The following is a 57,164-nucleotide window of genomic DNA, read 5'->3' on the forward strand; positions in this document are numbered from 1 at the left end:
CGAGCTGCCGGTATGGACGGCCCTGGCGCGCGCGATCAGCCGCTGGCCGATGGCGGGCCGCACATAGTTGATCTTGAATTCGGAGGTCACGACCGGCACGCGCAAGGCGCTGCCGCCGGCAAAGGTCAGTACGTTGTCGGCCATGTAGCTCACGATGCCGCCATGGGCGAAACCGTGTTGCTGCTTCAGCTGCGCGGTGAGCGGCAGCTGAAGCTCTGCATGGCCCGGCGCGAGTGCGTGCAGCTCGGCGCCGATCAACACACTGAAGGGCTGCGCAGCGAGCACGCTGCGCCCATATTCCAGGACAGCCAGGACGGCTTCGGGCGAGACCTCCTGGTCAATGCCCAAGCCGGACATGGTTACAGAACCTCGAACACGCCCGCGGCGCCCATGCCGCCGCCGATGCACATCGTGACCACGACCTTCTTGGCGCCGCGGCGCTTGCCTTCGATGAGCGCATGGCCCGTGAGGCGCTGGCCGCTCACGCCGTAGGGGTGGCCCACGGCGATGGCGCCGCCGTTCACGTTCAGGCGGTCGCCCGGGATGCCGAGCTTGTCGCGGCAGTAGATGACCTGCACGGCGAAGGCTTCGTTCAGTTCCCACAGGTCGATGTCGTTGACCGTGAGGCCCAGGCGCTTGAGCACCTTCGGGATGGCGAAGACCGGGCCGATGCCCATTTCGTCGGGCTCGCAGCCGGCCACGGCGAAGCCGAGGAAACGGCCCAGGGGCTTCAGGCCCTTCTGCTGCGCGTACTTCTCGTCGACCACCACGCAGGCGCCGCCGCCGTCGGAGAACTGGCTGGCATTGCCGGCCGAGATCACGCCGCCAGGGATGGCCGGACGGATGCCGCTGATGCCTTCCTTGGTGGTGCCGGCGCGGATGCCTTCGTCGTTCTCGACAGTGACTTCCTTGGTGCGCAGGCCCATCACGGGGTCGGCCACGCCGGCCAGCACGGTGATGGGAGCGATTTCCGCCTTGAACAGGCCCGCCTCGAGCGCGGCGGTGGCGCGTTGCTGGCTCTGTGCGCCGTACTCGTCCATGGCCTCGCGGCTGATGTTGTAGCGCTTGGCGACCTGCTCGGCCGTCTGCAGCATGTTCCAGTAGATCTCGGGCTTGTGTTTCACGAGCCAGGGGTCGGCCAGCATGTGCTTGTTGGCTTCGTTCTGCACGCACGAGATGCTCTCGACGCCGCCGGCCACGTACACGTCGCCCTCACCCGCGATGATGCGCTGGGCGGCGGTGGCGATGGTCTGCAGGCCCGAGGAGCAGAAACGGTTGATCGTCATGCCCGAGGTCGTGATCGGCAGGCCGGCGCGCAGCGCGATCTGGCGTGCGATGTTGGAGCCGGTCGCGCCTTCAGGCGTGGCGCAGCCCATGATGACGTCGTCGACCGCCGCGGGATCGATGCCGGCGCGCTGCACCGCGTGCTGCACGGCATGGCCGCCCAGCGTGGCGCCGTGCGTCATGTTGAAGGCACCCTTCCAGCTCTTCGCGAGCGGCGTGCGGGCAGTGGAAACGATGACGGCGCTGGTCATGGTGAGGTCCTTTGAAGATGGAAGGGAAAACGGGGGGTCATTGCGCCGGCGCAGCGGAGGTGTTGCGCAGGAGCTGGTGATAGAAGCCGATCATCTCGCCGTAGTTCGAGATCGACAGTCGTTCGTTGTTGCCATGAAAGCGCGCCAGGTCCTCGCTCTTCACGCGGAACGGCGAGAAGCGGAAGACGGCATCGCTCACGAGGCTGAAGTGACGCGAATCGGTGGCGGCGGTCATGAGGCCGGGCGCCACCACGGCGTCGGGGAAGCTCTGGCGCACGGCCTGCTGGATCGCGCGGTAGCCGGTGCTGTCGGTGGGCGACACCGGCGAGGGCTCCGAGTTGCCGGGGTACGGCTTGATCTTGATGTCGTCGTCGCCCAGCGCCTTGCGCAGGTGCGCCTCGACGCTGGCGAGCGTGTCGCCGGGCAGCACGCGGAAGTTGACGGCAGCCTCGGCGCGGCCGGGCAGCACGTTGTCCTTGTTGCCGGCGCGCACGATGGTCAGTGCGGTGGTGGTGCGCAGCATGGCGTTGCTGCTCGGGCTCTTCTCGAGTTGGCCGCGCACCAGCGGCTCGGTGAGCCACAGGTTCGACAGCATGACGCGGTTGACGCCGCTCATCTCGGGCGCGAGCGCGCCGAACATCTGCCCCGCCACGCCCTGGATGCCGCCGGGCATCGGGGTCGCTTCGAGCCGCGCGAGCGCAGCGCTCATGCGGCCGATGGCGCTCTTTTGCGGCGGCATCGACGAATGGCCGGGCGCGGTATCGAGCGACAGGAAGAAGGTGCCGTAGCCCTTCTCCGCCAGGCCGATCAGCGCCGCGGGCTTGCTCAGGCCGGGCAGCACGCCGTCGAGCACGAGCAGGCCTTCGTCGAGCACCCAGTCGAGCTTCACGCCGCGCGACTTGAGCAGTTCGGCGATGGGTTGCGCGCCGCGCAGGCCGCTCACCTCTTCGTCGTCGCCCATCACGAGGTAGACCGTCTGCTTCGGCTGGAAGCCGCTGCCGATGAGCAGCTCGATGGCTTCCATCTGCGCGAACAGGTTGCCCTTGTTGTCGAGCGCGCCGCGGCCCCACACGAAGCCGTCCTTGATCTCACCCGCGAAGGGATCGACCGACCAGGCCTTTTCGGTACCGGGCGCGATGGGCACCATGTCCTGGTGCGCCATCAACGCGACGGGCTTGGCCTGGGCGTCGGTGCCGGTCCAGGTGTAGAGCAAGGCCTTCTGGCCCACCACTTCCTTCTTGAGGGTGGCGTGGACCTTCGGGTACTGCTGCGCCAGGTAGGCGTGCAGCTTGTCGAACTCGGCCAGGTTGGCGGCCGGATCGTCCAGGCTCGACACCGTGCGGATCGGGATCGCGCCGGCCAGCCGTTTCGCGGCGGCCTGCAGGTCGATCTCGAGCTTCGGTGCGGGCGCCACCGCGAGCTGTTGCGAGGGCGTGGTCCAGGTCTTGACCGCCACGGCCGCCACCAGTGCCAGGAGCACCAGCAGCAGCCCGAGAAAGATGCGTTTCAACATGGGCGGTCTTGACCTCTACAGCGCGGTGTGGGCTCGGTTCCGATGGCTCAGCTGAAGGACTTGCCTTCGGCCACCAGCTTCTGGATCAGCGGTGCGGGCTGCCAGAACTCGGCGTCGTCGCGCGGGTTCTGGGCAAAGCGCTTCATCGTCTCGGCCACGTTGTACAGGCCGACCTGCGAGGCGTAGTGCATCGGGCCACCGCGGTAGATCGGGAAGCCGTAGCCGGTGAGGTACACCATGTCGATGTCGCCCGACTTGGAGGCAATGCCGTCTTCCAGGATGTGTGCGCCTTCGTTGACCAGGGCGAACACGAGGCGTTGCACGATTTCCGTGTCGGAGATCTTGCGCGGCGTGATGCCCAGTTCCTTGCGGTGGTCCTCGATCATCTTGTTGACGAGTTCCGACGGAATGGCGTCGCGCTTGCCGGCCTGGTAGTCGTACCACCCTGCCCCGGTCTTCTGACCGAAGCGGCCCAGTTCGCACAGCTTGTCGGCGGTGCGGCTGTACTTCATGTCGGCACGCTCGACGGCGCGGCGCTTGCGGATGGCCCAGCCGATGTCGTTGCCGGCCAGGTCGCCCATGCGGAACGGACCCATGGCAAAGCCGAACTTCTCGATGGCCTTGTCGACCTGCTGCGGCGTGGCGCCTTCGTCCAGCAGGAAGCCGGCCTGGCGGCTGTACTGCTCGATCATGCGGTTGCCGATGAAGCCGTCGCACACGCCCGACACGACCGAGGTCTTCTTGATCTTCTTGCCGATGGCCATGACCGTGGCGAGCACGTCCTTGCCGGTGGCCTTGCCGCGCACCACTTCCAGCAGCTTCATGACGTTGGCCGGGCTGAAGAAGTGCATGCCGACCACGTCTTGCGGACGGTCGGTGAACGAAGCGATCTTGTCGACGTCCAGCGTCGAGGTGTTCGAGGCCAGGATGGCGCCCTTCTTGGCGACGCGGTCGAGTTCCTTGAAGACCTTTTCCTTGACGCCGATTTCCTCGAACACCGCTTCGATGATGAGGTCGGCGTCCTTCAGGTCGTCGTAGCTCAGCGTGGTGCTCAGAAGCGCCATGCGCTGCTCGTACTTGTCCTGCTTGAGCTTGCCCTTCTTGACCTGGGCTTCGTAGTTCTTCTTGATGGTGGCAATGCCGCGGTCGAGCGCCTCCTGCTTCATCTCGAGGATCTTGACGGGGATGCCCGCGTTCAGGAAGTTCATCGAGATGCCGCCACCCATGGTGCCGGCACCGATCACGCCCACGGCCTTGATTTCGCGCTTGGGCGTGTCTTCGGGCACATCGGGGATCTTCGAGGCAGCGCGCTCGGCCATGAACAGGTGGCGCAGGGCCAGCGATTCGGGCGTGAACATCAGCGCGGTGAACAGGCGCCGCTCTTCGGCCATGCCGTCGTCGAACTTCATCTTCGTCGCGGCCTGCACGGCGTCGACGCACATCAGCGGCGCGGGGTAGTTCTTCGACATGCCACCGACCATGTTCTTCGCGAACTGGAAGTAGGCATCGCCCTGCGGGTGCTTGCACGGCAGGTTACGCACCAGCGGCAGCTCGCCGCCCTTGGCTGCAACCGACTTGGCGAACTCGACGGCTTCGTCGAACACCGACTCGGCCGAGGCGGCCAGCTTGTCGAACAGCTTCTGGCCCGGCAGGCTGGCGAGCAGTTCGCTCTTCACCGGCTCGCCGCTGACGATCATGTTCAGGGCGGTTTCCACGCCGATCACGCGCGGCAGGCGCTGCGTGCCGCCGGCGCCCGGCAGCAGGCCGAGCTTGACTTCAGGCAGTGCCACGCTGGTGCCGGGAGCCGCCACGCGGTAGTGGCAACCGAGCGCCAGCTCGAGGCCGCCACCCATGCACACCGAATGGATCGCCGCCACGACGGGCTTGGGCGAGGCTTCGAGCGAGAGGATCACGCTCAGCAGGTTGGGTTCCTGCAGCGCCTTGGGCGTGCCGAATTCCTTGATGTCCGCACCGCCCGAGAACGCCTTGCCGGCGCCGGTGATGACGATGGCCTTGACGGCGCCGTCGGCGTTGGCCTTCGACAGGCCATCGGTGATGCCGATGCGGGTCGAGAAACCGAGACCGTTGACCGGAGGGTTGGTCAGGGTGATCACGGCGACATCGCCGAGCACTTTGTATTCAGCCGTCATGCTGCGTTCCTTGGTGGATGAAGAAAAAGAAGAAAAAGCACGAGTGTTCTTTTCCGAACGATTCTAGACTTTTGTCGCGACGCAACAATGGCGCGCAGTCGCTGTCGAGACATGGGGAATTCGGGGAAAACCCGAATCCCCCGAAGTATCAAACTTCCAGCCACTCCTTGCGAGTGGTGGCATCGGCGCGCAGGCTGTCGGGCGTGCCGTCGAACACGATGCTGCCGTGGCCCATGACGAGCGCACGGTCGGAAATCTGCATCGCGATAGTGAGCTTCTGCTCGATCAGCAGCACCGAGAGGCCCTTGTCTTTCAGCGTGCGCAGGTACTGCCCCACCAGCTCCACGATCTTGGGCGCCAGGCCTTCGGTCGGCTCGTCGATGATGATGAGGTCGGGGTCGCCCATGAGCGTGCGGCACAGCGTGAGCATCTGCTGCTCGCCGCCCGAGAGCACGCCGGCCTCGGTGTGCTGGCGCTCCTTCAGGCGCGGGAACATGCCGTACATGTCGTCGAACGACCAGCGGCTGTCCTTGCCCGAGCCCTTCTGCCCCAGCAGCAGGTTCTGGTGCACCGTGAGCTTGGGAAACACGTCGCGGTTTTCAGGCACGTAGCCGACGCCCAGATGGGCGATCTCGTAGGCCTTCTTGCGCAGGATGTCCTGCCCCTTCCATTGCAGCGTGCCCTCCGCATGCACCAGGCCCATGATGGCCTTGGCGGTGGTCGAACGGCCCGAACCGTTGCGCCCCAGCAGGGCCACGATCTCGCCGGGCTGGACGTCGAAGGAAACGCCATGCAGCACATGGCTCTTGCCGTAGTAGGCGTGGATATCGTGAAGCTTCAGCATGGTGTTCCGTCAGTGTCCCGCGCCCTGCGCATCCGCCACGGCCGAGCCGAGGTAAGCCTCCTGCACACGCGCATTGGCGCGCACGGCGGCCGGCGTGTCGAAGGCGATGACTTCGCCGTAGACCACCACGGCGATCTTGTCGGCCAGCCCGAAGACCACGCCCATGTCGTGCTCCACGGTCAGCAGCGTCTTGCCGATGGTCACGTGCTTGATGAGCGAGATGAAGTGCGAGGTCTCGGTCTTGCTCATGCCCGCGGTCGGTTCGTCCAGCAGGATCACGCCGGCGCCTCCGGCGATCGTCACGCCGATCTCGAGCGCACGCTGTTCGGCATAGGTGAGGTTCACCGCATGCACGTCGCGCTTGCGCTCCAGGCCGATCTGCTTGAGGAGCTCCTCTGTGCGCGCGTTGGCGTCGTCCAGGTTCGAGAGAAAGCGCAGGAAGGTGTACTTGTAGCCCAGGCTCCACAGCACGCCGCAGCGCAGATTCTCGAAGACGCTGAGCTTCGGGAAGATGTTGGTGATCTGGAAGCTGCGCGACAGCCCCAGGCGGTTGATCTCGTAGGGCTTCTTGCCGTCGATGCGCTGGCCGTTGAGCAGCACCTCGCCGCTGGTGGGCGTGAGCCGCCCGCTGATCAGGTTGAACAGCGTCGACTTGCCCGCGCCGTTCGGTCCGATCACGGCGATGCGCTCGCCGGCTTTCACCGCCAGATCCACGCCGCGGATGATCTCGGTCTTGCCGAAATTCTTGCGCAGCGCCTTCAGTTCCAGTGCGTATTGCGCGCTCATTTACGCAGCCTCCCGACGTTTGATTTCTGCTTCGATTTCTTCCTGCGCGTGACCCCAGACCCGCACGAAGCGGCGGCGGGCCACTTCGAGCAGGCCCAGGCCGACGGCCAGGATCGCGATGGCGCCGAGCCAGCTGCTCATGCCCGCGGTGTTCAGCGTGGCGCCGAAGAACTTCAGCTCCGGACCCATCGCTGCGTTGAGCTGGATGTGATAGATCATCTCGATCAGCGCGGCGGCGCCAACCACCACCGGCACCACGGCCACGGCAAGCGCGGCGTAAAGGCCCCAGAAGCGGTTGAACTTGCCGAACTTGGCGACGCGCAGGTTCATCATGACCAGGCTGGCAATGCCGCCCGGGGCGAACATCACCATGAACACGAACACCAGCCCGAAGTACAGCTGCCAGGCCTTCGACAGTTCGGACAGCAGGATCGATGCGAACACCAGCAGCACCGCGCCGATGATCGGGCCGAAGAAGAACACCGCGCCGCCCAGGAAGGTGAACAGCAGGTAGCCGCCCGAGCGGATGGCGTTCAGGCTGTCGGCCGCGTTCACGATCTCGAAGTTGATCGAGGCCAGGCCACCGCCGATGCCGGCGAAGAAGCCCGCGATGATGAACGCGAAGTAGCGCACACGCTGCGTGTTGTAGCCGATGAACTCCACGCGCTCCGGGTTGTCGCGCACCGCGTTCAGCATGCGGCCCAGCGGCGTGCCCGTGAAGGCATACATCAGCGCGGTGCACACGAAGCAGTACACGGCGATCAGGTAGTACACCTGGATCTGCGCACCGAAGTTGAAGCCGAAGAAGGTCGAGCCGTACACGCGGTCGGTGGTGATGCCGCCCTCGCCGCCGAAGAAGCTCGGGAACATCAACGCCATCGAGGCCACCAGTTCGCCGATGCCCATGGTGATCATGGCGAAGGTGGTGCCCGCCTTCTTGGTCGTCACGTAGCCGAGCAGGATGGCGAAGAACATGCCCGCGAGGCCGCCGACGAGCGGGATGGCCACCAGCGGAACGCCCTTCATGTTCATCACATGGATGGCGATGAACGAGCCCAGGCCCGTGTAGACGGCATGGCCGAAGCTCAGCATGCCGCCCTGCCCCAGCAGGATGTTGTAGCTCAGGCAGATGATGATGAGGTAGCCCATCTGCGAAAGCATCGTCAGCGCCAGACTGCTCTTGAACAGCATCGGCGAAACGATCAGCACCAGCGCGAACAGCGCCCAGATCAGGTAGCGCCCGATGTTCCAGGGCTTGAAGCGGTAGTACCGCGTCGCGGTCGGTGAAGTGGTGGTTGCGGTGGTCATGGTGTCAGTCCTCCCGTGTGCCCAGAAGACCCTTGGGCCGGAAGATGAGGATCAGCACGAGGAACAGGTACGGCAGGATGGGCGCCACCTGCGAGATCGTGAGCTTGAGCAGCTCGTAGCCGAAGGTCTGGTCGGTCACGGTCATGCCCAATGCCTGCAGGCCGGTGGCCAGCGACTGGTCGAGCGCCACGGCGAAGGTCTGGATGATGCCGATCAGCAGCGAGGCCAGGAAGGCGCCCGCCAGCGAGCCCATGCCGCCGACCACCACCACCACGAAGATGATGGTGCCGACCGAGCCGGCCATGGCCGGCTCCGTGACATAGGTGTTGCCGCCGATCACGCCCGCCAGGCCGGCCAGTGCGGCGCCGCCGCCGAACACCAGCATGAACACGCGCGGCACGTTGTGGCCGAGCGCCTCGACCATGTCGGGATGCTTCAGCGCCGCCTGGATCACCAGGCCGATGCGGGTGCGCGTGAGCAGCAGCCACACGGACAGCAGCATCAGCAGCGCGACCAGCATGATGAAGGAGCGCGACTTGGGGAACTGGGTGCCGTAGAGCGTGAAGAGCGGCCCCTGCAGCGCTTCGGGCAGGCCGTAGGGCACCGTGGAGCGGCCCCAGACCAGCTGGACCAGTTCGAGGATGAGGTACGAGAGGCCGAAGGTCACCAGCAGCTCGGGCACGTGGCCGAACTTGTGGACCCGGCGCAGGCTGTAGCGTTCGAAGGCGGCACCCAGTGCACCCACCAGCAGCGGCGAGAGAAAGAGCGCGGGCCAGAAGCCGACGATGCCCGACAGGGTGTAGGCGAAATAGGCGCCCAACATGTAGAAGCTGGCGTGTGCGAAGTTGAGCACACCCATCATGCTGAAGATCAGCGTAAGGCCAGAGCTCAGCATGAACAACAGCAGGCCGTAGCTGACGCCGTTGAGCAGTGAGATGACGAAGAATTCGACGTTCATCGGTCTTCCGTGTCGGTTGAAAAAGAAAGAGGCCCGAGTGTTGAAGTCGGGCCTCGACCGGTCAGTGGGTGATCAGCAGGCGATCAGGAGGCGCCGCCGGGTCGCTTCATCTGGCACGAGGTGGGCGTGCTCGAGACGTAGGGCTCGTAGTACTTGACCGGTGCCAGCGTGTAGCCGGTGTTTTCCGGGCTGTACGGGTTCTTCGCGTCGGCCTTCTGCCAGCGCGTGATCCACAGGCCCTGCTGCAGCTGGTGGTCGGTCTTGCGCATCTCGACGTCGCCGTTGAAGCTCTTGAACTTCATGCCTTCCATCGCGGCCGCGACCTTCACGGGGTCGGTCGACTTGGTGCGCACGAAGGCTTCGGCGAGCATCGCGTACACGGTGTATGGCGAGGTCGTGTACAGGTCTTCGTTGAAGCGCTTCTTGAACTCGCCCATCATCGGTGCGATCGGACCCGGCGCGTTGTAGTGGCTGTAGCCCACCATGTAGACCTTGCCGTCGGAGGCCGCACCCATGGCGGTCGGCGTGCCGTTGGTCACGGCGTAGTAGGTGTAGAACTTGACGTTCAGGCCCGAGTCGTTGGCCGACTTGATGAGCAGCGCCAGGTCGGAGCCCCAGTTGCCGGTGATGACGGTGTCGGCGCCCGAGGCCTTGATCTTGGCGATGTAGGGGGCGAAGTCGCGCACCTGGGCCAGCGGGTGCAGGTCGTCGCCGACGATCTGCACATCGGGGCGCTTGCTCTTGAGGTTTTCCTTGGCGTACTTCGCGACCTGCTGGCCGTGCGAGTAGTTCTGGTTGATCAGGTAGACCTTCTTGATTTCGGGCTGGTCCTTCATGAAGGTGGTCAGCGCTTCCATCTTCATGGAGGTGTCGGCGTCGAGGCGGAAGTGCCAGTAGCTGCACTTGCTGTTGGTCAGGTCGGGATCGACGGCCGCGTAGTTGAAGTACACGACTTCCTTGCCCGGGTTACGGGCGTTGTGCTTCTCGAGCGCGTCCATGATGGCCAGCGCCGGGCCGGAGCCGTTGCCCTGCACCACGTAGCGTGCGCCCTGGTCCATGGCCGAGCGCAGCGCGGCGGTGGTTTCCTGCGGGCTGAGCTTGTTGTCGATGCCGATGACCTCGAACTTCACGCCGGCCGCGTTCTTCTTGTTGAATTCTTCGGCCAGGAACTGGAAGGTCTTGAGCTGGTTGGTACCGACCGCCGCCATCAGGCCCGACAGCGGGTCGAGCCACGCGATCTTGACGGTCTCACCCTTCTGGGCAAGGGCACCGGTGGCACTTGCCGCGAGCACGGCGGCGGTAGCGATCTTCAGAGCGAACTTCAATCTATATCTCCTGGTCAAACCGATATCAAAAACGCTGCACAAGCGTACAAGTCTTTGCCACCCCACCCCTCAGGGAATGCCCGTAAGGAAGGGGCTGCAAAGGCACGTATCTATCGCGCAGGCGACAGCGCATTTCCTGATTTACTACCCAACGGTAGGTTTCTTCTACCGATGGGTAGGAAATGCGTTCACAAAGACGCCTAGGGGCGCTTCATCTGGCAGGTCGTGGGCGTGCTCGCCACATACGACTCGTAATACTTCACGGGGACGTTGGTGTAGCCGGTGTTCTCGGCGTCGTAGGGGTACTTGGCGCTGGCCTTCTCCCAGCGCGAGATGTACAGGCCCTGCTGCAGCTGGTGGTCGGCCTTGCGCATCTCGACCTCGCCGTTGAAGCTCTTGATCTTCATGCCTTCGAGCGCCGCGGCCACCTTGACGGGGTCGGTCGACTTGGTCTGCACGAAAGCGGCATCGAGCAAGGCGAACGTGTGATAGATCGAGGACTGCGTCAGGTCGTCGTTCATCTTCTTCTTGTAGCCGTTCAGCAGCCTCTGGATCTCGCCGCCCATGTTGTAGTGGGCATAGGCCACGGTGTAGACCTTGCCTGCCGAGGTGGCGCCCATGGCCGTGGGCGTGCCGGCGCCCGGTGCGTAGTACGTGAGGAACTTGACGTCCAGCCCCGAGTCGTTCGCTGCCTTGATGAGCAGCGAGAGGTCGGAGCCCCAGTTGCCGGTGATGACCGTGTCCGCGCCCGAGGCCTTGATCTTGGCGATGTACGGCGAGAAATCGCGCACCTGCGCGAGCGGATGCAGGTCGTCGCCCACGATCTGGATGTCCGGGCGCTTGACCTTCAGGTCTTCCTTGGCGAACTTGGACACCTGCTGGCCGTGGGAGTAGTTCTGGCCCAGGATGTAGACCTTCTTGATGTCGGCCTGGTCCTTCATCCAGGTGGTCAGCGCCTCCATCTTCATGGAGGTGTCGGCATCGAGGCGGAAGTGCCAGTAGCTGCACTTGCTGTTGGTGAGGTCGGGATCGACCGCCGCATAGTTCAGGTAGAGCAGTTCCTTGCCGGGATTGCGCGCATTGTTCTTCTCCACGGCGTCGATGATCGCCAGCGCCGGGCCCGAGCCGTTGCCCTGGGTGATGTAGCGCGCGCCCTGGTCCTGCGCGGAGCGCAGGGCGGCGGTGGTTTCCTGCGGGCTGAGCTTGTTGTCGAGCGCGATGATCTCGAACTTCACGCCCGACCGGTTCGTCTTGTTGAACTCTTCGGCCAGGTACTGGGTGGTCTTGAGCTGGTTGGTGCCCACGGCCGCCATCAGGCCCGACAGCGGATCGAGCCAGGCGATCTTGACGGTCTCGCCCTTCTGGGCAAAGGACGCTGAAACGCTCACCAGCATGGCACAGGCTGCCACCGACTTGATACCGAAGTGCATGAAGAGTCTCCTGAGTGAAAGAGGCGGGACGCCAGCGTACAAGCGCCCTTTTCTTCGCCGCACAGGGATTGCCCGGAAGGAAAGCCGCCGGGGCGGCCTTCCTATCGCGTGCGCGACAGTGCGGGTGGGCTTTGGCAGTGCTTCAGAGGCCGGGCAGCTTGTAGTCCTTGAGCAATTCGCGCAGTTTTGTCTTGAGGATCTTGCCGGTGGCGCCGATCGGGATCGCCTCGACGAACACGACGTCGTCCGGGATCTGCCACTTGGCGGTCTTGCCCTCGTAGAAGGCCAGCAGCTCCTCGCGGGAGACTTCGGCGCCGGGCTTCTTCACGACGGCAATGATCGGGCGCTCGTCCCACTTGGGATGGAACACGCCGATGCAGGCCGCCATGGCGATGGCCGGGTGCGCGACCGCGATGTTCTCGATGTCGATGGAGCTGATCCACTCGCCGCCGGACTTGATCACGTCCTTGCTGCGGTCGGTGATCTGCAGGTAGCCCTCGGCGTCGATGGTGGCCACGTCGCCGGTGGGGAACCAGCCCCGGCCCGCGGCGTCGGCGACCAGCGGGTTGCCGCCCTCGCCCTTGAAGTATTCCTTCACCACCCAGGGGCCCTTGACCAACAGGTCGCCGTAGGCCTTGCCGTCCCAGGGCAGCTCGTCGCCGTTGCCGTCGACGATCTTCATGTCGACGCCGAAGATCGCCCGACCCTGCTTCATGCGGATCTGCAGCTGCGCGTCGGCGGGCAGCGACAGGTGCTTGTTCTTCAGCGTGCACAGTGTGCCCAGCGGGCTCATCTCGGTCATGCCCCAGGCGTGCAGCACCTCGACGTTGTAGAGCTCCTGGAACGCCGTGATCATGGCCGGCGGGCAGGCCGAGCCGCCGATGACGGTGCGGTTGAGCTTGCTGAACTTCAGGCCGTGGGTCTGCATGTGGCCCAGCATCATCTGCCACACGGTGGGCACGCCGGCCGCGAAGGTCACGCCTTCGGACTCGATCAGCTCGTACACCGACTTGCCATCGAGCGACGGGCCCGGGAACACGAGCTTGCAGCCCACCAGCGCGGCCGAGTACGGAATGCCCCACGCGTTGACGTGGAACATCGGCACCACCGGCAGCACCGAGTCCTGCGCCGAGATGCGCATGACGTCGGGCAGCGCGGCGGCGTAGGCGTGCAGCAGCGTCGAACGGTGGCTGTACAGCGCGGCCTTCGGATTGCCCGTGGTGCCGCTCGTGTAGCACATGCTCGAAGCCGAGTTCTCGTCGAAGGTCGGCCAGTCGTAGCTGGTGGACTGCGTGCTCATCCAGGCCTCGTAGCTCACGAGATTGGGCACGCCGCTGTCGACCGGCAGCTTGTCGGCATCACAGAGTGCAACCCACTTCCGGATCGTGGGACAGCGCGCATGCACCGCCTGCACCAGCGGCAGGAAGCTCAGGTCGAAGCACAGGATCTGGTCTTCGGCATGGTTGGCGATCCACGCGATCTGGTCGGGGTGCAGGCGCGGGTTGATGGTGTGCAGCACGCGGCCGCTGCCGCTCACGCCGTAGTACAGCTCCAGATGGCGGTAGCCGTTCCAGGCCAGGGTGGCGATGCGGTCGCTGAACAGCAGCTGCTCGCCGTCCAGCGCATTGGCCACCTGCCGGGCGCGCGATGCGATGTCGCTCCAGGTACAGCGGTGGATATCGCCCTCGACACGGCGCGAGACGATCTCGCCGTCGCCGTTGTGGCGCTCGACGAACTCGATCAGCGACGAGATCAAAAGCGGTTGGTCTTGCATCAAACCCAGCATCTACGGACTCCTATGTGAAATGACTTCAGAAAGCTTTGCGAACGAGAGATTCACGCAAGCTTCGGCCACTTGCACAATGACACAAACCCGCACTGCATGATTGAACGAAGCGGCTCTTCAAGGGACCGTCACCGCCGTGATCTTGGCCGCCGTCGGCGTGGCGTCGAGCAGCATCTGCGAAGGCCAGGTTGCCCATGTCGCACCAAGTTCGGACGTGTTCGGATCGCCGTTGCGCATGAAGGCGCCGACACTGGCCATGACGGCCTTCGACAGCGCCACGCGCCCCTTCTCGTTGGCCTTGCCGCCCATCACGTTGCTGAGCAGCGAGCCCTCGAAATTGCCGAACACGAACGGCAGGTCGAAGGCATGCGACGCGCCGTACACGTCGTTCCACGGTGCGGCCTCCTGCGCCCAGTCGAGGCGGTAGTGCCAGATGTTCGACTGGCGCGTCTTCATGGTGTTGAGCAGGTTGTCGCGGTTGGCGCCGAACAGGCCCTGCGTGATGAGGTCCGTGGCCGCGTTGTAGCCCGAGCCCACCTTATCTACCGGAAGGTAGGACGGGTCGATGATGTCCGCGACCGTGAGCGTGGGCGCTGCATCGGGGTTGAAGTTGAACATCATGGAGAAGCGCGCGGGGTCCTGGACGATCCAGCCGGCCTTCAGGCCCGGGATGCCGAGCGACCCCAGCAGCGACGCAAAGAGCTTGCCTTCGTCGCGCGTGTTGCCCGCGAGCATGGGCACCTTGACGTACTTGTCGGCCGCGATGGCACCGATCGGGTCCGTCGGCAACACCGTGCCATCGGGAATGGGCGCAACGTTGCCCTGTCCGGCGGCAGTGACCTTGGTCAACAGCGCCCCGCCCTCCTGGGCGCGCAGGTAGGTGGCGATCTGCTCCGGCGTGCGCGTGCCGATGTAGACCTTGGCTGCAGCGTCATCAGCCACGGTGCCGTCGGCGACAAGCAGCTTCTCGAGGATCGTCTGGCCCTGCGTCAGCGACACCGAAGCTGGCTGCAGCGTCGGCAACGTCTTCGCCGGCAGGTTGGTCGCGAGCGAAATGCCGCCGCTCATCTCGAAGGCCTTGTGGAACAAGCCCTTGGCCATCGGCGAAGTCATCACCGCCAGCAGGTTGGTCGCGCCGGCCGATTCGCCCGACAGCGTGACGTTGCCCGGGTCGCCACCGAAGTTCGCGACGTTGTTCTGGATGAAACGCAGCGCCGCCATGTTGTCCAGCAGCGCGAAGTTGCCCGAATCGTCGCCCGCCGTGCCGCCCGGCCGCAGTTGCGGCACGTTCAGGAAGCCCAGGATGCCCAGCCGGTAGCTGGCGGTGATGACCACCGCGTTGGTGGCCTTGGCCAGTGCCGCACCGTCGTACAGCGGATCGGCCGTGTAACCCGAAATATTGCTGCCGCCGTGGATGAACAGCAGCACCGGCAGGTTCTTGTCGGTGGTCGCCGGGCGCCAGATGTTGACGAACAGGCAGTCTTCGCTGCCGACCGGCTTGCCCAGGTTGGTGCCGATGGTGGCGTCGTAGGTGTTGTTGGTGCCGGGACTGAAGAGCCGGCCGATCTGCAGGCAGGCGTTGCCGAAGGCCTTGGCCGGGCGGATGCCGGTCCAGGCTTCGGGCTCGACCGGCGCACGCCAGCGCAGCGCGCCGACCGGCGGCTGGGCGAACGGAACGCCCTTCCAGGACCAGGTGCCGGTCCTGGCGCTGTCGTCCACGCCTTCGACCTTGCCGGCCGTGGTCTGGCGCACCATGGGACCGTCGGCGGCGGGAGCCGGTGCCGGGGCCGGTGCGGGCGCCGGTGGCAACACGGGAAAGCCCACAGACCCTGACGAGCCGCCGCCGCAGGCCGCGAGCGCCGCCGCGGCGGCCAGCGTAGCCACGGTCGCGATGGCGCGCGCCATCGCCGTCTGTCCTGCCGCACCCTGGTTTTGTGCTGTTGTCGTTGTCTTCATGTCTTGTCTCCACACCGGGTTAATCGGAATTCCTGGCTTAGCGCGCGGCACCCATACTGCGGGCCGCCGTGCACTGGAAAAATTCTAGGAACCGGCGCCGTTTTCACCGCTATCGCAAGCGAGCCAATCCAATGACTTCAGAAGCCTCCCTGCCGCGCCATTCGCGCCGGTCGTCGCGCCGCCCCGGCTGTCCGCAGCCCGAGCTGCGCACCAGCTCGGCCGCGTGGCTGGAGGGGGTGCTGTCGATGTTCGAGGCCGAGGGCCTGCACGTGCCCTCGCTGCTGCGCGACGCCGGCTTCGACCCCGATTCGCTGCATCGACAGAACGCGCGCTTCCCGGTCGACGAGATCTCGGTGCTGTGGCAGGTGGCCGTGGCACACGCCGGCCGGCCCACGCTGGGCCTGGACCGCGACCTGGCCGCCACCCACAGCAAGCTCGGCACCGTAGGCCATGCCATGGCCTGCAGCCCCAACCTGGGCGCGGCGCTCACGCGGCTCACGCGCTACATGGCCGTGATCTCCGACGCCACCGCCTTCTCGCTGCAGTCCGACGCGCGCGGCTGCTGGATGGTCATGGAGCACACCGGCGGCAGCCTGCCGATCCCGCGCCAGCGCGTCGAGTACGCCCTGCTGACCGTGCTCATGCAGTGCCAGTGGCTCACGCGCCGCGAACTGCAGCCACTGGCCATGGAATTCGTCTACCCGCCGCCGGCCGACGACCGGCTGCACCGCGCGGCCTTCGGCTGCGAGGTCCGCTTCAACGCGCCCGCCAATCGCCTGCTGCTGTCGTCGGCCGACATGACCATGCCGCTGCCCACCCACCATGCGGCGCTGGGCGAAATGCAGGAGCACCTGCTCGACGACCAGCTCAACCTGCTGGGCCAGACCACCACCGCCAGCCTGGTCTGCGCCGAGATCGCGCGCCGCCTGCAGCACGGCGAGCCACGCCGACAGGATGTGGCCTCGGGCCTGGGGCTGGCCGACCGCACCCTGCAGCGCCGGCTGCAGGAAGAGTCGGTGTCGTTCCAGGCGCTGCTCGACCGCACGCGCCGCGAACTCGCCAGGCAGTACCTGGCCGAGCAGCGCCACACGCTCGCGGACGTGGCCGACCGGCTGGGTTTCGTGGACGTCAGCAACTTCTTCCGCGCCTGCAAGCGCTGGTTCGGCCTGCCGCCGGCCCAGTACCGCGCCAGCCTCGGCCTCGGCGGCACCGGGGCGCTGCGCGGCGCGTTGCTCAACTGACCGGCCCGGGCCGCCGCAGCCACCCCACGTCCCCGATGGCCTCTGCGGCCCGGGGTTTCGCGCGCTGCCGGACAATCCGGGCATGAGCTTGCCCGTCGAAGACACCCGCCCGGTCGCGGACCTGGGCCTGCGTTGGAAGCCCGGCTTCTCGACGCTGGGCCCCGCCTTTTTCACCGAACTTCGCCCGACTCCGCTGCCCGATCCGTACTGGGTCGGCCACAGCGACGCCGTGGCGCGCGAACTGGGCCTGCCGTCCGGCTGGCGCGAGTCCGAAGGCACGCTCGCCGCGCTCACCGGCAGCCTGCCGGTCGCCGGCACGCGGCCCATCGCCACGGTCTACAGCGGTCACCAGTTCGGCGTCTGGGCCGGACAACTGGGCGACGGGCGAGCGATCCTGCTCGGCGAAACCGAGGGCGGGCTCGAGGTGCAACTCAAGGGCGCGGGCCGCACGCCCTACTCGCGCGGTGGCGACGGCCGCGCCGTGCTGCGATCGAGCATCCGCGAATTCCTTTGCAGCGAAGCGATGCACGGCCTGGGCATCCCGACCACGCGCGCGCTGTGCGTGACCGGCTCCGACGCCCGCGTGCGCCGCGAAGAACTGGAAAGCGCCGCCGTCGTGACCCGCGTGGCGCCGAGCTTCGTGCGCTTCGGCCATTTCGAGCACTTCGCCGCCAACCAGCGCGAAGACGAGCTGCGCGCGCTCGCCGACTACGTCATCGACCGCTACTACCCGGAATGCCGCACCACCGCACGCTTCAACGGCAACGCCTACGCCGCGTTCCTCGAGGCCGTGAGCGAGCGCACCGCCGCCCTGCTCGCCCAGTGGCAGGCCGTGGGCTTCTGCCACGGGGTGATGAACACCGACAACATGAGCATCCTCGGGCTCACCATCGACTACGGGCCCTTCCAGTTCCTCGACGGCTTCGACCCGCGCCACATCTGCAACCACAGCGACACCCAGGGGCGCTACGCCTTCAACCAGCAACCCAACGTCGCCTACTGGAACCTGTTCTGCCTGGCGCAGGCGCTGCTGCCGCTGATCGGCGACCAGGAAATCGCCGTGGCCGCGCTGGAGTCGTACAAGACCGTCTTCCCCAACGCCTTCGAAGACCGCATGCGCGCCAAGCTCGGCCTGTCGGCGCCTGCCGAGGACGACCGCGCACTGATCGAAGGCGTGCTCAAGCTGATGGCCGCCGAGAAGGTCGACCACACCATCTTCTGGCGCCGCCTCTCGAAGCACATGGCCGACGGCAACATCGAACCGGTACGCGACCTGTTCCTCGACCGGGCCGGTTTCGATGCCTGGATGCTCACTTTTTCAGAGCGGCATGCACAATCGCAGCGCGCCGAAGCGGCAGAATTGATGCTGCGGTCGAACCCGAAGTTCGTGTTGCGGAACCACCTCGGCCAGCAGGCCATCGAAGCCAGTCAGCAAAAGGACCATGCAGGTGTGGCAACCTTGCTGAAGCTGCTCGAAACCCCATTTGAAGAACACCCCGGTGCCGACGATTACGCCGGCTTCCCGCCCGACTGGGCCTCCACGATCGAAATCAGCTGCTCATCATGACCACGCCCATCCAGAAAACCGACGCCGAATGGAAAGCCCTGCTCGCTGAAAAGGGCGCTGAACCCGCCGCCTTCGAGGTGACGCGCCACGCCGCCACCGAGCGCCCCTTCACCGGCAAGTACGAAGCCCACTGGGACGACGGCACCTACCACTGCATCTGCTGCGGCGCCAAGCTGTTCGAGGCGGCCACCAAGTTCGACGCCGGCTGCGGCTGGCCCAGCTTCTCCGAAGAAGCCGTGCCCGGCGCCATCCGCAACATCGTCGACCGTTCGCACGGCATGGTGCGCACCGAGAACGTCTGCGCCAATTGCGGCGCCCACCTGGGCCACGTGTTCCCCGACGGCCCGACCGAGACCGGCCTGCGCTACTGCATGAACTCGGCGTCGCTCGACTTCCAGAAAAAATGAAACTGCTTCTCGACTTCTTCCCGATCCTGCTGTTCTTCGGCGCCTACAAGTTTGCAGACATCTACACCGCCACCGGCGTCCTGATGGCCGCCACCGTGGTGCAGATGGCCGTCATCTACGCCATGGAACGCAAGCTGCAGGCGATGCAGAAGGCCACGCTGGTGTTGATCCTGCTGTTCGGCACGCTCACCCTGGTGCTGCACGACGACCGCTTCATCAAGTGGAAGCCCACCGTGCTGTACGGCGCCATGGCGATCGCGCTGGCGGTGGCGTTGTGGGCACTGAAGAAGAACTTCCTGAAGATGCTGCTAGGCGCGCAGCTCGAGCTGCCCGAGCGCATCTGGGGCCGGCTCAACGTCGCGTGGATCGGCTACTGCGTGTTCATGGCCGCCATCAACGGCTACGTGGCGATGTACTTCACGACCGAGGCCTGGGTCAACTTCAAGCTCTGGGGCTATGTGTTCCCGATCGTCTTCCTGGTGGCACAGGGCCTGTACATCGCGCCGCACCTCAAGGAAGACAAGCCCGCGGCATGACGACCTCCACCACCACCTTTCCCCTGCCCACCGTGGCCGCGCTCGAGGCGGCGTTGCGCGCAACGCTCTCGCCCACGCAGCTCGAAGTGATCGACGAAAGCGCCGCCCATGCGGGGCATGCGGGTGCCAACGCCGAGGGCTACGGCACTCATTTCCGGGTGCGCATCGCCTCCCCGCTGTTCGACGGAAAGCCCCGCGTGGCGCGGCATCGGCTTGTGTATGATGCCCTCCAAGTTTTTATCGCACAGGGTCTGCACGCCATCGCCATCGAGGTGCTCTGAGTCGTCCAATCGGTTGCTTGCCGCGCTCGCCGCGGGCGCCCACCCTCTCCTTCTTCTTCCTGATCCTTGCTTTCTTCCCGCGCCTTTTCCTACACGCGCATTTCCTCTCCAGCCTGATATTCACTTCATGAAAAAACACATCTTGCAGGCCGTCGCGGCCGCAGCGCTGATCGGTGCCGTTCCCATGTCGGCATTGGCGCAGAACGCAGCCATCGTGAATGGCAAGCCGGTACCCAAGGCCCGCATGGACGTCCTGGCGCAGCAACTGGCAGCCGCCGGTCGCCCGGTGACGCCCGAGATGCAAGGCCAGCTGCGCGAGGAAATCGTGGCGCGCGAAGTGTTCATGCAGGAAGCGCAAAAGCAAGGCCTGGACGCCACCGAGGACTACAAGAACCAGCTCGAGCTCGCCCGCCAGGCCATCCTGATCCGCGCGCTGTTCGAGAACTACCGCAAGACCAACGCGGTGTCCGACGCCGACGTGAAGGCCGAGTACGACAAGTTCGTGGCAGCCAACGGCGGCAAGGAATTCAAGGCCCGTCACATCCTGGTCGAGACCGAAGACCAGGCCAAGAAGATCATGGCCGACCTGAAGAAGGGTGCCAAGTTCGAAGACATCGCCAAGAAGCAAAGCAAGGACCCGGGTTCGGGCGCCAACGGCGGCGACCTCGACTGGGCCAACCCGGCGAGCTTCGTGCCCGAGTTCTCGGAAGCGATGATCAAGCTCAAGAAGGGCGAGACCACCCCCTCCCCCGTGAAGACCCAGTTCGGCTATCACATCATCCGCGTCGACGACATCCGCCAGGCCCAGCTGCCGAAGATGGAAGAAGTGAAGCCGCAGATCACGCAGCAGCTGCAGCAGCAGCGCCTGCAGAAGTACCAGGAAGACCTGCGCGCGAAGGCGAAGGTGGAGTAAAGGTACACCCCCAGGCTTCGCGCACTTCGTGTCGCTACGCCAACCCCCTTGCAGGGGGCAACACCTGCGGCCCGGCAAAGCCGGTTCCGCGGTGTTCTGGAAATAAAAAAGCGGCCTGTCGGCCGCTTTTTTTTGCCCGCTGCGCGGGCTTGCCGCGTCGATCAGCCGACCCACTTGCGCGCATTGCGCCAGATCTGCATCCACGGACTCAGCGCGCTCTTGTCGCCCGACGTCCAGCTCATCTGGATGTTGCGGAACACGCGCTCCGGGTGCGGCATCACCGCGGTGAAGCGGCCGTCCGGCGTGGTCACCGAGGTCAGGCCGCCCGCGCTGCCGTTCGGGTTGAACGGGTACTGCTCGGTCGGCTGGCCGTGGTTGTCCACGAAGCGCATCGCGCCGATGGCCTTGGCCGCGTCGCCGCGGTGCTTGAAGTTGGCATAGCCCTCGCCGTGCGCCACCGCGATCGGCAGGCGGCTGCCGGCCATGCCCGCGAAGAAGATGCTCGGCGATTCGAGCACCTCGACCATCGACAGGCGCGCCTCGAAGCGCTCGCTCTGATTGGTGGTGAAGCGCGGCCAGGCTTCGGCGCCCGGAATGATGTCGGCCAGCTCGGCGAACATCTGGCAGCCGTTGCACACGCCCAGCCCGAAGGTGTCGGTCCGGCCGAAGAAGGTCTTGAACTGCTCGGCCAGCTTCGGGTTGAAGGTGATGCTGCGTGCCCAGCCGATGCCGGCGCCCAGCGTGTCGCCATAGCTGAAGCCGCCGCAGGCGACCACACCCTTGAAGTTGGCGAGGTCTGCCCTGCCCGTCTGCAGGTCGGTCATGTGGACGTCGAAGGCTTCGAAGCCGGCTTCGGTGAAGGCGTAGGCCATCTCGACATGCGAGTTGACGCCCTGCTCACGCAGGATCGCGACCTTGGGACGCGACTGCAGGATGGCCGGAGCGGCAGGCTGTGCGTTCGGTAGGAACACGTGCATGCCCGGATCGTTCGGCACACCAGCGGCGGCGTGCTCGGCATCGGCGCAGGCCGGGTTGTCGCGCTCGCGGGCGATCTTCCAACTGACCGAATCCCACACTTGCTGCAGGTCGTGCAGGCTGGCGCTGAACACCGACTTCGCATCGCGCCAGACTTCGAGCTTGCCCTTGCCGGCGTCCATGGCCGAACTGGCCGGACGCGTCTTGCCGACGAAGTGACTGTGCGTGCTGAGGCCGTGGGCGCGCAGCACCTGCATGACATCGTTGCGCTCCGCCGTGCGCACCTGCAGCACCATGCCCAGCTCTTCGTTGAACAGCGCCTTGAGCGTGAGTTCTTCGCGCCGTGCGCTGACCTGCTGCGCCCAGTTCTTGGCGTCGCCGGTTTCCATGCGGCTGTCGGAAATGCCGTCGCCTTCGGTGACGAGCATGTCGACGTTGAGTGCCACGCCGACGTGGCCAGCGAAGGCCATTTCGCAGGCCGTGGCGAACAGGCCGCCGTCGCTGCGGTCGTGCATGGCGAGGATCTTGCCGTCGGCGCGCAGCGCGTTCACGGCATCGACCAGCGCCACCAGCTGCGCCGGGTCGTCGAGGTCCGGCACCACATCACCGCTTTGGTTGAGCGTCTGCGACAGGATGCTGCCGGCCATGCGGTGCTTGCCATTGCCCAGGTCGATCAGCACGAGCGTGGTGTCGTCTTCCGTGGCGTCGAGTTGCGGTGTGAGCGTGCCGCGCACGTCGGCCAGCGACGCGAAGGCGGTCACGATCAGGCTGACGGGCGAGGTGACCTTCTTGGCTTCGCCGTTGTCCTTCCACTGCGTGCGCATCGACAGCGAATCCTTGCCGACCGGAATCGACACGCCCAGCGCCGGGCACAGCTCCAGGCCGACGGCCTTGACGGTTTCGTACAGCGCGGCGTCTTCACCCGGCTCGCCACAAGCGGCCATCCAGTTGGCCGACAGCTTGACGCGCGAGAGTTCGATGGGCGCGGCCAGCAGGTTGGTGATCGCCTCGGCCACGGCCATGCGGCCCGAGGCCGGCGCGTCGAGTGCAGCCAACGGCGTGCGCTCGCCCATGCTCATCGCCTCACCGGCAAAGCCCTTGTAGTCGGCCAAGGTCACGGCGCAATCGGCCACGGGCACCTGCCACGGACCGACCATCTGGTCGCGGTGGCTCAGGCCGCCCACGCTGCGGTCGCCGATGGTGATGAGGAAACGCTTGGACGCCACGGTCGGGTGCGCGAGCACGTCGATGGCGGCTTTCTGCAGGTCGACGCCCGTGAGGTCGAGCGGCTGGAAAGTGCGCGCCACCGTCTTGACGTCGCGGTGCATCTTCGGCGGCTTGCCGAGCAGCACATCCATGGGCATGTCGACGGGTTGCACCTCGGCACCCTCGTCGGCCACCAGCAGCTGACGCTCTTCGGTCGCTACGCCGACCACCGAGAACGGGCAGCGCTCGCGCTCGCAGAAGGCCTTGAACTGCTCGAGCGATTCCGGCGCAATGGCCAGCACGTAGCGCTCCTGGCTTTCGTTGCACCAGATTTCCTTCGGTGCCATGCCCGACTCTTCGAGCGGCACGGCGCGCAGGTCGAAGCGCGCGCCGCGGCCGGCGTCGTTCGTCAGCTCGGGGAAGGCATTGCTCAGGCCGCCGGCGCCCACGTCGTGGATGGCCAGGATCGGGTTGGCCGCACCCTGTTGCCAGCAGTGGTTGATGACCTCCTGCGCACGGCGTTCGATTTCGGGGTTGCCGCGCTGCACCGAGTCGAAGTCGAGCTCGGCCGCGTTGGCGCCGGTCGCCATCGAGCTGGCGGCGCTGCCGCCCATGCCGATGCGCATGCCGGGGCCACCGAGCTGGATCAGCAGCGAACCGGCGGGGAACTGGATCTTCTTGGTCTGCGTGGCGTCGATGCTGCCGAGGCCGCCCGCGATCATGATGGGCTTGTGGTAGCCGCGCTGCACGGTATCGAGGTCGCTGGCGACCGTCTGCTCGTACTCGCGGAAGTAGCCCAGCAGGTTGGGACGGCCGAATTCGTTGTTGAACGCGGCCCCGCCCAGCGGGCCCTCGGTCATGATCTGCAGCGGGCTGGCGATGTGCTCGGGCTTGCCGTAGTGGCCCTCTTCAGGCCACAGCTTCGACACCGTGAAGCCGGTCAGGCCGGCCTTGGGCTTGGAGCCGCGGCCGGTGGCGCCTTCGTCGCGGATTTCGCCGCCCGCGCCGGTGGAGGCGCCGGGGAACGGGGAAATGGCCGTCGGGTGGTTGTGGGTCTCGACCTTCATCAGCACGTGGCTCAAGGCGCTATCTTTTTGATAGCTCTGCGAGCCGTGGGCCGGAATGAAGCGTTCGATGGTCGCGCCTTCCATCACCGAGGCGTTGTCCGCGTAAGCGATCACCGTGTGCTGCGGGTTCTGCTTCTCTGTGTGGCGGATCATCGAGAACAGGCTTTGCGGCTGCGCCGCGCCGTCGATGGTGAAGTTGGCGTTGAAGATCTTGTGGCGGCAGTGTTCGCTGTTGGCCTGCGCGAACATCATGAGTTCGACGTCACTGGGGTTGCGACCCAGGCGGGTGAAGGCTTCGACGAGGTAGTCGATCTCGTCCTCGGCCAGTGCCAGGCCGAAGCCGGTGTTGGCTGCCACCAGGGCCGCGCGGCCGCCGGTCTGCACGTCGACCTGCGCCATCGGCTGGGCCGGCAGCTCGCTGAACAGGCTGGCGGCCTGCTCGACGGTGGCCAGCACCGATTCCGTCATCCGGTCGTGCAGCGGGCCGGCCGCGGCTGCCAATGCGTCGCCTTCGAGCACGGGGGCCTTGCCGATCAGCGGGGCCTTGAGCTTCAGGTGGTACTGGGTGACGCGTTCCACGCGGCGCAGCGCCAGGCCGCAGTTGTGGGCGATGTCGGTGGCCTTGGAAGCCCAGGGCGACACGGTGCCCAGTCGCGGTGTGACGACCACCGAGGTGGCCGCCTTGGCCGGCGCCTCGAAGGGCTCGCCGTAGGTCAGCAGCGCGGCAAAGCGCTCGCGATCCGCTTGATCCAGCGACGCATCCGTCACCACCAGGTGGACGAAACGGGCCGAAATGCCCTCGATGCGCGGCTCGATGGCCTGCAGCTTGGGCAGCAGCTGCCGTGCACGGAAGTCGCTGAGTGCGCTGCCGCCCTCGAACATGGTTACGACAGGAAGGGCTTGGGGTGCGGGCTGCGTCACGGTCGATGGGGCCTCGGGGGGCGCGTTGGAAATCAAGGAATCGAGGCGGATGGCCGCTGACTGGGGTCATCCGCGTTAACCCGGAATTTTAGCTTGCCGAATGGGATAATTCGGGCCATGAGCATTACCTACAAAGACGCCGCAGGCATCGAAGCCATGCGGGTCGCCTGCCGCCTCGGGTCCGAGGTGCTGGACTACCTCACGCCCTTCATCAAGCCCGGCATCACGACCAACGACGTGGACCGGCTGGCCGCCGAGTACATGGTCAAGCAGGGCACCACCTCGGCCACGGTGGGCTACATGGGCGCCAGCAGCGTGCCCTTCCCGAAATCGCTGTGCACCTCGGTGAACCACGTGGTGTGCCACGGCATTCCCAATGACAAGCCCCTGAAAAAGGGCGACATCATGAACGTCGACGTCACCGTCATCAAGGACGGCTGGTTCGGCGACAACAGCCGCATGTTCGTGATCGGCGACGCCTCCATCGCCGCCAAGCGCCTGTGCAGCATCACCTTCGAGGCCATGTGGCACGGCATCCTGCAAGTGCGCCCCGGCGCCCACCTGGGCGATGTGGGCCATGCGATCCAGAAGTTCGCCGAGGGCCAAGGCTTCTCGATCGTGCGCGAGTTCTGCGGCCACGGCGTGGGCCAGCGCTTCCACGAGGAGCCCCAGGTGCTGCATTACGGCCGTCCGGGCACGCTGGAAGAGCTCAAGCCCGGCATGATCTTCACGATCGAGCCCATGATCAACGCCGGCAAGCGCGACGTGAAGGAAGACTTCAAGGGCGGCCAGTACGACGGCTGGACCATCGTCACGCGCGACCATTCGCTGTCGGCCCAGTGGGAGCACACGGTGCTCGTCACCGAAACCGGCTACGAGGTGCTGACGCTCTCCGAAGGCAGCCCGCCCCTGCCCTCTTTCGTCACCTCGACCAAAACCTGACGCGCCGACGCGTCCTCCCGCCGTGATCGAAGCAGCCAAGATCGACGTGGCGACGCTGCGCGAAGCCTATCGCGCGAAAAAGCTCGCCCTTTTCGACACCTTGCGCTTCGCACGCGCGCCCACCCGCAGCGTCCACACGGTGCTGCGCCAGCTCTCGGCGCTGGCCGACCAGACACTGACCACGCTCTGGAACGAAGCCGGCTTCGGCGACGCCTTCGCGCTGGCCGCGGTGGGCGGTTATGGCCGTGGCGAGCTGTTCCCGTACTCCGATGTCGACGTGCTGTTGCTGCTGCCGCCCGACGGCCAGGACAGCGGCATCGATCCGACACGCATCGAGGCCTTCATCGGCCAGTGCTGGGACGCCGGCCTCGAAATCGGCTCCAGCGTGCGCACGCTCGACGAGTGCCTGGACGAGGCCGCCAAGGACATCACGGTCCAGACCTCGCTGCTCGAATCGCGCCTGATCACGGGCGACAAGAAGCTCTTCGGGGCCTTCCGCCGCCAGTTCACCCAGGCCATCGACCCGCAGGCCTTCTTCGTGGCCAAGTCGCAGGAGATGCGGCATCGCCACCAGAAGTTCGACAACACGCCCTACGCGCTCGAGCCCAACTGCAAGGAATCGCCGGGCGGCCTGCGCGACCTGCAGACCATCCTCTGGATGAGCAAGGCCGCCGGCTTCGGCAGCCGATGGGACGACCTGGCGAAGAACGGCCTGGCCACCCCCTTTGAAGCGCAGCAGATCAAGCGCAACGAGGCCCTGCTCTCGCTGATCCGCGCCCGCCTGCACGTGATTGCCAACCGGCGCGAAGACCGGCTGGTGTTCGATCTGCAGACCGCCGTGGCCGCGAGCTTCGGCTACGAGAGCGAGTCGCAGCGCAAGTCGAGCGAGGCGCTGATGCGCCGCTACTACTGGGCCGCCAAGGCGGTGTCGCAGCTCAACCAGATCCTGCTGCTCAACATTTCCGAGCGACTGCAGCCCGTGGCCGAAGAGCCGACGCCGATCAACGAGCGCTTCCACGAACGCGCCGGCCTGATCGAGATCGCCAGCGACGACCTGTACGAGCGCGAGCCGCATGCCGTGCTCGAGACCTTCCTGCTGTACCAGAAGACCATCGGTGTGAAGGGTCTGTCGGCGCGCACGCTGCGTGCGCTGTATAACGCGCGCCACATCATGGACAGCAAGTTTCGCAACGACCTGGTCAACCACGCGACCTTCATGCGGATCCTGCAACAGCCCTACGGCATCACGCATGCCTTCCGGCTCATGAACCAGACCTCGGTGCTGGGGCGCTACCTGCGCGTGTTCCGCAGCATCGTGGGGCAGATGCAGCACGACCTGTTCCATGTGTACACGGTCGACCAGCACATCCTGATGGTGCTGCGCAACGTGCGGCGCTTCTTCATCGCCGAACATGCGCACGAGTACCCGGGCTGCTCGCAGCTCGCGGCCGGCTGGGACAAGCCGTGGATCCTCTACGTCGCCGCCCTCTTCCACGACATCGCCAAGGGCCGAGGCGGCGACCACTCCACGCTCGGCGCGCGCGACGTGCAGCGTTTCTGCAAGCAGCACGGCATCGCGAAGGAAGATGCCAAGCTCATCGAGTTCCTCGTGGCTGAACACCTCGTGATGAGCCAGGTTGCGCAAAAGCAGGACCTGGGCGACCCCGAGGTCATCGGCGCATTCGCCAAGCGCGTGGGCAACGAGCGCTACCTCACGGCGCTGTACCTGCTGACGGTGGCCGACATCCGCGGCACCTCGCCGCGCGTGTGGAATGCCTGGAAGGGCAAGCTGCTCGAAGACCTGTACCGCTTCACGCTGCGCGCCCTCGGTGGGCGCATGCCCGACCCGGACGCCGAGGTCGAGGCCCGCAAGCGCGAGGCGCTGGTGCAGCTGGCGCTGCACGCCCAGCGCTTCGAGGCGCACAAGGCCCTGTGGGACACGCTCGACGTCGGCTACTTCATGCGCCACGACGCCACCGAGATCGCCTGGCACGCCAAGCAGCTCTCGCGTTTCGTGCCGCCGAAGAACGTGCCCATCGATCCGAAGGCGCCGCCCATCGTGCGCGCGCACCTGTCGCCGGTGGGCGAAGGGCTGCAGGTGGTGGTCTACACGCCCGACCAGTCCGACCTGTTCGCGCGCATCTGCGGCTACTTCGACCAGGCCTCGTTCAGCATCCTCGACGCCAAGGTCCACACCACCAGCAACGGCTACGCGCTCGACACCTTCCAGGTCGTGACGACCTTCCAGCCTGACCACTACCGCGACCTGATCAGCATGGTCGAGACCGGTCTGGCGCGAACGCTCACCGAAGCCGGCGCCCTGCCCGCGCCAAGCATGGGACGGGTGTCTCGCCGGGTGCGCAGCTTTCCGATCAAGCCACGCATCAGCCTCGTGCCCGACGACAAGGCGCAGCGCTGGCTGCTCAGCATCTCGGCCAGCGACCGCGCGGGACTGCTGTATTCGGTGGCGCGCGTGCTCGCGCGGCATCACCTGAACCTGCAGCTGGCGAAGGTGACGACCCTGGGCGAACGGGTGGAAGACACGTTCCTGATCAGCGGACCCGAACTGCAGGGCCAGAAGACACAGCTGGCCATCGAGACCGACCTGATGGAGGCGCTGGCCTCCCAGTGAGTCGGCGAGCCCCCTGGCGGGGCTCAGCCGCAGTACGCGCCGAGGATGCGGCCCGTGGGATCGACCTGCGCATTGAGCCGCGTCGCATCCTGCACCGGATCGGCCGGCGCGGTGGCCGGCACCGTGCGGGCGGTCTTTGCTCCGGCGCGCTGGCGCATCTCCTCCAGCAATGGACGGGTCGCCTGCATGCCGAGCGCAAAACGCACCTCCGGGGCCTGGCAACTCTCGGGCGGCGGCGCAAAGCTCGGCGGCGCCGGCACATCGGGGCTCAGCGGCCGATCCTTGGGTGGGGCCTCGCAGCCCGCCAGCACCGCCGCCAGGGCTGCAACCGACAGAAGAAACCCGGGCCGGCCAAACGTCATGCGCATCTTGTCTTGCTCCTTGAAACCAGCCTGAAGCTTAGCCGCCCTCGGCGGCTCGCTCATGACCCCTTGCGCTGCATCGGGGACAACAGCCCCAGGCGGATGCCCGTGATCACGGCCTCGGTGCGGTTGTGGACACCCAGCGCCTGGAACAGCGTGCCGATGTACTCCTTCACCGTGTTCTCGGAAAGACCCAGTTCGCGCGCGATGGACTTGGTCGGCAGCCCGCGCGCCAGGCCCCGCAGCGCGTCGGTCTGCCGCGGACTGAGCGTGGGCCTGGCCGCGTTTGTTGGTCCCAGGTGCAGAATTTCCTGAGGCAGATAGACCTCTCCAGCCAGCACGGTCTCGAAGGCGCGCTTCAGGAAATCGGCCGGCATGCTCTTGGGCACGAAGCTCATCGCACCGGCTTCCAGGCAGCCACGGATGATGTCGACATCGGTCGAGGCCGACACCACGACGGCAGCGATGTCGGGCGCCACCGCCTTCAAGCGCACCAGCGCATCAAGGCCGTACTCGCCCCTGAGTTCGAGGTCCAACAGGCAGATGGCCAGGTCGGGGTGGCGCAGCGCCAATGCGCAGGCCTCGTCGACCGTGGCAGCCTCGAAGATTTCGGCACTGCGCTCCATGCTCTCCAGCAGCATGCGCAAGCCCGCACGAAACAACGCGTGATCGTCCAGCGTCATCACTTTCATGGCACACCCCCTTCGACCTTGGTGGTCGATATGCACCCCCATTCTGACGCTGACGGGGACGGGCGAACCCGTAGGCCCATGGAACTAGATCACCCTCCGTGCAAAAAACTGACCGCTCCCTGCGAACGGGGGGTTGGGCCTGCTGGGCGTTTTGCGGAGATTCGGACCAGCCACGGATGTCGCAAAGAAGGAGGGACCATGAACGCCAGCTTTCAAGACCGCCTGATCTCGCTCGTCGCCGGATCGCAACCCCAGTGGAAAACCGAACTCGCGCGACATTGCGGCGTCAGTTACGCGACGGTGGTGCGCTGGCTGACCGATCGCCACAGCAGCGACGGCACCCAGCACCTGCACCTGCACCAGATCGCGGCGTACTTCGACGTGCCTGCCCGGTGGCTGGCGACAGGCAACGGCCCCGAGCGAGTTCGCGCGCGTCGCACGCACTGAGCAAGTCTGGCGAGGCGCCGAGCCTGGGAAGAAGGCCCGCTGCGCCCATGGCGTATGCTGAAAGGCCGCGCACGGCACCGCCGGCGCGCTCCCTTTCATCTCCCGCTTTCGACATGAGCACCTCTTCCCATCCCCTCGCAGGCCAGCCGGCCCCGTCCGACCTGCTGGTGGACGTGCCGCGCCTGGTCTCGGCCTACTACACCGGGCGCCCCGACCCGGCCGTGGCCAGCCAGCGCGTGGCCTTCGGCACCTCGGGCCATCGCGGCTCCTCGTTCGACGACGCCTTCAACGAGTGGCATGTTCTGGCGATCAGCCAGGCCATCTGCGACCACCGCAAGCAGCAAGGCATCGACGGCCCGCTGTTCCTGGGCATCGACACGCACGCGTTGTCGACGCCGGCCTTCGCCAGCGCGGTCGAGGTGCTGGCGGCCAACGGCGTCGAGTTGATGCTGTCGAAGGACGACGAATACACGCCCACGCCGGCCGTGTCGCATGCCATCCTTGTCTACAACCGCGGGCGCAAGAGCGGATCCAGAGGGTTGGCCGACGGCATCGTGATCACGCCTTCGCACAACCCGCCCGAAAGCGGCGGCTTCAAGTACAACCCGCCGAACGGCGGCCCCGCGGGCACCGACATCACCTCCGCTGTCGAAGCCGCCGCCAACAAGATGCTGGCGAACAAGCTCGAAGGTGTGAAGCGCATGCCGCTCGCGCAGGCGCTGAAGGCCTCCACCACGCACCGCCACGATTACCTGAACACCTACGTCGAAGACCTGGCCCAAGTGCTCGACATGGACGCGATCCGTGGCGGCACCATCGATCTCGGCGTCGATCCGTTGGGCGGTGCCGGCGTGCACTACTGGCCCGCCATCGCCGCGCGCTACCAGCTCAAGCGCTTGGACGTGCTGAGCCAGGCGATCGACCCGACCTTCCGTTTCATGTCGCTCGACTGGGACGGCCGCATCCGCATGGACCCGTCGTCGCCCGACGCGATGCACGGGCTGGTCGCGCTGAAGGACCGCTTCGGCATCGCCTTCGCCTGCGACACCGACCACGACCGCCACGGCGTGGTCACGCGCAGCGCGGGCCTGATGCAGCCGAACAACTACCTCGCGGCGATGGTCGACTACCTCTTCACGCACCGCCCGCACTGGCCCGCGCAGGCAGCCGTCGGCAAGACGGCGGTCAGCAGCCGCATGATCGACCGCGTGGCGGCGCGGCTGGGCCGTCCTTTGTACGAAGTGCCTGTGGGCTTCAAGTGGTTTGTCGACGGGCTGGTGGACGGCTCGCTCGGCTTCGGCGGCGAGGAAAGCGCGGGCGCGACCTTCCTGCGCCACGACGGCAGCGCGTGGACCACCGACAAGGACGGCATCGTGCCCGCCCTGCTCTCGGCCGAGATCGCCGCGCGCACCGGACGAGACCCCGGCGAGCGCTTCACCGAGCTGACGCAGGCGCTGGGGCGTCCCGTGTCCGACCGCGTGGATGCTCCCGCGACGCCTGAACAGAAGAAGCGCCTGTCCGCGCTGTCGCCGCAGCAGATCACCTCGACCACCCTGGCCGGAGAGAAGATCGAGAACGTGCTGAGCCACGCCCCGGGCAACGGCGCAGCCATCGGCGGCGTGAAGGTCATCACCGAGAACGGCTGGTTCGCCGCGCGGCCTTCAGGCACGGAAAACATCTACAAGATCTACGGCGAGAGCTTCCTGGGTGACGACCACCTCGCGCGCATCCTCGGCGAGGCGCAGCAGGTGGTCGACAAGGCACTCTCGGCCAGCTGACGCGGAACACATCCCCATGGACACGCTGGTGCTGCGGCTGCAACCGGGCGACGACTTGCGCGCGGCGCTCGATGCCGTGCTGAAGACGGACGGCATCGGCGGCGCGGCGTTCGTGGTCTCAGGCATCGGCAGCCTGCGCGGCGCCGGCATTCGTTTTGCGGGTGCCGAAACGGCCACGCGGATCGAAGGCGATCTTGAAATCCTCACGCTCGCCGGCACGCTGTCGCCCGACGGCTCGCATCTGCATCTCAGCGTCTCGGATGCCGCCGGCCGGGTGTCGGGCGGCCATGCCGCACCCGGCTGCGTGGTGCGCACCACGGCCGAGATCCTCGTTGCGGTGCTGCCCGAATGGCGCTTCTCGCGCGAGCCCGATCCGCAGACCGGCTACGCCGAGCTCGTGCCCAGGCGCCGCTCCAGCCAGACGCTGTAGCGCGACAGTCCGAAGCACAGCAACCAGTAGACGGCGGCCACGAACAGATAGCCCTCGAGGTAGAACGGCCGCCAGACCGGATCGCCGCCCAGCGCCAGGCCGAGCGCGCCGGTCAGCTCGAACAGGCCGACCACAGTGACCAGCGAGGTGTCCTTCAGCGTGCCGACCACGCTGTTGGTCAGCGCCGGCACCACCAGACGCAGCGCTTGCGGCAACACGATGTCGCGCTGCACCGGCCAGCGGCCGAAGCCCAGCGCCATCGCCACCTCGGTCTGGCCGCGCGGCACGGCCTGCAGGCCGCCGCGGATGATTTCCGCCAGATAGGCCGCGACGAACAGCGTGAGCCCCATCAGCACGCGCACCAGCACATCAGGCTGCCAGCCTGCGGGCCACAGCAGCGGCAGCAGGAACGAGGCCATGAACAACACCGAGATCAACGGCACACCGCGTACCAGTTCGATGTAGCTCGCGCTCAAGGTGCGCACCACGGGCCATTCGGAGCGGCGCCCCATCGCCAGCAGCAGCGCCAGCGGAAAAGCCAGCGCCAACCCGACCACCGCCAGCCCGACGGTGAGCGGCAGGCCGCCCCAGCGGCTGGTCGGCACCACGCTCAGCCCCGCCACGCCGCCGTGCATCAGTCCGACGAACAACAGCAGCGCGACCAGCCACAACGGCGCCAGCCACCAGCGCCAACTGCGCGGCCATGCGCTGAGGACGGTCACCGCGGACAGCACGAGCACCGCGATGGCCGGGCGCCATTGCTCTTCGTACGGAAAGCGGCCGAACAGCATGGGCCGCCATTTTTCGGCCACCACGCCCCAGCACGCACCGTGCTGCACCGCACGGCAGGCGTCGGCATCGGGGCGGAACACAGCGTGCACCACGCCCCATTCGAACGCGTGAAAACCGGCCCACGCGAGCAGGCCCAGCAGCAGCACCGTGGCCAGTGCGCGCAGCGGCGAACCCCACAGCTCGCTGCGCCATGCAATGGGGCCTTGCGCGACGCGCCTCATCGCCAGCCTCGCAGCGCGACGCGCGCGTTGTAGCGGTTCATGCCGAAGGAGATCAGCAACGACAGCAGCAGGTACACCGCCATGATGATCGCGATGCACTCGAAGGCTCGTCCGTTCGAGCCGATGGTGGTGTTGGCCACCGACACCAGCTCCGGGTAGCCCACGGCCACGGCAAGCGACGAATTCTTGGTGAGGCTCAGCAACTGGTTGGTCAGCGAGGGCACGATCACGCGCAGCGCCTGCGGCAGGATCACGATGCGCAACTGCTGCACTGGCGACAGCCCCAGCGCCTGCCCCGCCAGCACCTGTCCCTGCGACACCGAGAGAATGCCGGCGCGCACGATCTCGGCGACAAAGGCCGCCGAGTACAACGACAGCCCCGCGACGATGGTCACGTACTCCGGGCTCAGCGCAGCGCCGCCGCTCACGCCGAAGTCTCCGCGCTCGGGCCATTCGAAGTGCGTCGGCCACCAGCCCCCCTCGCCCGCCACGGGCCAGGGCACGCTCACCCCGCCCTTGCTCAGCCACACGCCCGGCAGCAGGTGCACGGGCTCCGTCGGATCGGGCAGCAGGTTGGCCATTGCAAAGGCCAGCATCAGCAGCTGCACCAGCAGCGGCACGTTGCGCAGCAGTTCCACGTACGCGGTGCAGATGCCGCGCAGCAGCACGTGCGGCGCCAACCGGCCGATGCCGATCAGCGTGCCGAGCACCACCGCGAAGATGGCCGCCGGCACCGCCGCGCGCACCGTGTTGATCAGGCCCGCGAGGAACGCGCGCCACGACGGTTGGCTGGCATCGAAATCGAGCCAGCCTTCACTGATCGAAAAACCCGCCGGCTCGGTGAGAAAGTCGAAGCCCGAACGCACGCCGCGCGCGCGCAGCACCTCGAGCGCATGGTTCACCACCCAGAAGGCACCGGCCACGACGGCCAGCACCAGGAGAGCCTGGACGAGCCAAGCCAGCCAACTGCTGCGGCGCGATGAATCGGTCGGGGCACTACGCATTGCCACAACCCCCAAGACCGACGGAAATCCGGACCAGGAACACCGCGGAACCGGCTTTGCCGGGCCGCTGGTGTTGCCCCCGGCGAGGGGGTAGGCGAAGCGACACGAAGTGCGCGAAGCCTGGGGGAGTCACTACCTGACCGGTGGTGCGTAGATGAGACCGCCCTTGCTCCAGAGGTTGTTGGAGCCGCGCGGCAGCTTGAGCACCGACTTCGGCCCGACGTTGCGCTCGAACACCTCGCCGTAGTTGCCCACGGCCTTGATGGCGCGGTACGACCAGTCCTTGTCCAGGCCCAGCAACTTGCCGAGGTCTTCACCCGCACCGAGCAGGCGCTGTTGTGCCGGGTCCTTGCTGCTGCCCTTGAGCTGGTCGGCGTTGGCCTGCGTGATGCCGAATTCTTCCGCCTCGATGAGCGCGTTGGGCACCCACTTGGCGACGGCGAACCACTCGTCGTCACCGCGGCGCACCAGCGGTGCGAGCGGCTCCTTGGAGATCAGCTCGGGCAGGATGATGTAGTCGTCGGGGTTGGGCGCTTCCTTGTTGCGCAGGCCGGCCAGCGCCGAGGCGTCGGTCGTGAAGGCCTGGCAGCGGCCCGAGAAGAAGGCCTTGAACGAGGCCTCGAAGCTCTCGAACACCACGGTCTTCACCGGGATGTTCTGCGCGCGGAAGTAGTCCGACACGTTCTTCTCGTTGGTCGTGCCCGATTGCGTGCAGATGGTGGCGTTCTTGAGCTGCTTGGCGCTCGTCACCTTGAGCTTCTTGGGCACCAGGAAGCCCTGGCCATCGTAGTAGGTGATGGTGGTGAAGTTGAAGCCGAGCGATGCATCGCGCGTGAGCGTCCACGTGGTGTTGCGCGCGAGGATGTCGATTTCTCCGGCCTGCAGGGCCGAGAAGCGCTGCTGCGAGTTGAGCGGCACGAAGTCGACCTTCTTCGGATCGCCCAGCACGGCCGCGGCAATGGCGCGGCAGGTGTCGACGTCCAGGCCCGACCAGTTGCCCTGCGTGTCGGGGGCCGAGAAACCGGCCACGCCGTTGGTCACGCCGCACTTGACGGTGCCGCGCTGCTTGACCGCGTCGAGTGTCTTGCCCGCGAAGGCCGGGGCCGCGGCGGCCAGCGAAAGAACGGAAACGGCGGCCAGCAGTGCCGGACGGAATCGGGTGGTCTTCTTCATCATTGGTGTGTGCTCCTCAACAGTAGGCAAAAGGCAGTGTACGGGGCGACGCAGGCCGGTGACAAAGAACCCTCCGTTGGATACATATGTCGAGTCGCTCACCGGCGGCAGGCCGGTCGGCCCCGCAGTTTCACTACCATACGGCCCTTTCATCACTCCCGAACAGGAATCACACAATGGTCAAGTCCGACGACACCGGCAAGCTCATCCTGCGCGTTGCGCTGGGCATCCTCATCCTTCTGCACGGCATCGCGAAAGTCGGCAAGGGCGTCGACGGCATCGGCGGCATGCTCGCGTCGCACGGTGTGCCCGCGGTGCTGGCGTACCTGGTCTACGTGGGCGAGATCCTGGCGCCGGTGCTGCTGATCGTCGGCCTGTTCACGCGGCCCGCCGCGCTGGTCGTAGCCATCAACATGGTCGTGGCGATCTGGCTGGCACACCGCAAGGACCTCGGCGCGCTGAACGCCCAGGGCGGCTGGGCGCTGGAGTTGCAAGGCATGTTCCTGTTCGCGGCGATCTCGCTCGCCTTCACGGGCGGCGGACGCTTCGGGCTCAACAACAAGTAAGCGAGCAACCGGACAGACGACCCGTCAGTCGTCATCGGCCGCATCGAGGCCTGGAAACAGGACCTCGGTGTAGCCAAAGCGCGAGAAGTCGCGCACCCGCATCGGGTACAGCTTGCCGAACAGGTGATCGACTTCGTGCTGCACCACGCGCGCATGAAAGCCGTCGGCGGTGCGATCGATGGGGTCGCCGTACAGGTCGAAGCCCGTGTAGTGGATGTGAGCAAAGCGCGGCACCACGCCACGCAGGCCCGGCACTGACAGACAGCCTTCCCAACCCTCCTCCTCTTCATCGCCCAGCGGGGTGATGACGGGGTTGAGCAGCACGGTGCGCGGCACTGGCGGCGCATCGGGGTAGCGTGGATTGACAGTGTCGGTGCCGAAGATCACCAGTTGGAGATCGACACCGATCTGCGGCGCCGCAAGGCCGGCGCCATTGACCGCCTTCATGGTCTCGAACATGTCGCGCACCAGCAGGTGCAGTTCGTCGGTGTCGAAAGCGGTGACCGGCTGCGCGGTGCGCAGCAGCCGGGGGTCGCCCATCTTGAGGATTTCGCGGAAGGCCATCGCGGGATTATCGCGAGAGCCTCATGCCACGATCACGGGATCCCCCCATGGTTGTCCTTCGAATCCGGAGAGGTCCACAGCCGCGCGGGGCCGCGTGGCATCTGCTGCGGCTGCGAAGGTGTGATACCGGGCACACCGCCCGCGCCGGGCCGCACTACTGGCGGCACCACGGCGACTGGCGGGCGGCCACCGCCGCCCCAGCCGGGACGCGGCGTCGGGTACGTGGGTCGCACGCCGGGGTACGGATAGGCCGGCCGGCGACCATCGTAGTAAGGGCGGCGGTCGTAGTACGGACGTCGCTCGTAGTAGCCGCCGCCCTGGATGTAGACCGGCGCCGGCACCACCACCGGCGCCGGGTCGGAGTAGTACGGGTCGGAATAGCCGCCGGAGTAGTACGGATCGCCAGGAACGGCCACGCAGCCGCTCAGCAGCGCGATGCCGCCGAATGCGAGGCTGGTAGCGAGAACACGAATTCTTTGCATGAGGGACTCCTTGTCGGCCTTCTGTAGTCGTTCAACGCCCGCTTGTAGACCCTGTTGACTGCGCGGATGTGAAGTCGCGTAACGGCCGGTAAAGGCCTCAGTCATCGGTGCCGTCCGGTTCAGGCGTCGGGTGCCGGTGCAACCCCGTTCGCGAGGATCTCCAGCATACGCGCCTCGTCGATCACCGTGACGCCGATGTCGCGCGCCTTGTCGAGCTTGCTGCCAGCCTCTTCCCCGGCCACGAGGAAGTGGGTCTTCTTGCTGACGGAGCCGGCCACCTTCGCGCCGGCTGCTTCCAATTTATCCTTCGCCTCGTCGCGGCCCAGCGTAGGAAGGGTGCCGGTGATCACGAAGGTCAGCCCCGCCAAAGGCTTGGGCGCGCGGGCTTCGGGCTCATGCTCTTCCCAGGTCAGGCCGCAGGCGCGCAATTGCTCGACCACCTCGCGGTTGTGCGGCTGGTCGAAGAAGGTGCGCAGGCTCTGCGCCACCACCGGGCCGACGTCGTTAACTTCGAGCAGTTGCTCTTCGGTCGCGTCCATGATCGCGTCGAGCTTGCCGAAGTGCTTGGCGAGATCCTTGGCCGTGCTCTCGCCCACATGGCGAATGCCCAGGCCGAACAGGAAACGCGGCAACGTGGTCTTCTTCGAGGTCTCGAGCGCGTCGACAAGGTTCTTGGCCGACTTCTCCGCCATGCGGTCCAGGCCCGCCAGCGTGACGAAGCCGAGCTTGTAGAGATCGGGCAAGGTGCGGATCAGGTTGGCATCGACCAACTGCTCGACCAGCTTGTCGCCCAGCCCGTCGACGTCGACCGCGCGCCGCGCCGCGAAATGCAGGATCGCTTCCTTGCGCTGCGCCGCGCAGAACAGGCCGCCGGTGCAACGGTAGTCGACCTCGCCCTCCTCCCGCACCGCCTCGGAATCGCACACGGGGCACTTGTGCGGCATAGTGAAGATCGCGCCGCGCTGGTCGTCGGGCTTGGCCAGGCTGTCGGGCGCGACGCCGACCACCTCGGGAATCACGTCGCCGGCGCGCCGCACGATCACCGTGTCGCCCACACGCACGTCCTTGCGGCGGGCCTCGTCTTCGTTGTGCAGCGTGGCGTTGGTCACGGTCACACCGCCCACGAACACCGGCGCCAGCTTGGCCACCGGCGTGAGCTTGCCCGTGCGGCCCACCTGAATCTCGATACCGACCACCTCGGTCAGCTGCTCCTGCGCCGGGTACTTGTGGGCCACAGCCCAGCGCGGCTCGCGCGAAACGAAACCCAGCTGGCGCTGCAGTTCGAGGCTGTCGACCTTGTAGACGACGCCGTCGATGTCGTACGGCAACGCATCGCGCTGCCGGCCGATGGTCTCGTGAAACGCTATCAGTTCGATAGCGCCCGTCGCCCGCGCAGTCTGCGTGGCCACCGGGAAGCCCCAGGCATGGAATTGCTGCAGCCAGTCGAACTGGGTGGCAATCTCGGGCCCGCCGTCGCTGGCGGGCGAAACCTCGCCGAGTCCGTAGGCGAAGAAGCTCAGCGGCCGCGCCGCCGCGATCGCCGGGTCGTGCTGGCGCACCGCACCGGCCGCCGCGTTGCGCGGATTGACGAACACCTTCTCGTTCTTCTGCCCGGCGGCGATCTTCTGGCGCTGGCGCTCGTTGAGCGCGTCGAAATCGGCGCGCTTCATGTAGACCTCACCGCGCACCTCGACCACAGGCGGAGCCGCACCCTTGAGCTTCAGCGGAATTTCGCGCACGGTGCGGATGTTCTGCGTGACGTCCTCGCCCACCTCGCCATCGCCGCGCGTGGCGGCCTGCACCAGCACGCCGTGCTCATAGCGCAGGCTCATGGCCAGCCCGTCGAACTTGAGTTCGCAGACGTAGGCGATCTGCGGTGCATCTTCGGCCAAGCCCAGTTCGCGTCGCACGCGCGCATCGAAGGCGCTGGCACCGGCAGGCGTGATGTCGGTCTCGGTGCGAATCGACAGCATCGGCACCCGGTGGCGCACCTTGGCGAGGCTGTCGAGCACCGCGCCCCCCACGCGCTGCGTCGGCGAATCGGGCGTGCGCAGTTCGGGAAACTCGGTTTCCAGCACCTGCAGGCGCTGGAACATCTTGTCGTACTCGGCGTCGGGCAGCTCAGGCGTGTCGAGCACGTAGTAGAGGTGGGCGTGGCGATGCAGCTGCTCGCTCAGTGCGGCGGCTTCGCGTGCCGCTTCGTCGCGCGTTGTCATGGGGTGTCCCTCGGGGAAAGACGGGTTAGCTGAAGAGGCGTCGCGCCAGGGGCGAGCCTGCGGCCAGGTCGCGCGCATCGAGCGTGTCGTACAGCTGCTCGAGGTCGGTGCCGATCACGTCCATGGTTTCGTCGCGCAGCAACTGGCCGTCGCTGTCGGTCACCACGCCGTCCATCTCGCGGGCGAGCGCGGCGGCGGTTTCGCGCATGCGACCAAACGGCGCCTCGTCGCGATCGACCTGCGGCACATCCAGGCTCAGGCTGAGCTCGCGGATGGCCGACTGCGCCGGATCGTCCGCCAGCGCGGCCTGGGTGTCGAATGTGAGCCCAAGGATCGGCGGCAGGCCGGCCTCGCTGGTCGGCAGCACCATGCGCCCCGGGATGATCCCGGCCACGAAGCCCAGCCGCGCGGCATTCTGCTGCACGTAGCCCGGGCTCCAGGCGGCGTGCAGCGCGCGCAGCACGAAGCCCAGTTGCGCGTCGTGCGCGCTGGCGAACTGGTCGAGCTCGCGGGCGCGCGCCACTTCGTCGAGCATCTCGGGAAACTCGGGCGCGCCGTTCACCGCGTCGGCAAAGGCCTGTGCCTTGACCACGAATTCGGAGTACTCGATCTCGTTGAGTGCCCCGGTGCGGTTGGCCAGCTGCACACCGACCTGGAAGGCACGGTAGCGCTGCCCCGGCGCCGGCAGCTCCCACTGGCTGGTGAGGTCGTTCAGACCTTCAATGGCCACCGGCTTGCTGCCCGCGCGGCGCGTCGATGGCATGGCGGCGAGCGCGGCATCGCCCGAGGCCAGGCCTTCGAGCGAAATGGGTGCGATGACGTCGATCAGCGGATCGAGTCCGCCGCGGCGCTCGCCCGTGGGTACGGGCACGCCACTGGGCGCGGGCAGGTCGGGATCGAACAGCGGCTCATGGCGATCGCTGCCGGCCACCTGGCTCGGATCGGCATGGAGCATCGGCTCCACGCCGCCGTCGCCGCCCGCGGCCAGCGCGCGCTCGGTTTCGGCCAGCGCGACATCGACCGCATCAGGCTGGCGCGGCGCATTGCGCCGCGACATCAGGGTGTTGTAGGCCACGACGGCCGCGAGAACGAGACCGCCGAGGATCGCCAGGGCGAGGGTGAGATTGCTCATGCGTGCGCCCGTGTTATGCCGCTTCGACCATCGAGACCGCCGACTCCATGTCGACCGCAACGATGCGTGACACGCCCTGCTCCTGCATGGTCACGCCGATCAGCTGTTCGGCCATTTCCATGGCGATCTTGTTGTGGCTGATGAAAAGGAACTGGGTTTCACGACTCATGGCGGAGACGAGTTTGGCATAGCGCTCGGTGTTGGCGTCGTCCAGCGGCGCGTCCACTTCGTCCAGCAGACAGAAAGGCGCCGGGTTCAACTGGAAGATGGCGAACACGAGCGCAATGGCCGTGAGCGCCTTCTCGCCGCCCGAGAGCAGGTGGATGGTCTGATTCTTCTTGCCGGGCGGCTGGGCCATGACCTGCACGCCGGAATCGAGGATTTCGTCGCCCGTCATCATCAGCTTGGCGTTGCCGCCGCCGAAGAGCTCCGGGAACATGCGGCTGAAGTGCTCGTTGACGATCTTGAAGGTGCCGCCAAGCAGGTCGCGCGTTTCAGCGTCGATCTTGCGGATGGCGTCTTCGAGCGTGCCGATGGCCTCGTTCAGGTCGGCCGACTGGGCGTCCAGGAAGATCTTGCGCTCGCTCGCAATGGCGAGTTCGTCGAGCGCAGCGAGGTTGACGGCGCCGAGCGCGACCACCTCGCGGTTCAGGCGATCGATTTCGCTTTGCAGGCCGGTCAGGCGCACCTTCTCGGTCTCGATCGATTGCGCCACCGCTTCGAGGTCGGCGCCGGCATCGTCCAGCAGCTGCTGGTACTGCTCGACGCCAAGGCGTGCGGCCTGTTCCTTGAGCTGGAATTCGGTGATGCGCTGGCGCAACGGGTCGAGTTCGCGTTCCAGTTGCAACCGGCGCTCGTCGCTGGCGCGCAGCTTCAGTGTGAGGTCGTCGTACTGGCTGCGTGCCGAACCCAAGGCGGTCTCGCGCTCGAGCTTGAGCGACAGTGCGTCCTGCAGGCCGGCTTGCGCGGCCGCGTCGGACAGGCGGCTCAGCTCGGCGCGGGCGCGCTCGTCTTCGTCGGTCAGCGCCACGGTCTGCTGCGAGGCGGTTTCGATGCTGCGGTTCAGTTCGCCGCGACGCGCTTCGAGCGTGCGCTGCGAGAAGGTGGCTTCCTGCGCCTGCCGCTCGAGGCTGCGGTGCTGCTCGCGGCTGGCCGTGAGCGCGCGGCCGGCTTCGATGACGCGCTCGTCGAGCTGTGCGTGACGCTCCTGGCTGTCGGCCAACTGCATGTCGAGCTCTTCGAAGCGGCCTTCGGCGGCGATGCGCTTTTCCTGCAGTTCTTCGAGCTGGGCATCGACCTCGCCCAGGTCGGAGGCCAGTTGCTGGCTGCGCGCGCGGGTCTGTTCGGCGAGCTGCGTCATGCGCAGCGTCTCGACCTGCAACTCGTGCGCCCGCGACTGCGTTTCGGCAGCTTCGCGGCGGGCCGTGACGAGCCGCTGTGCGGCATCGCCGTACGCGGCTTCGGCGCGGACCAGCGCGGTGCGCGCCTCTTCGTTGATGAGCGTCTGGGCCTTCAGCTGGCGCTCGAGGTTTTCCATTTCCTGCTGGCGGGCCAACAGGCCGGCTTGCTCGGAATCGGGTGCGTAGAAGTTCACGCTGTGCGACGACACGGCATGGCCGCTGCGCACATAGATCACCTCGCCGGGCTGCAGCGTGGCGCGCTGGGCCAGCGCGTCTTCGAAGCTCTCTGCCGTGAAGCAGCCATGCAACCAGTCATTCAGCAGCGCCTGCTGACCGGCGTCGTTCAGTCGCAGCAGGCTCGACAGCTTCGGCAGCGCGCCAGCACCTTGCGGCACACCAGCGGCCGGCGGGCTGTAGAAGGCCAGCTTGGCGGGCGGCGCGTCGTTGCCGAAGGCACGCACCATGTCGAGCCGGCTGACTTCGAGCGCACCCAGGCGCTCGCGCAACGCGGATTCAAGCGCGTTCTCCCAGCCCTGTTCGATGTGGATGCGGCTCCACAGGCCTTGCAGACCGTCCAGACCGTGCTTGGCGAGCCAGGGGGCCAGCTTGCCGTCGGTCTTGACCTTCTCCTGCAGCGCGCGCAGCGCTTCGAGGCGGGCCGAGTACTCGGCATGGCGGGCGCCTTCGGTGTTGACGGCGATCTGCTTGGCGCGGCGGTCTTCGTCGAGCTGCGGAACGGTTTCCTGCAACTCCTGCAGACGGGCCTCGGACTCGCTGGCGACTTCCTGGGCCTCGGCCAGCTGCTCCTGCATGGCCGTCAGTCGTTCCTCGTCGGGCGCGGCCAGCGCGCTCTGGTCGGCGCGCAGGCGTTCGCTGCGCAGCGTGAGCTGGCGGCTCTGGTCTTCGATGTTGCGCTGGTCGGCGGCCAGCACCTGGATCTGCTGCTGCACCTGCGACACGGACGTGCGCTGGGCATTGGCCTCGTCCTGCGCACGCTGCACGGCTTCTTCCAGCTCGGGCATACGCGCATCGTGCTCTTCGAGCTGGGCGGCCAGCAGGATGGCCTGCTCTTCGGCATCGACACCGGCCCCGGCCAGCGTCTCGATCTCGGCTTCGGCCTCTTCGCGGCGACGGCCCCACTGGCCCATCTGTTCGCGCAGTTGCACGAGGCGCTGTTCGACACGCTGACGTCCTTCGACCACGAAGCGGATCTCGCCTTCGAGCCGGCCGACTTCGGCGCTGGCTTCGTACAGCTTGCCCTGCGCCTGGTTCACCAGGTCGCCCGCACCGTAGTGAGCCTGGCGCACGGTTTCGAGTTCGGACTCGATGCGGCGCAGGTCGGCGGTGCGCGATTCGAGGTCGTTGATGGCCTTTTCCGAATCGGCCTTGATCTTGGCCTGATCAGCATCGCTTTCGCTGCGCTTGAGGAACCACAACTGGTGCTGCTTCTTCGTGGCATCGCCCTGCAGCGCGTTGTAGCGCGCCGCCACCTCGGCCTGCTTCTCGAGCTTTTCGAGGTTGGCGTTGAGCTCGCGCAGGATGTCTTCGACGCGCGTGAGGTTCTCGCGCGTATCGCCCAAGCGGTTCTCGGTCTCGCGGCGGCGCTCCTTGTACTTGGAGACGCCGGCGGCCTCCTCGAGGAACAGGCGCAGCTCTTCGGGCTTGGACTCGATGATCCGGCTGATCGTGCCCTGGCCGATGATGGCGTAGGCGCGCGGACCGAGGCCGGTGCCCAGGAACACGTCCTGCACGTCGCGGCGACGTACCGGCTGATTGTTGATGTAGTAGCTGCTGGTGCCGTCGCGGGTGAGCACGCGGCGCACGGCGATTTCGGTGAACTGGTTCCACTGGCCGCCGGCGCGGTGGTCGGCGTTGTCGAACACCAGTTCGACGCTCGAACGGCTGGCCTGCTTGCGGGTGGTCGTGCCGTTGAAGATCACGTCCTGCATCGATTCGCCGCGCAGCTCCGACGCGCGCGACTCGCCGAGCACCCAGCGTACGGCATCCATGATGTTCGACTTGCCGCAGCCGTTCGGCCCCACCACCCCGACCAGTTGGCCCGGTAGCAGGAAGTTGGTGGGTTCGGCGAACGACTTGAAGCCCGAGAGCTTGATGGAGTTAAGACGCACGACTTGTCGCCCTGCCTTGGCGTAGCGCCAAGGTATTGATTTGTAAGGAAAATTGCACGGGCCCGCAGCTTGAAGCGGGCCGCCGCCCCAGCCGTGGATGATAACGTCAGGGCATGAGCGATTCCCTGGCTTCTCCCTTCGCGGCGCGACGCACCTGCCTGCTGGCGGGCACCGCCGCCGCCCTGCTCGCGCCGCTGGTGCTGACGGGCTGTTCCTCCCTCCGATCCACCGAGCGCGCCGAGCCGTACGGCAACCAGGAATGGCTGCAATCCGGCACCAACCGCATCGCCAATCTGTCGCTGCGCGACAACCTGCAATCGGTGCGTCGCGTGCAGACCACGCTGTACCGGCGCAACCCGCGTGAATGGCGCAAGTCGTCCGCCAGCATGGAAGAGGCAACACAGCGCACCTGGGACGCGGTCATGCAGGGCACACCCCTGCCCGAACTGCGTGGCGCCACCGGCATCGACGCCATCCGCCTGGCCTTCGAGACCGGTCCGCAGGGCTACCAGGGCGATCGCGTGGCGGCACTCGTCGTCGGGTGGGCCGCGATGCTCAAGCAGGCCAACGGCAACACCTGGGACCAGACCATGATCGACGGGGTCGATGCCGAGAACAGCTACCGTACCGCGCGCAATTTCGAAATCTCGCTCTGGCTGATCTCTTCGAAGACCGGCCCCGACGGCCAGCCGCTGCTGCTGGCCACCGAAATCAGCGAGCGCGGGCGCAACCTTGTGGCCGACCGCGAATTGTCGAAAGTGGTGGCGCGGCTCGACCTGCTGGCCGCGCAGGCCGACGAGAAATACCGCCGGGCCGCGCTCGATTTCGGCCAGAACTGGGTCATGGGCGTGGTCATGCCGCTCTTCACGCTGGTACCGAAGTAGCCTCGACTCAATCGGAAATATGTTTCCAAAATAGACATTTGCGGTAATATGTTTCCATGAACAAGCAGGAACTCATCAACGTCCTCACGGCGCGACGCGGGGCCACCGGCCTCACGAATGCCGAGATCGCCCTGCGCTCCGGACTCACCGAGCGCTCGGTGCGCAATGCCTTGAGCCTGAAGGGCAACCCGCAGCTGTCGTCGCTGCTCGCGCTGGTCGATGCGCTGGGGCTCGAACTGCAGCTCGCGCCCAAGGGGTTCGGCGAAGGCACTGCCGTCGATCCTGGCTATCGCCCGGTCGCCACGCGCGTCGGACGGGCCCTGGCTGAGGCTCCCGCCGCTCCGCCCTACGTTCGGGGACGCCGCTCACCGCCATGAACGTCAAGATCCTCGAGATTTCGCTCGGCGCACATCGCCTCGGCAAGCTGTTCCAGTACGCCGACCTGTGCCGCTTCGTGGCGGAACCCGAGTTGATTGCCAACCCGCCACCGGGCGTGCTCTCGCTGTCGATGGTCGCAAGCGATCCCGCGGCCCAGGCCGCGCTGTGGAGCGACGTGAAGAATCCGTTGTTCAACGCCCAGGGCGGCCAGTTGCCCGGCTTCTTCCAGAACCTGCTGCCCGAGGGCGTGCTGCGCAGTCACATCGCCCAGTTGCGCGGTTGCCGCGAAAGCGATCACTTCGAATTGCTCGCAGCCTGCGGCGGCGACCTGCCCGGTGCCGTGGCCGCGCGCCCGGTGTCGGTGGACCGCGGCACGCTGCAGCGGCTCATCACGCAGGACCAGGATGCGCTCGAGATGTCGGTGGTCGAACTGCCAATGCCGCAGGGGATTTCAGTCTCGGGCGTACAGCCCAAGCTGGGCCTGCGCCGCCAGGGCGGGCGCTATGTGGCCCGCACGCGCGCTGGCGCCAGCACGCGCGTGATCGCCAAGCTGCCGGTGGCCGGCCGGCCCCACATGCCCCAACTCGAAATGCTCTCGCTGCAGATGGCCGGAGCCGCTGGCGTCGAGGTGTGCCACGCCGAACTCGCGCCGCTGTCGGCCATCGCCGCGGAGCACAGCTATGCCCTGCCGGACGAGCCCGAGTTCCTGGCCGTCACGCGCTTCGACCGCGACGGCGCACGCCGCATCCATTTCGAGGATTTCGCCCAGGTGCTCGCCGTCGACCCGATGCACAAGTACAGCGGAAGCTACCTCGACATGGCGCTGGCGATGCGTGCCTTTCCGTCACTGGGCGAAGACGCCGTGCTCGAACTGGTGCGCCGGCTCGTGGTCAACGAACTGCTGGGCAACCCCGATGCTCACCTGAAGAATTTTGGCGTGCTCTACCCCGACGGCATCGCGCCGCGCCTGGCTCCGGCCTACGACATCGTGGCCTACGCGGCGCTGCAGGGCGTCGAGGGCCATGCGCTGCCGCTGCTGCCGGCGCCGGGCGGCGGCGCCGCAGCCCGGCGCACCGCGATGTTCACACCGGCCAACGTGCGCGCCTTCTGCTTCTCGGCCGGCGTGCATGAGCCGCGCATGCGGCGCGTGGTCGCCGACACCGCCCGCCTCGCGCGCGATCAGTGGCCCGCGATGATCGATGCCTCGGCATTGCCGGCCCCGTGGAAGAAACGACTGCAGCAGCGCCTGCAGGCACATCCCTTGCTGCAGGGCATGAGCAAGCGGGGGCGATAGCCTGGCATCCGTCACCCGCCACAGTTGTGCGACAAGCGGCCCCTAGAATGAATCCGCCCTCCTCCACCCCTCAACCCATTCGAGGCAGCATCCACTCATGAGCTCCATCAACTTCATCGGCGGCGAAAAAGGCGGTGTCGGCAAATCGGTCACGGCCCGTGTGCTGGCCCAGTACTTCATCGATCGCAGCCGCCCCTTCACCGGCTTCGACACCGACCGCTCCCACAGCTCCTTCACGCGCTTCTACGAGGGCTTTGCCTCGCCCGTGGTGGTCGACAGCTTCGAGGGCCTGGACACGGTGGTGAACGGCTTCGAGACCAACCCAAAGCAGAGCGTGATCGTCGACCTGGCGGCGCAAACGCTGGCGCCGCTGTCGCGCTGGATCAAGGAGTCGGACCTGTTCGACGTGTTCGAAGAAATCGACGTCACGGTCAACTTCTGGCATGTGCTGGACGACGGCAAGGACTCCACGGACCTGCTCGGCACGCTGATCGACACCTTCGGCAACCGGCCCAACTACATCGTGGTGCAGAACTACGGACGCGGCAGCGATTTCGGGATGCTGCTGGCGTCGCAGTCGCTGTCGAAGGCCACCGCGAACGGCGCGCGCGTGATTGCGCTGCCCCGCCTGCATGAAGCCAGCATGCGCAAGATCGACGCACAGAACACGAGCTTCTGGAAGGCCGTGAACGACCGCGAAGGGCCGCACGCGCTCGGCTTGCTGGAGCGCCAGCGCGTGAAGTCGTGGCTGGCGACTGCGTACGCCGCGTTCGATACGCTGCCGCTCTGACCGCGGCAGCGGGCGGAATCAGATCATCCCGCCGTTGACGGAAATCACCTGCCCCGTGATGTAGCCGGCCTCGTCACCGGCCAGAAATGCCGCCAGCGCCGCCACTTCCTGCGGCGTGCCCGCGCGCTTCACGGGCACCATCTGGTTGATGAGCGCGGGATCGAACACCGCATCGGCCATCGGCGAGGCAATGATGCCCGGCGCGATCGCATTCACGGTCACGCCGCGCGAGGCCACCTCGAGTGACAGCGCCTTGGTCGCGCTGTTCAACGCTCCCTTGGCCGCCGCGTAGTTCACCTGTCCCTTGTTCCCCGCGATGGCGGCAACGGACGAGATGTTCAGCACGCGCCCCCAGCGGGTGCGCATCATCGGCAACAGCAACGGCTGGGTGACGCGGAAGAAACCGTTCAGCGACACGTCGATCACCTTGTGCCATTGCTCGGCGCGCATGCCGGGCAGCACGGCGTCGTCGTGCACGCCCGCGTTGTTGACGAGGATCTGCACCGCACCGCCTTCGAGAATGCGTGCACAGCCGGCCGCACAGGCTTCGTCGCTGCGCAGGTCGAACACGTGGCATTCCGCCTTGCCGCCGGCTGCGATGATCGACGCGGCCAGTTGTTCGATCGCTTCGGGTCGCGAATTCGCATGCAGCAGCACGGTGGCGCCATCGCGTGCGAAGCGCTCCGCCATGGCCGCGCCGAGCGCGCCGCTGGCGCCGGTGATCAGTGCGCGTTTTCCTTCGAAACTCATGACGGTGTGCTTTCCATGTCCGCCAGCGGCGTGTTCAAGACCACCACGGCCCGGCCTTCAGCCAGCAGGCGGCCGTCCTCGGCCGCCACCGTGAATTCATACAAGACCTGCCGGTCGTCGCCGGACAGTCGCCTGGCGCGCACCTGTAACGCCCCGTCGATATCGTCCAGCCGCGCCGCCGCCAGTTTCACGTTGCGTGCGCTGGCCAGGAAGCCCGCCGACGGCGTGCTGCCCTCGGTGGCCAGCAGGCCACCGTGCAGCGCCATCGCCTGCGCCGCGTACTCGATGGCGTTCGGTGCGAGCAGCCCGCTTTCGGTGCGCAACGGGTTGTCCGCCTGACTGTGCGTCGTGGTGCTGCAATGGATCGACTCGGCATCCCAGCCTTCGAGGCGCTCCAGCAGGCACATGCTGCCGCTGTGCGGAATGCGCTGCGCGATGCCCGCGCGGTCGAGTGTCTGCGGCGCCGTCAAACAGCAACCTCCAGATCGGCCACCAGCAGCACGTTGGCAAAGGGCGTGCCCTCGCTCATCGGAATGCTCTGCACGCGAAAACCCAGGCGCTGCAGCAGCGCCATCCATTCGGTCAGCGGCCGGCCCCAGGTCGGCGAGACCTTGTGACCGCGAATGCGCGTCACCGTGCGATCGACCCACTGGCTGATCGCGAAACCGCGCGTGCTCGATGCATCGCCCACACGCAACAGCAGGCGCGCCTTCGGGTTGCCGCCGCGCCGCAGCGCATCACGCACGCGCGTCAACACGCCTTCCTGCGCCGTGAGGTCCACGTAGTGCAGCACGTCGAGGATCACAACCAGGTCGCAATCGGGCAAGGCGGCCGAGCACATGTCGGCGCACACCAGCCGCGGCGTGGGCTGCAGATGACCGACCGAGGCTTCCGCGCGCGCCACGTCCTTCGGCATCAGCTCGATGCCGGTGTAGTCCGCGGCGGCCGGCGTGGCGGCCCATGAAGCGGGCCAGCGCCCCTGCTGCTGCATCGCGCTCATCGACGCCAGCAGGCTCACGAAGAGGCCCTGGCCGCAGCCGATGTCGACCACGCGCCGATGTTGTGCATCGATCAGGCCGCGTTCGAGCAAGCCGCGGAACACCGGGTCGCGCCCCAACTTGCCGCGCGCGAACTGCCAGGCGAAGGTGCCGCCCTTCTTGTAAGGAACGGTCGCGGCTTCGTGCAGCTCGCGCCAGGCGTTGTCGGGGGTCATCGTCGATGGCATCACGGCGCTCATGCAGTCTTCAATCCTTCAGGCAGGGTCACAGCACGCAATTTGTCGGTGCGCAGGCGTTGGAGCAGCAAGGGAAGCACCTCCAGCAGAACGGGTTGCCCCGCCACGGTGCGTGCGGCGTTGCCGTCGTGCAGCAACAGGATGTCCCGTGCCTGCAGATTGCGGGAGAGGCGCGCCATCACCTTGGTGGCGTCGCCTTCGCGGGTGTCGAAGCCGCGCCGCGTCCAGCTCACGAGCGAGAGGCCGAGGCGGTGCAGCACGGGTTCGAGGAAAGGGTTGCGCAGGCCGGCAGGCGCGCGGAAACAGGTCGGGCGCTGGCCGGTCACGTCGGTCAGGATGTCCTGTGCGCGCGAGATCTCCGCCGCGAAGCCGCGCGGCCCGAGGAAAGAGAAGTTGTGCCGGTGCTGCGCCGTGTGGTTCTGGATGCTGTGGCCGCGCGCGACGATCTCGCGCGCCAGCGCCGGGTGCGCCTGCACCCGTTCTGCGATGCAGAAGAAGGTGGCCCGCTGGCCGTGGGCATCCAGCAGGTCGAGCACGCGGGGCGTGACCTCGGGCTCGGGGCCGTCGTCGATGGTGATCGCCACCTCGCGACGCGAACCCGCCGCCTCGGGCAGGCGCGTGACGTTCGGGCCCAGCAGGTTGCTGCGCGGCGTGAGCCCGGCACCGGTGATCACCGCATGGTTCAGCACCAGTGCGCCCAGAGCCCAGGGCCATGCCCCCGGCACCAGAACGCCCGCGCCCAGGGCCGCCACATGGACGGCCGCGCTGGCGCGCATGGCCGGTGGCCAGGGCCAGGACTCGGAGGCGGCGACAGGGGCGGAAGGCGACGACATGGTGGGGCCGGATTTTCCCATCAGCCGCTGTGCCGCGACTTGGGCGCGACCTTGCGTGCAAATGCGGCCGACAACAGCAGCGCCAGCAAGGCGCCCGGCGCCACCACGCGGCCGATGGACGACAGCGCCGGGATGTCCGAGATCGCGATCAGTCCGAACGACACCACTGTCGTGAGGTTGGCCAGCATCAGCGAGGCCAGCGTGTCTTCGTCGGCGCGACCGGTCGTGCGCAACTGGTCGAAAAACAACGCGTAGTTCGACCCCACGGCAACGATCAGCAGCAGCCCCACGAGGTGCAGGATGCCGAGCGCTGCCTGCGCCAGCGCCATGCCGCCCAGCGTGAGCACCACGGCGAACAGCAACGGCTGGCACACGGCCAGCAGCCGGCGCCACGAGCGCAGGTACACGCCCAGCAGCACCACCACCGCCAACGCGCCCAGCAGCACCTGCACGAAGGCTTCGTGCAGGTAGCGCTTGTAGAGACCGCCGAGTTCGCGGCCGACGTCCACCACCTGCACTTCGGGCAGCCCCTCGAGTGCGGCTTCGAGCCGCCCCTGGTCGAAACCCGGGCCGGGGTGCAGCACGACCAGCGTGGACCAGCCACCGCCCGGGCGCTCGTACATCAGCGTGTTCACCACGGAGCCCAGCGGACCGCCCATCAGGTCAGCGCGCTGCACAGGCGCTTGCTTGCGCGCGGCCTCCACGTCGGCGACGAAGGCGCCGAGCCGGGACGCCGGCAGCGGCAAGCCCTTCGTGGCCTCCACCAGGTTGGCGCGCAGCGTGTCGGCATCGGGCAGGCTGGCCAGGCGCGCGGTCTGCGTGGCGACGCTCGGCAGCACGCGGGTCACGGTCTCGTAGCCGCTGAGCTCGCCCTTGTCGACCAGCGCATCGAGGCGCGCCGCCGCCGCTTCGGTGTGGCGCAGCGCGGCCTGTTCGTCGTCGCCGAAGGCCACGACCAGCACGCCGCCGTCGCTGGCGCCGATGTCCTTGCGCAGCATTTCGTCCAGTTGCTGGGCCGAGCGCGGTACAGGACTCATCGCGCTCAGATCGGCGCGCCACAGGTGACCGCCCTGCCACAGCACCAGCGCCAGCGCGGCGACACCGAGCGCCCCCAGGGGCCAGCGCAGGCCCGGCAGGCCGCGCACCAGCAGGCCAGCCAGCCGCGCCATGTGCCGGCGCATGCCCATGCCGGTCGCGCCATCGGGCGCCAGCACCGGCAGCACATAGCGCGTGGCCAGCGCGGCAGACACCAGCCCCGCGATCGAGAACACGCCCAGCTGCGCCAGCCCCGGGAAGCCCGAGAACACCAGCGCCGCAAAACCGCACACGGAAGTCAGCAGGCCGAGCCGCACGGTCGGCCAATGCACCTCGCGCCAGCGCTGCCAGCCCGTGCCGGCGACGGTCGCGCCGCGCGCCTGGATCAGGTAATAGATGGCGTAGTCGACCGTCTCGCCGATCAGCGTGCTGCCGAAACCCAGCGTGAGCCCGTGCACCGAGCCGAACACCAGGCTGACCGACGCGGTGCCAACCACCACGCCCGTGGCCACCGGAAGGAAAGCAATGACGAGCGCGCGCGGCGAGGCAAAGGCCAGCAGCAGCAACACGCTCATCACGATGCCGCCGACCACCGCGAGGTGGATGGCTTCGGTCTTGATCTTTTCGCGGCTCATCACCGAAAACACAGGCGGCCCGCTCAACAAGAGCTTGGGGGCCGCCTCGCCCATGCCACGCGCGGCAGCTTCATAGGCGGCCTGCACTCGGGCGATCGCGGAAGCCTGCGCGTCGAGGTCGCCCCCGGCTGCGCGCGTGGTCGCGATCATGAGCGCGCGCGGCGCGTCGCGCGACATCCAGACGCCGCCCTCGCTGCGCGGCGCGCTGGCCGGCACCAGTTCCATCGCGACGCGCTGGGTCTCGCCCGTCGGGTCACGGTCGAGCAAGGGCTTGATCGCGTTGCCGGCCGGGGTGCCGAGCATCGACAGCGTGTCGATGATGGCGTCACGCAGCCCTTCGGCGGTGAACTGCCCCGGCATCACGCCCGATGAGAGCTGGTAGCGGTGCTGGAACACCCAGGTGCCAGCTTCGCTCCAGTCGCTCACATCGCCGTTCTGCACCAGGTCGAAGAGCTGGCTCTCGCGCATCGCCTTGCCGACGGCGCGCGACACCTCGGCGCGCTGCTCGACGCTGCCGCCCTCAAAGCCCAGCATCAGCGTGCGCGAGGCGACGCCGCTTTGCAGTTGCTCGATCAGCACGCGCTGGCGCAGGTCCGGGCTCTTGGGGAGAAAGGCCGACAGGTCGGCGCCGATCTGAGTGCGGGCAATGACGATCGCACCGAGGCCCACGACCAGCAGCCACGCCAGCAAGACGACGATGCGGCGCGACCACCCCGGCGGCCCGCCCGCCTGCGTCAGGCTCACGGCGTGGCGCGCCCGGGGGCGCCGGCCGGCACGGCCGACGGCGGTGCGTTGAGGGTGTTCGGGGTATTGGGCGAGATGTGCATGACCGAGCGGTCACCGCCCACGAACTCCATCTCCAGCCCCAGCACTTCGCTGTTGCGGCCTGTAATGCGCATGCTGCGCACCTGCGCGGCGAGCCGGCTGTCGTTGGGCGTCAGGTCGAGCGTCCACTTGCCAGCGGCGCCGGTCACGGTGCTCTTGAAGTAGCGCTGCAGCGTGGCGCCGTCGCCGCTCAAGGTGCCGCGCATGGCTTCGACCAGACCCAGCAGCTCGGGCATGCTGTCCAGCGCCAGCGTACGGTTGCGGTTGCCGCGCGACAGCGTCAGCGTGTTGCCGTCGACCGACATGGTCTCGATGCGCGGCGACAGGGTGCGGCGCACCAGTTTGTCGGGCGCATCGAAGCTCAGCGTGCCGCTGGCGTCGAGCGGGCCTTCGAGGCCGTGCACGAAGCGCTGCTCGGTGAAGCGCGCTTCGCCGCTCTTCTGCCGGGCCAGCAGGCTCATCAATTCGGGCAGGTCGAACGCCGCCCAGGCCGGCGCGGCACAGAAAGCCATCGCCAGCACCATCACCCTGCCGAGCCACTCAAGCCGCATCTTCGAGCCAGAAATCATGAAAGTTGAACCAGTTGTACGGATAGGCGCGGCACAGCGCCTCCAGGTGGGCCACATAGGCTTCGACCGCGCTGCGGATGCGGCGTTCACGCTCCGCGGCATCGGCGAACGGCGTGCCGAAGTCGGCCAGCGGATCGAACCGGACATCGTAGCGGGCACCGCCGCCGTACATGCCGGCCATGAAGAACACCTTGCGCCGCAGCAGCGCCGCAAGGCGGAACGGGCCGTCGTTGAAAACGGCCGGCTGCCCCAGGAAGGGCAGCACGATGTTGTTGCCGCGCTGGTGCGCCGGCTGCTCCTCGCTGCCCGGCAGCGTGCGATCGGCCAGCATGCCGCCCAGGCCGCCACCGTCGAGCCAGTCGCGCAGCGCGAGCATGGAGTGCGGCCGGCCCAGCGAGATCACGTGGGGTCGCATCTCGGGCAGCGCGATGGCATTCAGGATGGCGGTGATGCGCTGCGCGTTGTCGGGGTACATCAGCATCGCCAGCCGCATGCGGTTCTGGTGCGCGTGCTGCTTGCAGGCGCCCAGCACCTCGAAGCTGCCGATGTGGGCGCCGAGCAGGAAAGCGCCCCGCCCTTCGGCCGCTTCGGTCTCGATCGGCTCGTTGCCTTCGATCTTCACCTTGAACAGGTCCATGCGTCCGCGCAGGAAGTACACGCGGTCGAGCACGGTCGACGAAAACGCGTGCAGCAGGCGATAGCCGTCCACCCAGCCTGCCTGCGGGCCCATGGCGCGGAACAGGTAGCGCTTGATGTACCGGCGAGGCGCCGGCGCGAACAGCAGGAAGTACAGGCTGATCGGCGGCAGCAGCAACCGTGTGACGTGCCGTCCGCACACCAGCGCCATCAGGCAGATGAAACGCAGCGCCAGCATGTTGCTGCGCTCGGGCGCGCGCGCCCAATCGCCCTGCTGGGCCGTCGGACGGGCGGTCTGCCGCGCCGCTTCGTCCACGGCGCGCGTTTCGGCGTCGGTGTGCTTCATCAGGCCGACTCTGGCACAGCCGTCCAGCGCCCGCTGACAGCCAGCACGCCGTCGCAGCGCACGTCGAAACGCACGCCGCGGCCCGTTCCGGCCTCCGGCTGCAGCTCGATGGACAGCGTGCTGCCGGGGCGCACGGGCGCGAGGAACTTGGCGGCCGCGAGCGTCGGGCTTGGGCCGAGCCGTGCCGACAGGGCCGGCACGCGTCGCACGACTTCCATGACCTCGGCCAGCAGCAGCGCGCCCGGCACGAGCGGCTGGCCGGGGAAATGGCCGGCAAAGGCGGGATGGTCGACCGGCACGGTGTGCGCCATCTGCACCGGCGTCTGGTCATCCGCGAGCTGGGCCAGCGCGAATTCGCGCAGTGCCCGCACCGTGAGCTTGCCCGTGCCTTCGCGCGGAAAGGCCTTGACCTGCACCACGCGGCGCGGCACGAACACCGGCTCCAGGCGTTGCCGCAGTGCAGCAATGATGTCCGTCGCCGACAGGGTGGGCGCCACCACGAACGCCACCGGCCGCACCACGCCGTCGGCCACCTCGTCGGGCAGCCAGAACGCGCCGTCCTCGACGCCGGCGATGCTGTTGAGGTGGTAGTTCAGGTGCGCGAGCGAGCTGCGCCGCCCGGCGACGTGGATCAGGTCATTGGCGCGGCCGAACAGGCGGAAGCGCCGCGCGTCGAGCAGCTCGAGCACGTCGGCCATCGGCGTCGGCTCGGGAATGAAGTCGCCACTGAAGATGAAGCGCTCGGGGCCGTCGCCCTCCCCCGGCTCCGCGTGCACGCGGATCTCGCCGAAGGTCTCCCAGATTTCGCTGTCGGTTGTGCGGCGCGTCGCCACTTGGCCCGACTCGGTGCTGCCGTAAATTTCAAGCAGCACGCCGTCCAGCGCCTGCTCGGCCTGCGCGGCCAGTTGGGGCGACAGCGGTGCGGTGGCCGACAGGATCAGGTCGACCGGCGGCAGTTCGATGCCCGACAGCAGCAGCGTCTTCAGATGGAACGGCGTGGTCACCAGCGCACGCGGTCGCGGCACCGAGGCCAGCGCCTTCGCCACGTCGGCCGGGAAGAACGGTCGCCCGGTCTCGAAGGCCGCGCCACCGAGCATGGCGAGCAGCACCGACGATTCGAGCCCGTAGCTGTGCTGCACCGGCACGGTCGCCACCAGCGTGAGTCCTTCGAGCGTGGGTCGCTGCAGCACGCGGCACAGCCGCTCGACCGCGACTTCGACGTCGCCGACCAGCGTACGCCAGGCCTTGGCGTGCGGCTGCGGCACACCGGTGGACCCGGACGTGAGCAGGCTCGCCGCGTGACGGGCGCCGTCGATGCCGGGCACCGGCGCATCGCCTGCCGGGCCAGGGACGGCCTCGACCTGCAGGCATCGCATGCCGGGCGTGTCGAGCTTGGTGTCGTCGGTCAGCGCAAACAGGTGCGGGCCGCCGGTTTCGGTCAGGCGCGCGAGCGTGTCCGGCCGCGCATCGGGCGGCAGCAGGCTGGCGTGTCCGCGCACGAGCGCGGCGCCGAGGCTCACGGCGAAGGCGTAACGATCGAGACAGAGATTGACCGCCGGCCCTTCGTCAGGCAGTACGGGCGCAAGACGCGCGACGTCGGCCAGGAACTGGCGCGCGCTGACCGGTTGGCCGGCGCGCCAAGCCAACGGCGCATCGGGGTCGCGGTCCGCGAGCAGCGGGAGGAAAGCGGAAGAAGAGGTGTCGGTCGTCACGCGGGCTGCCTGCGGCTGTTTCATTGGCCGCCGGCGCCGTTGTCCACCGTCGAGGTGCCGTAGAACGCGCGCACCGCATCGACGAGCCGCGTGCGTTCGAATTCGGGATGCAGGCGATAGCGCACGAGGTGCTCGCCCACGAACAGCAGCGCCACGCTCAGCGGCGACAGCACATTGGCCAGGAGCGACCAGGCCGAGAACGACATCGTCAGGTAGACCACGATCGACGACACGACCACCACGGCGAAGTACACCGTCCAGAGCTGCGTGAGATGGGTCGTGTACGACAGCATGTGCCCCTTCAGCGGATGCACGCGCTGCGCGAACTGGGTGATCAGCGGCAAGCCCTTGCCGCGCAAGGTCGAACCGAACCAGCCGCAGAGCGCGCCGTTGATGCCGACGTGCTGCAGCACATAGAGACGGTTCGTGTCGCCCGCCTCACCGAGGAAGACGAGCGAAAAGCCGCCGATGCCCAGTGCTGCCGCGGCGGCCAGGCCCCAGCGGCCAAACCAGCTGGCGGCGCAGCCCATGGCCGCGATCCACAGCGGGCCGAGCAACACCACCACGGCCCAGGGCTCGGTGGCGTGGAACAGCGTCATCCAATGGGAGAGGCCGGCATACGTGACCCCTACCAGCAGCAGGAGTATCAGTCGCCCTCTAGACATGGATCAGGTGGCGCTGCGGTGCTCGGCGACGTGGGCCGCGAGCGTACGCAGCGACTGGAAGATCTGCTGGTTGCGCTCGTCGTCCGAGCGCAGCTGGAAACCGTAGCGGCGCGAGACTTCGAGCGCGACTTCGAGGATGTCGATGGAGTCGAGGCCCAGGCCTTCGCCGTACAGCGGGTCGGTGGGAACGATCTCTTCAGGCGCGACCTCGAGATTGAGCGCATTCACGAGCAACACGGCCAGCTCTTTTTCGATCGGCGACTGTTCGGATGCATCGCCAGTGGCGGGAATGGGGGGCTGAGCAGTCGATGACAAAAAAACCTCCTGAACTTTTTCCTGAACGACCGTGCGGGGTCGTGAATTATAGGAGTGGCTCTTGATTAGACTGCGCGCTTCGATACGACCCGGAGCGCCCCATGGCCGACCCCCTTCTGATCGCACGCCACGACACCATCGAGTGCACCCTCCTGCCCGGCCTTGCCAACCGCCATGGCCTGATCACCGGCGCCACCGGCACCGGCAAGACCGTCTCGCTCCAGACCATCGCCGAGCAGCTGTCGAACATCGGCGTGCCGGTGTTCATGGCCGACGTCAAGGGCGACCTGACCGGCATCAGCCAGAAAGGCGCCATCGGCGAGAAACTGGCCGCCACGCTCAAGGAACGCGGCATCGACGTGCCCGAGCCGGCCGCCTGCCCCGTCACGCTGTGGGACGTGTTCGGCGAACAGGGCCACCCGGTGCGCGCCACCGTCTCCGACATGGGCCCGCTGCTGCTGGGCCGCATGCTCGACGTGAACGAAACCCAGGCCGGCGTGCTGAACCTGGTGTTCAAGATCGCCGACGACAGCGGCATGCTGCTGCTCGACCTGAAAGATCTGCGCGCCATGCTGCAGTACGTGGGCGAGAACGCG

50 protein-coding genes (2 of these 50 only partly in view) are annotated in these 57,164 nt (G+C 67.1%); 17 read left to right on the forward strand and 33 right to left on the reverse strand.

The features are described 5' to 3' along the window. The 12 genes from D3H34_RS02375 to D3H34_RS02430 all read right to left on the reverse strand — a co-directional run. Nucleotides 1-357: the 5' portion of a PaaI family thioesterase gene (locus D3H34_RS02375; protein WP_119551822.1), read on the reverse strand. It extends 132 nt beyond the left edge of the window; only the first 357 of its 489 coding nucleotides appear in the window; the start codon lies at nt 355-357; the stop codon falls past the left edge of the window. Between the two features lie 2 nt (nt 358-359). Further along, the gene (locus D3H34_RS02380) at nt 360-1,535 is read right to left on the reverse strand and encodes an acetyl-CoA C-acyltransferase (RefSeq protein WP_119551823.1); all 1,176 of its coding nucleotides are present in this window, start codon (nt 1,533-1,535) and stop codon (nt 360-362) included. Nucleotides 1,536-1,572: 37 nt separating this feature from the next. After that, a complete protein-coding gene (locus D3H34_RS02385) occupies nt 1,573-3,048 on the reverse strand; it encodes a M20 family peptidase (protein ID WP_119551824.1) in 1,476 nt (491 codons plus the stop codon). Nucleotides 3,049-3,095: 47 nt separating this feature from the next. Next, entirely contained in the window at nt 3,096-5,198 is a 2,103-nt protein-coding gene (locus tag D3H34_RS02390; RefSeq protein ID WP_119551825.1) for a 3-hydroxyacyl-CoA dehydrogenase NAD-binding domain-containing protein, read from the reverse strand. Nucleotides 5,199-5,346: 148 nt separating this feature from the next. Then, entirely contained in the window at nt 5,347-6,042 is a 696-nt protein-coding gene (locus D3H34_RS02395) for an ABC transporter ATP-binding protein (protein WP_119551826.1), read from the reverse strand. A 9-nt stretch (nt 6,043-6,051) separates the two neighbouring features. Next, a complete protein-coding gene (locus D3H34_RS02400; protein WP_119551827.1) occupies nt 6,052-6,828 on the reverse strand; it encodes an ABC transporter ATP-binding protein in 777 nt (258 codons plus the stop codon). Further along, complete coding sequence (locus D3H34_RS02405) at nt 6,829-8,136, reverse strand: branched-chain amino acid ABC transporter permease (RefSeq protein WP_119551828.1); 1,308 nt, start codon at nt 8,134-8,136, stop codon at nt 6,829-6,831. Between the two features lie 4 nt (nt 8,137-8,140). After that, complete coding sequence (locus D3H34_RS02410) at nt 8,141-9,094, reverse strand: branched-chain amino acid ABC transporter permease (protein ID WP_119551829.1); 954 nt, start codon at nt 9,092-9,094, stop codon at nt 8,141-8,143. 83 nt (nt 9,095-9,177) lie between these two features. After that, the gene (locus D3H34_RS02415; RefSeq protein WP_119551830.1) at nt 9,178-10,419 is read right to left on the reverse strand and encodes a branched-chain amino acid ABC transporter substrate-binding protein; all 1,242 of its coding nucleotides are present in this window, start codon (nt 10,417-10,419) and stop codon (nt 9,178-9,180) included. 200 nt (nt 10,420-10,619) lie between these two features. Further along, entirely contained in the window at nt 10,620-11,849 is a 1,230-nt protein-coding gene (locus tag D3H34_RS02420; protein ID WP_119551831.1) for a branched-chain amino acid ABC transporter substrate-binding protein, read from the reverse strand. Between the two features lie 142 nt (nt 11,850-11,991). Beyond that, nucleotides 11,992-13,635 carry a 3-(methylthio)propionyl-CoA ligase gene (locus D3H34_RS02425; protein ID WP_119551832.1) on the reverse strand — a complete coding sequence of 548 codons (1,644 nt, stop codon included), beginning with the start codon at nt 13,633-13,635 and terminating at the stop codon, nt 11,992-11,994. Nucleotides 13,636-13,752: 117 nt separating this feature from the next. Beyond that, nucleotides 13,753-15,591, reverse strand: coding sequence for a carboxylesterase/lipase family protein (locus D3H34_RS02430; RefSeq protein ID WP_119551833.1), 1,839 nt, complete (start codon nt 15,589-15,591; stop codon nt 13,753-13,755). Nucleotides 15,592-15,722: 131 nt separating this feature from the next. Here D3H34_RS02430 and D3H34_RS02435 point away from each other — a divergent pair, with 131 nt between their 5' ends. The 6 genes from D3H34_RS02435 to D3H34_RS02460 all read left to right on the forward strand — a co-directional run bounded on the left by D3H34_RS02435 (nt 15,723) and on the right by D3H34_RS02460 (nt 20,536). Further along, nucleotides 15,723-16,832, forward strand: coding sequence for an AraC family transcriptional regulator (locus D3H34_RS02435; RefSeq protein ID WP_119551834.1), 1,110 nt, complete (start codon nt 15,723-15,725; stop codon nt 16,830-16,832). An 82-nt stretch (nt 16,833-16,914) separates the two neighbouring features. Next, complete coding sequence (locus D3H34_RS02440; protein WP_119551835.1) at nt 16,915-18,399, forward strand: protein adenylyltransferase SelO; 1,485 nt, start codon at nt 16,915-16,917, stop codon at nt 18,397-18,399. Further along, nucleotides 18,396-18,806: a peptide-methionine (R)-S-oxide reductase MsrB gene (gene msrB / locus D3H34_RS02445; RefSeq protein ID WP_119551836.1), complete on the forward strand. Its 411-nt coding sequence runs from the start codon at nt 18,396-18,398 to the stop codon at nt 18,804-18,806. Before D3H34_RS02440 ends, msrB begins: the two co-directional genes overlap by 4 nt. After that, complete coding sequence (locus D3H34_RS02450; protein WP_119551837.1) at nt 18,803-19,342, forward strand: septation protein A; 540 nt, start codon at nt 18,803-18,805, stop codon at nt 19,340-19,342. The genes msrB and D3H34_RS02450 overlap by 4 nt, the downstream gene beginning before the upstream one ends. Continuing rightward, entirely contained in the window at nt 19,339-19,623 is a 285-nt protein-coding gene (locus tag D3H34_RS02455; protein WP_119551838.1) for a BolA family protein, read from the forward strand. Before D3H34_RS02450 ends, D3H34_RS02455 begins: the two co-directional genes overlap by 4 nt. Before the next feature lie 127 nt (nt 19,624-19,750). After that, a complete protein-coding gene (locus D3H34_RS02460) occupies nt 19,751-20,536 on the forward strand; it encodes a peptidylprolyl isomerase (protein WP_119551839.1) in 786 nt (261 codons plus the stop codon). A 161-nt stretch (nt 20,537-20,697) separates the two neighbouring features. Here D3H34_RS02460 and purL read toward each other — a convergent pair whose 3' ends face one another. Further along, nucleotides 20,698-24,666 carry a phosphoribosylformylglycinamidine synthase gene (gene purL, locus D3H34_RS02465; RefSeq protein ID WP_119551840.1) on the reverse strand — a complete coding sequence of 1,323 codons (3,969 nt, stop codon included), beginning with the start codon at nt 24,664-24,666 and terminating at the stop codon, nt 20,698-20,700. 156 nt (nt 24,667-24,822) lie between these two features. Between purL and map the strand changes: the two genes are divergently transcribed. Beyond that, nucleotides 24,823-25,647, forward strand: a complete 825-nt coding sequence (gene map / locus D3H34_RS02470) for a type I methionyl aminopeptidase (protein WP_119551841.1) — start codon at nt 24,823-24,825, stop codon at nt 25,645-25,647. 22 nt (nt 25,648-25,669) lie between these two features. Further along, a complete protein-coding gene (locus D3H34_RS02475) occupies nt 25,670-28,279 on the forward strand; it encodes a [protein-PII] uridylyltransferase (RefSeq protein WP_119551842.1) in 2,610 nt (869 codons plus the stop codon). A 23-nt stretch (nt 28,280-28,302) separates the two neighbouring features. Here the strand turns inward: D3H34_RS02475 and D3H34_RS02480 are convergent, their stop codons facing one another. Together D3H34_RS02480 and D3H34_RS02485 are read right to left on the reverse strand one after the other, a co-directional pair. Next, a complete protein-coding gene (locus D3H34_RS02480; protein WP_286185366.1) occupies nt 28,303-28,704 on the reverse strand; it encodes a hypothetical protein in 402 nt (133 codons plus the stop codon). Further along, the gene (locus D3H34_RS02485; protein WP_167481104.1) at nt 28,701-29,333 is read right to left on the reverse strand and encodes a LuxR C-terminal-related transcriptional regulator; all 633 of its coding nucleotides are present in this window, start codon (nt 29,331-29,333) and stop codon (nt 28,701-28,703) included. The genes D3H34_RS02480 and D3H34_RS02485 overlap by 4 nt, the downstream gene beginning before the upstream one ends. A gap of 198 nt (nt 29,334-29,531) precedes the next feature. Between D3H34_RS02485 and D3H34_RS02490 the strand changes: the two genes are divergently transcribed. The 3 genes from D3H34_RS02490 to D3H34_RS02500 all read left to right on the forward strand — a co-directional run bounded on the left by D3H34_RS02490 (nt 29,532) and on the right by D3H34_RS02500 (nt 31,988). After that, the gene (locus D3H34_RS02490; RefSeq protein ID WP_119551845.1) at nt 29,532-29,780 is read left to right on the forward strand and encodes a helix-turn-helix domain-containing protein; all 249 of its coding nucleotides are present in this window, start codon (nt 29,532-29,534) and stop codon (nt 29,778-29,780) included. 113 nt (nt 29,781-29,893) lie between these two features. Next, nucleotides 29,894-31,558, forward strand: a complete 1,665-nt coding sequence (gene pgm, locus D3H34_RS02495; RefSeq protein ID WP_119551846.1) for a phosphoglucomutase (alpha-D-glucose-1,6-bisphosphate-dependent) — start codon at nt 29,894-29,896, stop codon at nt 31,556-31,558. A 16-nt stretch (nt 31,559-31,574) separates the two neighbouring features. After that, entirely contained in the window at nt 31,575-31,988 is a 414-nt protein-coding gene (locus D3H34_RS02500; RefSeq protein ID WP_119551847.1) for a PPC domain-containing DNA-binding protein, read from the forward strand. On the opposite strand, the gene D3H34_RS02505 is transcribed toward D3H34_RS02500, so the two are convergent. From D3H34_RS02505 to D3H34_RS02520, 3 genes are all read right to left on the reverse strand, one after another. Then, nucleotides 31,943-33,001: an amino acid ABC transporter permease gene (locus D3H34_RS02505; protein WP_119551848.1), complete on the reverse strand. Its 1,059-nt coding sequence runs from the start codon at nt 32,999-33,001 to the stop codon at nt 31,943-31,945. The two genes, D3H34_RS02500 and D3H34_RS02505, sit on opposite strands and share 46 nt — an antisense overlap. Next, nucleotides 32,998-34,005 (reverse strand): amino acid ABC transporter permease, encoded by a 1,008-nt coding sequence (locus tag D3H34_RS02510; RefSeq protein WP_119551849.1) that lies wholly within the window; start codon nt 34,003-34,005, stop codon nt 32,998-33,000. The genes D3H34_RS02505 and D3H34_RS02510 overlap by 4 nt, the downstream gene beginning before the upstream one ends. A gap of 132 nt (nt 34,006-34,137) precedes the next feature. Then, the gene (locus D3H34_RS02520; protein ID WP_205736652.1) at nt 34,138-35,181 is read right to left on the reverse strand and encodes an amino acid ABC transporter substrate-binding protein; all 1,044 of its coding nucleotides are present in this window, start codon (nt 35,179-35,181) and stop codon (nt 34,138-34,140) included. 173 nt (nt 35,182-35,354) lie between these two features. Here D3H34_RS02520 and D3H34_RS02525 point away from each other — a divergent pair, with 173 nt between their 5' ends. Next, nucleotides 35,355-35,744, forward strand: a complete 390-nt coding sequence (locus tag D3H34_RS02525; RefSeq protein ID WP_119551850.1) for a DoxX family protein — start codon at nt 35,355-35,357, stop codon at nt 35,742-35,744. Between the two features lie 24 nt (nt 35,745-35,768). Here the strand turns inward: D3H34_RS02525 and def are convergent, their stop codons facing one another. The 5 genes from def to smc form a co-directional block, all read right to left on the reverse strand. Beyond that, nucleotides 35,769-36,308, reverse strand: a complete 540-nt coding sequence (gene def, locus D3H34_RS02530; RefSeq protein ID WP_119551851.1) for a peptide deformylase — start codon at nt 36,306-36,308, stop codon at nt 35,769-35,771. Between the two features lie 32 nt (nt 36,309-36,340). Continuing rightward, nucleotides 36,341-36,790 (reverse strand): hypothetical protein, encoded by a 450-nt coding sequence (locus D3H34_RS02535; RefSeq protein WP_119551852.1) that lies wholly within the window; start codon nt 36,788-36,790, stop codon nt 36,341-36,343. Nucleotides 36,791-36,909: 119 nt separating this feature from the next. After that, nucleotides 36,910-39,006, reverse strand: a complete 2,097-nt coding sequence (gene ligA / locus D3H34_RS02540) for an NAD-dependent DNA ligase LigA (RefSeq protein ID WP_119551853.1) — start codon at nt 39,004-39,006, stop codon at nt 36,910-36,912. Between the two features lie 25 nt (nt 39,007-39,031). Further along, nucleotides 39,032-40,138 (reverse strand): cell division protein ZipA C-terminal FtsZ-binding domain-containing protein, encoded by a 1,107-nt coding sequence (locus tag D3H34_RS02545; RefSeq protein ID WP_119551854.1) that lies wholly within the window; start codon nt 40,136-40,138, stop codon nt 39,032-39,034. Between the two features lie 13 nt (nt 40,139-40,151). After that, on the reverse strand, nt 40,152-43,667 hold the full coding sequence (smc, locus tag D3H34_RS02550) for a chromosome segregation protein SMC (protein WP_119551855.1): 3,516 nt from the start codon (nt 43,665-43,667) through the stop codon (nt 40,152-40,154). 113 nt (nt 43,668-43,780) lie between these two features. Between smc and D3H34_RS02555 the strand changes: the two genes are divergently transcribed. The 4 genes from D3H34_RS02555 to D3H34_RS02570 all read left to right on the forward strand — a co-directional run bounded on the left by D3H34_RS02555 (nt 43,781) and on the right by D3H34_RS02570 (nt 47,013). After that, a complete protein-coding gene (locus D3H34_RS02555) occupies nt 43,781-44,551 on the forward strand; it encodes a hypothetical protein (RefSeq protein ID WP_119551856.1) in 771 nt (256 codons plus the stop codon). A gap of 56 nt (nt 44,552-44,607) precedes the next feature. Then, nucleotides 44,608-44,928, forward strand: a complete 321-nt coding sequence (locus tag D3H34_RS02560) for a helix-turn-helix domain-containing protein (protein ID WP_119551857.1) — start codon at nt 44,608-44,610, stop codon at nt 44,926-44,928. After that, entirely contained in the window at nt 44,925-46,223 is a 1,299-nt protein-coding gene (locus tag D3H34_RS02565; protein WP_119551858.1) for a type II toxin-antitoxin system HipA family toxin, read from the forward strand. The genes D3H34_RS02560 and D3H34_RS02565 overlap by 4 nt, the downstream gene beginning before the upstream one ends. A gap of 97 nt (nt 46,224-46,320) precedes the next feature. Then, entirely contained in the window at nt 46,321-47,013 is a 693-nt protein-coding gene (locus D3H34_RS02570; protein ID WP_119551859.1) for a P-loop NTPase family protein, read from the forward strand. An 18-nt stretch (nt 47,014-47,031) separates the two neighbouring features. Here the strand turns inward: D3H34_RS02570 and fabG are convergent, their stop codons facing one another. The 10 genes from fabG to D3H34_RS02620 all read right to left on the reverse strand — a co-directional run bounded on the left by fabG (nt 47,032) and on the right by D3H34_RS02620 (nt 56,568). Next, entirely contained in the window at nt 47,032-47,763 is a 732-nt protein-coding gene (fabG, locus tag D3H34_RS02575; RefSeq protein WP_119551860.1) for a 3-oxoacyl-ACP reductase FabG, read from the reverse strand. Continuing rightward, a complete protein-coding gene (locus tag D3H34_RS02580) occupies nt 47,760-48,233 on the reverse strand; it encodes a hotdog family protein (RefSeq protein ID WP_119551861.1) in 474 nt (157 codons plus the stop codon). Before D3H34_RS02580 ends, fabG begins: the two co-directional genes overlap by 4 nt. Then, entirely contained in the window at nt 48,230-49,000 is a 771-nt protein-coding gene (locus D3H34_RS02585) for a class I SAM-dependent methyltransferase (protein WP_119551862.1), read from the reverse strand. Before D3H34_RS02585 ends, D3H34_RS02580 begins: the two co-directional genes overlap by 4 nt. After that, nucleotides 48,997-49,830, reverse strand: a complete 834-nt coding sequence (locus D3H34_RS02590; RefSeq protein ID WP_434057671.1) for a polysaccharide deacetylase family protein — start codon at nt 49,828-49,830, stop codon at nt 48,997-48,999. Before D3H34_RS02590 ends, D3H34_RS02585 begins: the two co-directional genes overlap by 4 nt. A 20-nt stretch (nt 49,831-49,850) precedes the next feature. Next, nucleotides 49,851-52,244 carry an MMPL family transporter gene (locus D3H34_RS02595; RefSeq protein ID WP_119551864.1) on the reverse strand — a complete coding sequence of 798 codons (2,394 nt, stop codon included), beginning with the start codon at nt 52,242-52,244 and terminating at the stop codon, nt 49,851-49,853. Continuing rightward, nucleotides 52,241-52,894, reverse strand: a complete 654-nt coding sequence (locus tag D3H34_RS02600) for a LolA-related protein (RefSeq protein WP_286185374.1) — start codon at nt 52,892-52,894, stop codon at nt 52,241-52,243. Before D3H34_RS02600 ends, D3H34_RS02595 begins: the two co-directional genes overlap by 4 nt. Next, on the reverse strand, nt 52,866-53,876 hold the full coding sequence (locus D3H34_RS02605; RefSeq protein ID WP_119551866.1) for a lysophospholipid acyltransferase family protein: 1,011 nt from the start codon (nt 53,874-53,876) through the stop codon (nt 52,866-52,868). Before D3H34_RS02605 ends, D3H34_RS02600 begins: the two co-directional genes overlap by 29 nt. Further along, nucleotides 53,876-55,588, reverse strand: a complete 1,713-nt coding sequence (locus tag D3H34_RS02610; protein ID WP_286185375.1) for an ApeI family dehydratase — start codon at nt 55,586-55,588, stop codon at nt 53,876-53,878. The genes D3H34_RS02605 and D3H34_RS02610 overlap by 1 nt, the downstream gene beginning before the upstream one ends. Nucleotides 55,589-55,608: 20 nt before the next feature. Continuing rightward, entirely contained in the window at nt 55,609-56,187 is a 579-nt protein-coding gene (locus D3H34_RS02615) for a COG4648 family protein (protein ID WP_286185377.1), read from the reverse strand. Between the two features lie 69 nt (nt 56,188-56,256). Next, entirely contained in the window at nt 56,257-56,568 is a 312-nt protein-coding gene (locus tag D3H34_RS02620) for a phosphopantetheine-binding protein (RefSeq protein ID WP_056580697.1), read from the reverse strand. A gap of 101 nt (nt 56,569-56,669) precedes the next feature. Between D3H34_RS02620 and D3H34_RS02625 the strand changes: the two genes are divergently transcribed. Further along, a protein-coding gene (locus tag D3H34_RS02625) for a helicase HerA-like C-terminal domain-containing protein (protein ID WP_119551869.1) crosses the window boundary here: on the forward strand, nt 56,670-57,164 show its start. Its footprint extends 1,017 nt past the window's final position; only the first 495 of its 1,512 coding nucleotides appear in the window; the start codon lies at nt 56,670-56,672; its stop codon lies off the right edge, out of view.

The sequence above is a fragment of the Acidovorax cavernicola genome (assembly GCF_003581445.1).

What these genes read in the sequence shown, in the direction of transcription:
- D3H34_RS02380 (WP_119551823.1), bottom strand. Translation starts at nt 1,535, where the DNA reads ATGACCAGCGCCGTCATCGTTTCCACTGCCCGCACGCCGCTCGCGAAG.
- D3H34_RS02385 (WP_119551824.1), bottom strand. Translation starts at nt 3,048, where the DNA reads ATGTTGAAACGCATCTTTCTCGGGCTGCTGCTGGTGCTCCTGGCACTG.
- D3H34_RS02390 (WP_119551825.1), bottom strand. Translation starts at nt 5,198, where the DNA reads ATGACGGCTGAATACAAAGTGCTCGGCGATGTCGCCGTGATCACCCTG.
- D3H34_RS02395 (WP_119551826.1), bottom strand. Translation starts at nt 6,042, where the DNA reads ATGCTGAAGCTTCACGATATCCACGCCTACTACGGCAAGAGCCATGTG.
- D3H34_RS02400 (WP_119551827.1), bottom strand. Translation starts at nt 6,828, where the DNA reads ATGAGCGCGCAATACGCACTGGAACTGAAGGCGCTGCGCAAGAATTTC.
- D3H34_RS02405 (WP_119551828.1), bottom strand. Translation starts at nt 8,136, where the DNA reads ATGACCACCGCAACCACCACTTCACCGACCGCGACGCGGTACTACCGC.
- D3H34_RS02410 (WP_119551829.1), bottom strand. Translation starts at nt 9,094, where the DNA reads ATGAACGTCGAATTCTTCGTCATCTCACTGCTCAACGGCGTCAGCTAC.
- D3H34_RS02420 (WP_119551831.1), bottom strand. Translation starts at nt 11,849, where the DNA reads ATGCACTTCGGTATCAAGTCGGTGGCAGCCTGTGCCATGCTGGTGAGC.
- D3H34_RS02425 (WP_119551832.1), bottom strand. Translation starts at nt 13,635, where the DNA reads ATGCTGGGTTTGATGCAAGACCAACCGCTTTTGATCTCGTCGCTGATC.
- D3H34_RS02430 (WP_119551833.1), bottom strand. Translation starts at nt 15,591, where the DNA reads ATGAAGACAACGACAACAGCACAAAACCAGGGTGCGGCAGGACAGACG.
- D3H34_RS02435 (WP_119551834.1), top strand. Translation starts at nt 15,723, where the DNA reads ATGACTTCAGAAGCCTCCCTGCCGCGCCATTCGCGCCGGTCGTCGCGC.
- D3H34_RS02440 (WP_119551835.1), top strand. Translation starts at nt 16,915, where the DNA reads ATGAGCTTGCCCGTCGAAGACACCCGCCCGGTCGCGGACCTGGGCCTG.
- msrB (WP_119551836.1), top strand. Translation starts at nt 18,396, where the DNA reads ATGACCACGCCCATCCAGAAAACCGACGCCGAATGGAAAGCCCTGCTC.
- D3H34_RS02450 (WP_119551837.1), top strand. Translation starts at nt 18,803, where the DNA reads ATGAAACTGCTTCTCGACTTCTTCCCGATCCTGCTGTTCTTCGGCGCC.
- D3H34_RS02455 (WP_119551838.1), top strand. Translation starts at nt 19,339, where the DNA reads ATGACGACCTCCACCACCACCTTTCCCCTGCCCACCGTGGCCGCGCTC.
- D3H34_RS02460 (WP_119551839.1), top strand. Translation starts at nt 19,751, where the DNA reads ATGAAAAAACACATCTTGCAGGCCGTCGCGGCCGCAGCGCTGATCGGT.
- purL (WP_119551840.1), bottom strand. Translation starts at nt 24,666, where the DNA reads ATGTTCGAGGGCGGCAGCGCACTCAGCGACTTCCGTGCACGGCAGCTG.
- map (WP_119551841.1), top strand. Translation starts at nt 24,823, where the DNA reads ATGAGCATTACCTACAAAGACGCCGCAGGCATCGAAGCCATGCGGGTC.
- D3H34_RS02480 (WP_286185366.1), bottom strand. Translation starts at nt 28,704, where the DNA reads ATGAGCGAGCCGCCGAGGGCGGCTAAGCTTCAGGCTGGTTTCAAGGAG.
- D3H34_RS02485 (WP_167481104.1), bottom strand. Translation starts at nt 29,333, where the DNA reads ATGAAAGTGATGACGCTGGACGATCACGCGTTGTTTCGTGCGGGCTTG.
- D3H34_RS02490 (WP_119551845.1), top strand. Translation starts at nt 29,532, where the DNA reads ATGAACGCCAGCTTTCAAGACCGCCTGATCTCGCTCGTCGCCGGATCG.
- pgm (WP_119551846.1), top strand. Translation starts at nt 29,894, where the DNA reads ATGAGCACCTCTTCCCATCCCCTCGCAGGCCAGCCGGCCCCGTCCGAC.
- D3H34_RS02500 (WP_119551847.1), top strand. Translation starts at nt 31,575, where the DNA reads ATGGACACGCTGGTGCTGCGGCTGCAACCGGGCGACGACTTGCGCGCG.
- D3H34_RS02505 (WP_119551848.1), bottom strand. Translation starts at nt 33,001, where the DNA reads ATGAGGCGCGTCGCGCAAGGCCCCATTGCATGGCGCAGCGAGCTGTGG.
- D3H34_RS02510 (WP_119551849.1), bottom strand. Translation starts at nt 34,005, where the DNA reads ATGCGTAGTGCCCCGACCGATTCATCGCGCCGCAGCAGTTGGCTGGCT.
- D3H34_RS02520 (WP_205736652.1), bottom strand. Translation starts at nt 35,181, where the DNA reads ATGATGAAGAAGACCACCCGATTCCGTCCGGCACTGCTGGCCGCCGTT.
- D3H34_RS02525 (WP_119551850.1), top strand. Translation starts at nt 35,355, where the DNA reads ATGGTCAAGTCCGACGACACCGGCAAGCTCATCCTGCGCGTTGCGCTG.
- def (WP_119551851.1), bottom strand. Translation starts at nt 36,308, where the DNA reads ATGGCCTTCCGCGAAATCCTCAAGATGGGCGACCCCCGGCTGCTGCGC.
- D3H34_RS02535 (WP_119551852.1), bottom strand. Translation starts at nt 36,790, where the DNA reads ATGCAAAGAATTCGTGTTCTCGCTACCAGCCTCGCATTCGGCGGCATC.
- ligA (WP_119551853.1), bottom strand. Translation starts at nt 39,006, where the DNA reads ATGACAACGCGCGACGAAGCGGCACGCGAAGCCGCCGCACTGAGCGAG.
- D3H34_RS02545 (WP_119551854.1), bottom strand. Translation starts at nt 40,138, where the DNA reads ATGAGCAATCTCACCCTCGCCCTGGCGATCCTCGGCGGTCTCGTTCTC.
- D3H34_RS02555 (WP_119551856.1), top strand. Translation starts at nt 43,781, where the DNA reads ATGAGCGATTCCCTGGCTTCTCCCTTCGCGGCGCGACGCACCTGCCTG.
- D3H34_RS02560 (WP_119551857.1), top strand. Translation starts at nt 44,608, where the DNA reads ATGAACAAGCAGGAACTCATCAACGTCCTCACGGCGCGACGCGGGGCC.
- D3H34_RS02565 (WP_119551858.1), top strand. Translation starts at nt 44,925, where the DNA reads ATGAACGTCAAGATCCTCGAGATTTCGCTCGGCGCACATCGCCTCGGC.
- D3H34_RS02570 (WP_119551859.1), top strand. Translation starts at nt 46,321, where the DNA reads ATGAGCTCCATCAACTTCATCGGCGGCGAAAAAGGCGGTGTCGGCAAA.
- fabG (WP_119551860.1), bottom strand. Translation starts at nt 47,763, where the DNA reads ATGAGTTTCGAAGGAAAACGCGCACTGATCACCGGCGCCAGCGGCGCG.
- D3H34_RS02585 (WP_119551862.1), bottom strand. Translation starts at nt 49,000, where the DNA reads ATGAGCGCCGTGATGCCATCGACGATGACCCCCGACAACGCCTGGCGC.
- D3H34_RS02590 (WP_434057671.1), bottom strand. Translation starts at nt 49,830, where the DNA reads ATGTCGTCGCCTTCCGCCCCTGTCGCCGCCTCCGAGTCCTGGCCCTGG.
- D3H34_RS02600 (WP_286185374.1), bottom strand. Translation starts at nt 52,894, where the DNA reads ATGATTTCTGGCTCGAAGATGCGGCTTGAGTGGCTCGGCAGGGTGATG.
- D3H34_RS02605 (WP_119551866.1), bottom strand. Translation starts at nt 53,876, where the DNA reads ATGAAGCACACCGACGCCGAAACGCGCGCCGTGGACGAAGCGGCGCGG.
- D3H34_RS02615 (WP_286185377.1), bottom strand. Translation starts at nt 56,187, where the DNA reads ATGACGCTGTTCCACGCCACCGAGCCCTGGGCCGTGGTGGTGTTGCTC.